The following is a 57671-nucleotide window of genomic DNA, read 5'->3' on the forward strand; positions in this document are numbered from 1 at the left end:
ACTACAATTCAATGTGTATACTATATTGATAGTCATAGATGGGATAAGGAAATTTGTAAAGGGGGAAATTATACAATCAATTATTTTTCGACGACTCTTCTTACTTCAGGCGGCTGACCTGTTACGAAATCTCGATAAATCGGAAAATTTCTGTAAAAAGAGCTGATTGTACTGGCGATAACTCCAACAAATATAGAAAAATAAACCATCTTTTTAGAAAAAAAAACGTCTTTCATTACAAACACCCCACTGCGCAACCTGCTGCGATTGCCGTGAATGTTACTAATTCAAAACCCATACATGTTGATACACTTATTGCATAACAATTACCCGCACAAAGTGCATACGCAAGACCAGTACCTGAGCAACCCCACAAACATGCTGTTACAGTACCCCCTTGGTATGCAGTCGATAAACAGGGATCTACTACACCTCTATCTGGATAATATGAATATATACAATCAGTGATGCAATCTCCATATCCATAGGGCGGTATAGGCGTAATTGTCGGCGTAGGATTCGCTCCCGTCGCGAACGCCATTGTATGGGGATTATTATCAGCCTGCATCATGATTATCCAAGCAATTAAAACACCCAACATAATCAGTAAAGAAACGAAGGAAATCTTTTCTCTTTTATCTTTAGATAATTTTGACATAATATGCTCCTTTTTTCTATAGGGATTTTGGTTAAAAGGCCTCGGAGTCGAGGATTTTGTCCTTCAACTCTAGGGAAATTTCCCGGCAGCGCACGACGGAACCTTTGGCGTCTTTCGTTACAAGGTTTAGTGCTTCGGAAAGATAGTTGAGCGCGATGTAAGGTTGTTTTCGATAAACCGCGATCTCCGCCAGGCTATGATTCACCCAACAACGAATTTCTGGAAAGGGTGATTTTCCCAATATTCCAAGTAGGATTTGTTCCGCCTCGTCAACCTTTTTGTCGTGCCAGGAGATATACCGCGCCCAGTTCATGGCGCAGTTGGCGCCCGCCAGGGTTTGGGGGTAGTAGTTGTCCATGACGAACTTGCAGATTTTCGCCGAGCCGTCCAGATCGCCGCCCCAGGCCATACTTTGTTGATGTAAGTCATAGAGTCCGGCGATGTCGTCGGCGGAAAATTGCGCTTTGATCTCTTCATCGTTAATCATATCGCTGTCCAGCAGTTGCTTGGTGATGACTTGCGCTTTGGGCAGGTCGCGGTGCACGTCCATTTCCAGGTCGCGCACGATGCGCATAGCGCGGGGGTAGATGTATTTCCAATCGCCGGCGTTGCGCTGCATGAATTCGGCGAAATCGGAGCCAGCCGCGTTTGTATCCCCCATTGCCAGCCGCGCTGACGTGAGATAGAGCGGAACGTTGCGGTATTCGTCCAGGCTCTTGTCTTCCCGCGTTTCGCGTCCCTGCGCCAGCTCGGCGTCGGCCTCTTGCAAAGCGCTTACCGCTTCGTCGTAGCGCCCATCATTTGCCAGGCAGAGCGCTTGGGCGATCTTTTGCGCCTGCGGATGATTGGTGGACGGCGCCAGCGGCGGATAGACCTTTTCCATCGCCATCGCTCCCGTATTGTCGCTCTTCATCAGTTTCAGCAGCGTGATGAAGATAAAAAAGTCCTCCTGCTCGCCGCGATAGAACGCATACGGCTCTTCGGCGACGGCGCGGCGGTATTCGAGGGTGCAAGCATCGGCCAGTTCGCCGCTTTCGATCAGGCTTTCGGAATAGCGCAGCAGAGCGTTTTGCCAATGGCGGGCTATGCCGTTAATGAAGAGGGCGATGGCTTCGCCGCCGCGTCCCAGCCGCTTGAGAAATTTGGCCTTGGTCAGCGAAGCCTGGCTGAAGAGGTAGGAATTCGCGTCCACGTCTCCCAGCAGCGCTTCCACCGCCGCAAGCGCTTGGGAATTCTCGTCCGGCGTGTTGGAGTATTTCACCAAATCGTCCAACCCCTTATTCACGGCCTCGGCGTCGTTGGATTTCGCCACAGCATTGAGCGCCAAATCGCGAAAATCGGCGGAGATGGGGCCTTCGTACATTTGCGCCGCACACGCTAATTCCCCGCAGATTAAGAGAGAAAAAATAGAGCCAGTAAGCAGAAATAGTTGAAATCTGCTCATATCCAACGCCTCCTGTACGATATGATAATTATTATGCTGACGATAATGAAAAAAAAATAGGTCAAGCCTTATCGGCAAAAATATCAAAAATATTTTTAGCGATTTGGATAAAAAATGTGAAAGGAATAAAGGCGGGCTGCGCTTCGCTTTGAGCCCACCCTACATAACTTTCCACGGCAGGTCGTCTACTCTCGAAACTCCGAAGGGGAGAAGCCGCAGCGCGATAAAACGCGGTAGAGGGATTCCCTCGTCAATCCCGCTTCTTCCGCCGCTTTTCGCACGTCGCCATCCGTTTTGATCAACAAGGCTTTAATGTAAGCGCGCTCCGCATCCAAAACGGCGGCGTCCCGGAAGGATTTAAAATCCTTTTCCAGAGGGGAGGAAGAAAGAATATCGTTCTCGGAGAGGGAAGGGGACAATCGATCGTCTTCGAGTTGAATATGCGATTCATCGATCTCGCCGCCGGAGGCGTTGAAAAACGCGGATTCGATAGCGAACTTCAATTGGCGTATATTGCCCGGCCATGAAAAAGATAACATCCGCCGCATGGCATTAGGAGCGATCGTTACCTTCTCCCGTTCCTGTTGCGCCGCGATTTCATCGAGAAAATGCTGCGCCAATATGGGAATATCGGATGCTCTTTCCCGCAATGGGGGCGCGAAAATTTTTTGTGCGGAAATCCGATAATAGAGGTCCTGGCGAAATTTTTGCTGGCTGGTTTCTTTCTTCAAATCGCGGTTGGTGGCGCAAAGAATGCGAAAATCGCTTTCAATCTCCTTAGTGCTGCCGATAGGACGAAAGCGCTTGGTTTCCAAACAGCGAAGCAGTTTCGGCTGAATTTCCATAGCGAATTCGCCCACTTCATCGAGAAAGAGCGTTCCGCCATCCGCTTCTTTCAACAAACCGCTTCGTTCCACCGATCCGGTAAAAGCGCCTTTCGTCGATCCAAAAAGGATCGATTCGATCAAGGATTCGGGAGTCGCCGTGCAATCCATAATGATGAAAGGCTTCTTGCAGCGGCTACTGTTTAAGTGAATCGCCTCGGCGATATATTCCTTTCCGCATCCCGTTTCTCCTTCGATCAAAACGGGCAAATTGTTGTCGGCGGAACGCAAAATGGCTTCGTAAACCGATTCCATCGCTTTTGAAGGGCCGACGGCTCCCGGAAATTCAAACCGTCCTTGTTTGGCCTTAAACCGATAATTTTGTTCGCGCCGCAAAGAGCAGACCTCTTCGATCCTTTGAATTTTCGTTAAAAGCATCTCCGAAGTAACCGGTTTTGTTAGAAAATCCCAGGCGCCCGCATGCATGGCTTCCACCGCTCTCTCGATCGTTCCATATCCCGTAATAATAATGAATAGCATTTGAGGATTCATTTGCTTCAGCCGCCCAATAAGAAGAACGCCATTCAGATCGGGAAGTTGATCGTCCAGCAAAGCGATATCGAAAAGTTGACGGGAGGCTTCTTTGATTGCGGAAGCGGCGTCGCAAGCCGCTACGGTAAAATAACCATAGAGCAACAGGATTTTTTGGAGAATATCGCGTACGACAGGATCGTCGTCCACTACCAAAATGGAAATGGGCTTTCGTCTTTCATCGTTTAAAATCGATTGTTCGAGATTTTCGTTTATCATCGAATTCGCTGGCATTTCAAGTGTAACCTATCGGGATAATTGTAATCGATAAGGTTACTTCTCATGATATCATAGGATTCTTTACCAACCAAACGGCAAAGCGAAATTTCCTCGCGCCGATGCGCATAATTTAATTTAAACCTATAGAAATAAATAACTTAGCGCTTTCATTCGATTCCAATAAATCGGATATTTCCTCGGAATTCCATCTTTTCATCCGATAAAAATGCAGATCGTTCAACTGGCGCCTAACTTGCTCATTGACTAACAATCAAAACCGGCGTTTTTCTTTGGCGTATTGCGTTTGAGCAATCATTTACGCCCAAGAGTCGGTATTATCATTCATTTAGAAATCCGAGGGAATTATGTATACGCCGATGATATCGTCATCTACGGCGCTGATTATATCCCAGGACGAAACTTTTATCCTGGATATAAAGGATAGGCTTCGCCAAGAATTCAATCTCCAAATCCGCTTGTTCGATTTAAAAATACTTAAGCAGCCTTTTCGTCATACAAAACCTTTATTCGTTATATGGGATGGGAGAAATCCTTGCGATAATTGGAATTATCTTTTGCGTTGGATCCGCGAACATTTGCGTGGATGTCCCATCATCGCTCTTTTTGACGAATCGGGAAAAGAGATCCGCCGCGAATTGCAAAAAATGGGAATCAATATCTTTTTGGATTTCGATTCCTTTCAATTTGCGGACGATTTGAATAGGCACGTTTCCGCCATTTTAATGGATTCCAATTAAAAAACTATTTGCGATCGGCTTATTTGACGTTACACTAAATCAACAGAAACAATAGTATATCAATAATATCCGTGGATTATCGAGAGGAGAAATCCAATTATGTCGGACGAAAAGCAAAAAGAAGTTCAAGCGCAGCAATACGTTTGTTTCGTCGTGCATGGAGAGGAATACGGCGTGCCTATTTTATGCGTTCAAGAGATTATTCGTTATGAGACGCTGACCCGCGTGCCCCAAAGCCCTCCTTTCATCGATGGCGTATTGAACTTGCGCGGCCAGGTTATCCCCGTTATGAATCTGCGCAAAAAATTCTCGCTGCCCCCGCGCGAACTGGATAAATCGACGCGCATAATCGTCGTCGAGGTGAAAAAGAGGGTAGTAGGAATCGTCGTCGACGAGGTATCCGAAGTATTGCAAATCAATGCGGAATCGATCGATCCGCCGCCGCCGATGGGCGCCCAAATCAACACGAATTTCATTCAGGGAATGGGGAAATTGGACGAACACCTCGTTATTCTTTTGGATATTGACAAAGTTCTTTCCTCGGATGAAGTGACCATGATGGAAAGCGCTATAGCATGAACATCGCAATGTGCATGTAGGGCGAGCCAAAGAAAGCTCGCCCTACATTTCTGCGCTTGCCTCTTCGGCCTAAACGAAACATTCTCTTCACTTTTCTGCATTCCCCGTTATACGAAAATCGTCCGCAAGAATATGCCCCCAAGGTTCGGACGAGGCGTCGACGATTTCAAGGCGAGCCTTTTTCCCTCTCCAATGGCGTATATCCCAAACAACGCGCTCCATTTTTTCTGAACGCTTTCCCGCCGCGCGCAAAACCACTGCGCCATCGATGAGCAAACCGACGTACGTTCGATCGGGATCGTCGCCCCCTCCTAAAAGAAAAACGATGTGATCCGACTCTACGATAAACTCCGGCGAAAGCAGGAGTCCTTGCGCTTCATCGGAGCCGTTGAAATAGGAATCAACGAAATAATTCCCCTCTGCGCCTTCCACAAACGATTGGCCGCCTATCGCTTGGCAGACGGGCGCCGCGCCGAAAGCCGCGCCGCTCGCCGTCCAATCGCTATAACTTCCATTTTCAAAATTCCAATAGCGTCCGGGAGGGCGAAAAACCTGCGCGACATGATCGAGGCGCACTACTTTCCCCGCATCGCGGCTCGCCGCCATCCAGATCGCCTGCCGATTCCGCCAAGGATCAAGGGACCACCGCACCGGCCCCCATCCTTCCTCTCCCCCGCCGTGAAGCGCCCGCACCACCCGCCACCCGCCAATCTCTAAAGGCTTAATTTCGGATTCGTGGGAGAAATCGAAACTATATTTCAATTGCTGCGGGCGGACATAATAAAAAATGCTTCCCAAAAGCGGTTCGCCGGAATGGCGTTGAAAGATGGATCGCGCTTCCCGAATGGGAAGTTCGTCTCCATAAGGCGATTTCTCGAAAACGGCCAAGCAGATAACGGAAGCTGTAGCCTCTTTCGGCATAGATGCCCAGAAGCGCAATTCGTCCCCTGCGATAATAAAGGGCTGTGATTCCAATGTTCCCAAAGTTTGTTCCGCCTCGAGGCGATTGCCGGCGGAGATTTCATCGTCTTGGGGCGATCGCCGAAAAGCCATGCCGATTCGTTTTGCGCCAAGATAGCCATTTTCGTAGGTCCACTCGTCGCCCGCCAAACGGCATCTTTCCGTTTCCATTACGGGAAAACGCCCCGCTTTCTCTTTACGAGGGATATATAAATTTACGTTTTGAATTCGAGTCGACTCGAAAAAAGCAGATAAAGAACCCCGCCACCGGCTCTCAAAGGAACTCGGCTTTCCCGCCAGCGCTTCTTTAAAAGTAGGAAAAAGAACCAAAGGCTGCCGCGCATAAGAATCGGGAAAAATAGGCTCCCAATCCAAAGCGGGAAAAGAATGGCGGATGTAATCCAAACTAAGCGGAGTCAACTTTTCCCAATCTGAAAAATGCGCGAAGAGAGCAGGAGAAAATCGAACGGCGCGCCTTGTATCCGGACGATTCGAATCATAAGCAAACGCCCGTTCGATCGAGGAATGAATATTATTCCAATACCCGGCGCGGGTGAAGAGAAGGCGGTATTCCATCGGTAAAAGATTGATGGCAAGAAATCCTATAACGCCGGTCATAACAATCAGGACGGTTCGATGGAGTTTCATCTCACTTTTCGCCGCCCAATAGATTCCCCGAACCGCCAGCAAAATCATCGGCGGCAAAACAATCAAGCCGATTTCTTTACTGGTTTCCAAAGGAAGAAAGGATGCCGCTGCTCCAAAGGCGGCCAAGATGAAAAGCAGGAATATTCCTTCCTCTTTTTTCCCGCCTTCCATAAGCCAATACGCGGCGCCCGCCATAGCCAGGAATCCGAAGATCGGAACGGGAAACGGAAGATCAAGGCCGCCATTGCCCCAAAATAGCAGCCCTTGCTGAAATCGATGCGGCCATTCTCCCGTAAGCATTTTTACGAGATTCAATTCGGCAAAGAAGCCGGGAAATTCCGCGAGAGACAATCCCCCAAACGCTCCATATTGAATCGATAAAAATAGATAGGCGAATCCCATCGGCGCAACCGCGAGCAGGGGCGCAAACAACCAGGCCAAGGCGTCGCGCCGCTCTGTTTTTACCGAATCGATTTTTATCGCCGCGAACAGGAAAGGAAAAACGGCGATTATGGCCGCAAGCAAAAATCCTTCCGCGCCGCTGGCGCTCAAAAAAACGAGGGTTAAGAAATAACCGTTCAGGCCATCGTCTCTTTGGGGATATCGGTTTAACGTTTCGATAAAGATAATGGAGGTCAATACAGCGGAAGGCGAAAACTGCGCCGTCATCCACAAAATGGGATGAACCGCCAATAGAATCCAAAACGGCAGGCTTTCCTCCGATTCAAGCCATCGTCTTTGGAAACGAATCAGACTCCCCATGAAGAGGGCGAATAGAATGGTTTGTCCGATCCAAAGCCAGAAGAGCGAAGAAGATAGAATCCGCTGCGCGGCGTAAATCGCGCCCGCCAGCAGCGCATGGATATTTTGCAGAGGAACAATCAGGCTGGTATTATCGCCGGGAGGGAACATCTGAAAAAACGACCGCGAAAACAATAGCGTCAAGCAATCTCGATTCGAATAAGCGAAAAGAACTTTCTCGGAAGCGATCAACGCCAAAGCGTGAACCAAGGCGAATACGATCGTCAAAACGATGGGAATTCGCAACGAAATTCCATGGTTCGCCGCCGGCTCGCCGTTTATTCCCTGATTCATGGATTTAACAATTCCTATGGATGAATCGCCGGATTTTCTTGAATGGCTAAGCGCTCCCATCGCCGCCAGCGAAAAGAAACGAGCCGTTTCCGGAAATGGCCGCTTATTCTTCTTGCCCGCGATTTTCATACTATAATTGAAAGACAAACGTTCGTCAGGGAAAAGGGGCTCCTTGAAGCGACTTTTCTCGAAAGAGCGTTGAGGCCGATTGAACCTGATCTATTCAATCCCACAACTGCCAATCGTTTAAAGGTGAATCGATGAAAGAACAGAACCTTTCCCGGCGGCGCATTCTGCAAATGAGCTCGCTCGCCGTCATTCCGAGTCTGCTTGCTTCTTGCGGCGGCGCTTCTTTGAAAAAAGGCCCGAAGCCCATTCAAACAAAGATCAATATGGATATTCATTGGGCTAGACGCCAGGAATGGAAAGGGACGGAATTTGTTTTTGGAGTCGTCCGCTACGGCGAATTTACGCTCATGGTACAGCGCAACGATCCAATGGGCTGGACCTTTCCCGGCGGAATCGTCGATCCAAAAATCCATGGCCCCAAATCGCCAAAGGCTTTGGAATTGGTATCCGCCGCCGCCGATTATATTTTGATGCAAGCCAGCATAGCAGTATTGCCGAGCCGGGCGGTTATTCTATCTTACGGCTATCTCATCGACGAGAAGAACGACCGCATCGTTCAAGCGCATTGGGTTTCCATCTCTCCCGCCAGTTCCTTCCCTCCCCCGCCCCACGCCGATCTTCACAATACGTCGGATGCCAGATGGGTAACGCTGGACGATCCCAAAGCGGGCCATTGCCTGCGCTTAAGAATGGAAGAATCCGTCGGCGCGGGAGAAGGCGCTTCTGTAGTTTACCAAACGTGCCGATCCTGATGGGGGATTTGAACCAACCTTTTTCTACGCCATAGATGGCCAGAGCATGATTTTTAAGGAATGATACTTTAATGTTAGAAACGCCGCAAAAAACCAAAAAGCGAAGATGGGCTACTTTTTCTTTCGGCCCCGAACTGCTTCCCTTGGAGCCGTTCGATCTCCAACCCATCGCCGATATTCCCATCCGCCTAGCCGTGGAAGAGGGCGCCATCAAGAGAAATAAAGAACTGGCGTTATATAAAACCAAGGAAGACTGGAACGTCTTTCCTAAAGGCAGCATCGTCATCGCAGGCTTGATCGAAAAAGGCAAAACCTTCGCCGTGTGGATAGGAAATTCGAAAAATGTTCCCCTGGAAGCCATCGCGGGAACGGGATGCGCCCTCATCGCGGAAGAAAATGAAAACTCAGAGAGATCCGTTAAAAATTCGCCCCAATGCGCCATCCCCGGCCAAACGATGAAGCAGCGGCTAAGAGGAGTTATTCCCGCTGCGCCTATGAAAATTCACGTGAAATTGCGAAAACCAAGTTTAAAGAATTGGCCCAAAAGGAAAATTGGAACGCATTGGCGGCCTGGGATTAAAACATTTTTCATCAGGGGAAAAAAGCATATATACTAATCGATCGATACGTTTTAGTAGAGAAAAGAAAAATCGATGGTGCCTGTTTTTCATTCCATCCCATCGGAGCGAGCGAAAGGCCTCGGAAATGCGCGCAATAAAACTTAGCGGTCAAATAACCCGGGAACGTCAACTGCAAGTTGTTTTGCCGATCAACATCGAGGCGGGTCCCATAGAAGTGATTATTTTAACGCCGGAAGAAAAATCGCCCGAAACGTCTCAAACTTTAAACGCTTTTTTAAAGGAATCCGCCGATTTTCCGCTTCCTCGGCGCAGCAAACAAGAGATCGATCGTTATCTGGAAGAAGAACGAAACGCTTGGGATTTCTAATATGCCTCGCGTCTATTTGGATAGTTGCATCGTTATTTACTTGGTGGAGAGAGCGCAAGAGGCGGAATCTTTCGTTTTCCAACCAGATGTACGGATATACGTGTCCGATTTAACCCGCTTGGAATGCCGCGTTTTTCCCATTCGCCACCAAAACCTGCGATTGTTGGAGCGATACGATGCTTTTTTCGATCTTCCGGAGGTTGCGCTTCTCGCTTTAAATACGGAAATATTCGCTCTAGCTGCGCAATTGCGGGCGGAACATCGAATAAAAACACCAGACGCAATTCATCTGGCCGCCGCAATCCAATACGGTTGCGAGGAGTTTTGGACGAACGATAATCGATTAGCCGTTAGCGCCAATGGACGGATCAAAGTCGTTGTTCCTTTTGCTTGAAATTATGAATCGTTCGAGGTTCTTGCAAAACTATATTATTCCTCCCCCAAGCTTGGGGGAGGTTAGGAGGGGGTTGAGATAAGTCTAACAAAATCAACCCCCCTCTAACTCCCCCCAATCTTGGGGGGAGAATTGAAAAGAAAATTATACCATTTTTGCAAGATCCTCGTTCGAAAGCAATGGATAATCGAATGCTCGTCCTCTCAACGATGAAACGACTCGCTCTTCTCCTTCTCTTCTTTTTCTTCCCGACGTTGACCTTTGCAGAAATCATTCCTTTGACGATCCTGCATACCAACGATTTTCATTCCTACTTACTGCCCGACAAGGAAGGCAAAGGGGGAGCTGACGTCATCGCCGCCTATCTTCGACAGGAACGTTCGAAGCCGCAAAATCTTCTGATTCTGAATGCGGGAGACATGGTCAGCGGAACGGCGGTTTCCGCCATGTATAAAGGCGAACCGATTTTCCATGTCTTAAACCGTTGGTCGCTGGACGCCGCCGTATTTGGCAATCACGAGTTCGATTATGGGATTCTCGCAATTCAACGCTTTCGGGATATCGCCCATTTCCCCCTTATCTGCGCCAATGCTTTCACGATGGCGGAAAACGGCCAGATGCGTCTCTTGGCGGACGCCGAGTGCGAGATATTCGACCGGGGAGGGCTTCGCATCGCCATTATTGGAGTTGCGCCGGAATGGACGGTAGCCATGACCACGAAGGATGCCTCTCAGGATGTCCGATTCGTGGACTCCATCGCCGCCTTGAAGCGTCTCGTTCCCCAGTTCAAGGGAAAAGTCGATCTCCTCGTCGCCCTTACCCATGTCGGCGTAGGCCATGACCGCAAAATCGCCAACGAAATTCCAGCCATCGATCTCATCATTGGTGGACATAGCCATACTGTTTTAGAGAAAGAGGAGAGAGTCAACGGCGTTCCCATCGTCCAGGCGGGCAGTAAAGGCCTTTACATCGGCCGCGTCGAATTGACCGTGGATACGGACAAAAACCAGATCGCAGATTTTTCCTACTGCCTGCTTCCCGTCAACCGCCAACTGGCGCAGCCCGATCCGGAAACGGAACGCCTGGTTAAAGAATGGGAAGATAAAGTCGCGGAGCTCGTGGACCATCCCCTAGGCGAAACCCAAGTACCCCTATCGAAAATGCAGATGATTTATATCGCCCAGGACGCTTTTTTGGAGGCTTGCGGCGCCGACTACGCCCACCAAAATCCTGGAGGAACGCGCGGAGGATTAGGCCAAGGCGCTTTTTCCTATCGCGAAATCTGGAACATCTTTCCCTTCGACAATACCTTAACCGTCGCCCAGGTTCCGGGACGTGAAATCCCATCCGATTTTTACGGCAAAGCGCCTATCGATCCCAATCGGAATTATCGCATAGTCACCAACAGTTTTGTGCGCGACCAATGGGATAGGATCCATCCCGAATTGAAGCATTGGCAATGGGAGGATACGGGTTTTTCGTTGCGGGACTCCGTCTTTCGTTATATCGAAAAAAGAAAAACCATCGCCCCGGCGCAAATGAAGCGATAACGAGCATTGATTCCTCAAAGAACCGCGATTAGATAAAGGATGTAGAAGAGCCATCTTGGCTCTTTCTCTACTCAAGAGGCTGGAAGCCTCTTCTACTCTACGCATTCAATTCGCGATTTAGGAGATTAAAAAAATGGAAGATCAAAAAGAATTGCAAGAAAATCAAAACGAACAAGAAGAACCGCTTCCCTATGAAGAATACGGCTGGGAATTTCATAAAAGACCCTTGCTGTACGCTCTCATCCTTACGGTTCTGTTTTATGCGTTCATCACTTTCTACGTAAATTTGTGATCCATCAGAACAGACATTTTTCCTATCATTCCATTCATTATCCTTCGAAGAGAGGAAATCGATGAAAATCTTTCGTCCGCCTCTGTTTCATTCCATTCTTTGTCTATGGCTATTGGTTTTCGGGATCGCGGGAACCGGTCAATCATCCGAACCAGCTGGCTATATCAATTTGGCTTCCGATCTGGAAATCCTCCGCAAGGATTTCTATTTTCCCGCCTTGGCATCGGCGGTAATCATGGATGGGAAACTCCACGCGGCGGGCGTCGTCGGCGTCCGCAAAGAAGGAAGCGGCGTGAAAGCGGAAATCGACGATCCTTTTCATTTAGGCTCATGTGGGAAAGCGATGACCGCCTCTTTGATATGCCTGCTCGTTCAAGAAGGCAAGCTGAAATGGGAGACCACGCTCGCCGAATATTTTCCCGATCTAAAAGAAACCATGCATCCAGATTATCGCAAAGTGACATTAGTTCATCTCCTTTCCCATCGCGGCGGCGTTCCCGGCATGATGGACGGATGGGATCCTCTGACGGACGAACAAGCGGAATCCCTCAGAAAAATCAAACCCTACCGTCTTCAACGGAAACGGATGATCGAAATCCTTCTCAGCAACCCTCCCATCAATAAGCCGGGCGAAGAATTTGCGTACTCCAACCCCGGTTTTGCGCTGGCGGGCGCCATTGCCGAAACCGTGATGGATCAAGAGTGGGAAGAAATGATAAAAGATAAACTCTTCCGTCCGCTGGGCATGAAAACGGCGGGCTTCGGCGCAATGGGAACAAGTGACAAGATCGACGCGCCTTGGCAACATATCGTAAAAGACGGCAAAAATATCCCCATCAATCCTGGTCCAGACAGCGACAATCCTTTCTTCATAGCGCCGGCAGGCATGATTCATTGCTCCATTCTCGATTGGGCGAAATATATACAATGCGTATTAAAAGCGGATCGTGGAGAACCTGGCCTACTCGATCCCAAACTCATACTGCCTTTAAAAGAACCGCCTTTTGAAGGCGATTACGCTTTAGGCTGGAGCATTACGGAACGGAGTTGGGGCGAAGGCCGAGTCATCACGCACGCCGGCAGCAACGGCAAGAATTTTTGCGTCGTTTGGGTTGCCCCGCATAAGAACTTCGCCGTACTGGCCGCCGCCAACCGCGGCGGCGACAGCGCGCCGGAAGGGTGCGACGAGGTATGCGCATCCATGATCCGCAAATTCTTGATTAAGGAATGAATCCGAGCCATAAGAAAGAGAGAGATATCATGCCTATCTCGAAGAAACGCTTAGAAGAAATTAATGCCATAAAAGATAAAGATATCGATACAGAGGACATTCCTGAATTGGACGAGCGATTCTGGAAGAACGCCCGGCTCGTCTTGCCTAAGCCGAAGCCGTCCATTTCTTTACGGATCGATTCCGACGTTTTGGAATGGTTTAAATCGATTGGACGCGGATACCAAACCCGGATGAACGCCGTATTGCGCGCTTATATGGAAGCCCATCGCGAAAAACACTCCTGACAAGAACTCATGATAGCGCTGGTTTGATGCGCAAGGCGGATCAAAGAAAGCAAGCCATGAATCCGAACGGTGAAGACCAGCGAAAACCGCCTCGATTTACGCTTTACAAGTTATGGTTTTATGTTCTTGCTTACATTGCCCTCAATGCTTTCTCCCAGTTCTTGACATCCCCCACGGCGGAATTGGATCAATCCGAGCAATTAGTGTTAAGCCAATCGTTGCAGTTAGGCTACGCGAGCCACCCACCGTTATACACTTGGATCGCGTTCGGCGTTTTTATTTTTACCGGTCCCAGTTTGTTGGCTCTCCTTGTCGTAAAAATTCTTATCCTCAGTTCGCTGATGGGGCTATTGATCGCTGTAGGCAGAGAATTCGAATTTTCGGAGCGGCAGCATCTTATCGCCATAATCGGAGTAATCTTTATTCCCCAGTTCATCTGGGAATCGCAACGGGATTTAACGCATTCCTCCTTAGCCACGATGTTCGCCGCCGCCGCTCTGCTGCAGACGGCGCGGTTGAGCCGCAATCCATCGGTGCGCAACTATGCGCTGCTTGGCCTAATCGCCGGTTTCGGCGTGCTTAGCAAATACAACTTCTTGATCTATTGCCTCGGATTGTTGTTGGCCGCCGCCTTTACGCCGCAGTACAGAAAGGCCGTTTTCCGGCTTCCTCTCCTCCTCAGTATCGCGATAACCGTTGCGATGGCAATCCCTCATGCTGTTTGGGCATCGAGCCATATCGCAGCCGCCGCAAGCAGTCTGCACAAAATCGAATCGATATCGGGCAAGCCCTTGTTGGGGATAGGCAAAACGTTCGCTGCGGTTTTGGTTTTTCTCACTCCATTTTGGTTAGCGGCTGTTTTCTTGGCGGGACGAAAAATCCTTCTGCCGGTTGCGCAAGCGGGCTATCGGCTTTTTCTATCGCGTTTGTTCCTCGTCATGCTAGGCGTCATTCTTCTTTTTGTACTCCTCAGCGGGGCGCAAAAAATCAAGGATCGCTGGTTTCAGCCCCTGCTTTTTTTTACGCCATTGCTTCTCGCTCTCTACTCGGCGCCATCTCCGAAAAGGCTCCGCCAATTCTATGGCATCGGAATCGTTTGCGCTTTGCTGATATCCGTCGCGCTGCCCATGCGGACGATCCTTGCCGGTTATACGGAGCGGACTAACCGGCTGAATATTCCTTTCAAGGCGTCGGCGGCGAAACTGAGCCAATCGATCGGAAGCCCAGCAGTCATCTTTGCGGAGAACAGGTTGTTGGGCGGCAATATGAGACTCGCCTTTCCCAGCGCCGCCGTAATTACGCCGGACGAGCCGGCGCCGGCTCGAATACCAAGCGGAAAATGGGTTATTCTTTGCGAGACTATCAATGGCCAAAACCAGGAATTCCGTGAATGGTTGAAAAAACAGGCCCATATCGATTTGAAGGATTTATCATTCGATAGCATTACGCAAACTTACTATTATTCCCAAGACCGCAAATACAGCCTTTACTGGTCGGCGATGAACCAGCCATGAACCTCTCCTTCCGTGCGGCGGATAAGCGAATCTATCCGCAAGCGCATACCGGCTGTTTCCCATATCGTCTCGCTTCATCGGCGAATACGCTATAAACGACGAGAGGGACGAGCCGCGCCCCGTCCCTCTCAATCCGCATCTATTGTCTTAACTATCACGTCGTCGAACCTAGTTCATTCCAAGTAACGATCGTCGGTTCGAAGGTCTTGGTTTTGCGCTTATACATAGCCTGACGCCCCATGAGTGATATCAACGTCGAAATACGTCCCGTCTCCTCGTTGCTGAGCGGTTTTTCGTTGTGGCGGATATGATGGAGGAACGCTTCCAATTCGTTGGGCGTGCCGTATTCCCAACTGGGAGCAGGTTCACCCAACTGCTTTTTCTCGCCCATATTCGGACGCGGATACTTGACGCTCTGCACTAGGTCTACCCCTCCCTTTTGGCCATAAACCCAAAGCTTCTCGCCGGTGAATTCCTCGCAGGAGTAGAAAACGTGAGTATACGAGTAAATAACGCCGCCGGGAAATTCGTACATGACGGCGGAGTGATCTTCGGAATTATGTTCGGGCGGAGTCTGCGTCTCGCGGGTGATATTGCCCATCGCCGCGCATTGAATCGGGTGTTGGCCTTTCATAACCCATTGCATGACGTCCATGTGATGGCAGGCTTGTTCTACCAACTCGCCGCCGGACATATCCACGTCGCCAACCCATCCGCCGACGGACCATGTCCACTGCCATTGGCCTTGCAGGAAGGTGATGTCGCCGACGATTCCGTCATGCACCGCCTTGACGGCGGCTTGGAATCCCGGCGCGTAGCGGCGTTGAAAACCGATCTGGTAGATGCCTTTCGCTTTTCTCGCCGCTTTGACAATCTGGTCGACTTTTTCCACCGTGCAATCCATCGGCTTTTCGCTGAAGCAGTGAAGACCCGCTTCTAAAACGGGGATGACGCACTTGGCGTGATTGCCGACTTCGGTGGCGACGATGACGCCATCGAGTTTCTCTTTCTCCAGCATTTGGCGGAAATCCTTATAAGGTTTAGGTTCCGGCTTAAATTCCTGGCAGATATTCATAGCCTGTTCGAGCCGGTCGTCTCTCAGATCGCAAACGGCTCCCATTGTAACGCCCTCAACGTGAGTCAATATTTTCAAATGAGTTTGCCCGCGCCCTCCTGTGCCGATCTGGCCCAGAATCACCCTGTCGTTAGCGCCAGAAACGCGGTTGTATGCGCCCGCGGTCAACGCCGCTGCGCCCGCCGTCCGCATAAAATTTCTTCGATGAACTAAATTCTTCGCCTTCATTGCATCCTCCAATATTCTTTTGAGACTGTGGGATAGGGAGACTGTGGGACAGGGAGACAAAATTTGTCGCTCCGAAGCCTTTTTTCCTTATCGCCGCATCTCAATGTCTCAATGTCTCCCTGTCTCAATTATTTACTCCTCTCCCAGTGAACGAGGGAATGGAATGGCTCAACCATAAGTTATCACGTCGTCGTTCCCAAATCTTTCCATGTTACCATCGTGGATTCGAGTTTGCTTTTTTTGCGGTTATACATCGCCATGCCGCCCATAATGCCCATCAGAGTCGAAAGGCGACCGGTTTCTACGTTGCTGAGGGGCGTTTCGTTGTTGCGGATATGGCGGGCGAAGGCTTCCAATTCTTCATAGGTTCCATTGTCCCAATCCGTAACTTTCTCGCCCAGTTTCACCGGTTCCCCCTGGCCGGGGCGCGGATATTTCATTCCTTCCGGCAGGTTGATTCCAGCCTTTTCGCCATAAACCCATAGCTTCTCGCCAGTAAATTCTTCGCAACAGTTCATCAGGTGAGTATAGGAAAAGACGACGTCGCCCGGAAATTGATAAACGATGGCGGAATGATCTTCGGCGCAATGCGCGGGCGGATTTTCATGCTTCTCCGAATTGATCGCCATGGCGCAGCAGTGGAGCGGCTTCTGGCCGTTCATAGCCCACATCATGGCGTCGGCATGGTGGCATGCTTGCGCCAAAAACCACGATCCCGCGATATCCATATCCAAATAACGCCCGCCGACGCCATAAGCCCAATGCCACATTCCTTGCAGGAACGTTACTTTCCCGATGCCGCCTTCATGGATATGTTTCATGCAAGACTGGAAGGTGGGAATGTAATGGCGTTGGAATCCGATTTGATAAACGGTTTTCGCTTTGCGGGCGGCGCGGGTTACGCGGTCGACGTTCTCCACGCTGATATCCATCGGCTTTTCGCAAAAACAATGAATCCCGGCTTCCATCACGGGAATGGCGCATTTGGCGTGATTGCCTTCCTCCGTCGCCACCAGGCAGGCGTCCAGCTTCTCTTTTTCGAACATGACGCGGAAATCGAGATATTTCCGAACTGGAGGTTGGTACTGCTCGCAAATCGCCGCCGCCTGATCCATGCGTTCGGGAACCAGGTCGCAAACCGCCGCCACCTGGAAATCGGGGATATTGGTTATCGCTTGCAGCAGCCGCCGTCCCCGTCCCCCCGACCCGATAATGCCCAGCGTTATTTTATCGTTGGCGCCCAGCGCTTTCCCCGGCGCGCTTAGAGCGAACGCGGAGGCTCCCGCGCTGGCGGTCTGGATGAATCTTCTACGTGAAAATCGTACTGTGGCCATCTTCTCCTCCCTAGAGGTTTCTCGGAAAACGATCTTATTGGCTTTTCTCTTATCGGAGCGCCGTTTCAAGATCGTTTTCAATCTTTCGCCGTTAGGAAAAACGTATCGTCTTTGCTTACTGGAATCCGAGGACTCCTTCTCATCGATCATCCCGGTTTCAATTGTCCGCGTCAAGTTGGGTTGGGACAATTTTTGGGAGATTAGGGAATATAAACCTGTTGAAATATAAACAACTGCTTCGAAAGAAGCTGACGCCTCGCGAATATTTATTGAATTTCTTCTCTATTCTTAATTTCGAATATCTATCATAACATATTGAAAAATTAAAACTTAATATAAATTTATCTATGATTAGCAATATTGGCGCGATTCTTGCCCTCACTCAAAAACGAAAAAACAAAACAACGCTTTTTAGGCCGAAAACGCCATCCCGGGTAAATCGTTTCCGTCCCTGAAAGAAAAATGGTTGTCACATAATTTGAAAGGAGTACGGCATCCATGTTTGGAAAAAAGAAAATCAGTTCAAAAATTGCATTCGTTCTTCTGATCGGCGCAGCGTTGGTTCTGGCTTTTTCTCCGTCCAGTTTCGCGGAAGAGGAAGCCCCCGCTTACGTCAGTCAAGAAAATGGAAATTTGATGTGGATGTGCATCGCCGCTTTCCTGGTTTTTTTCATGCAAGCAGGTTTTGCGGCGGTGGAATGCGGTTTCACCCGTTCGAAAAATTCCATCAACATCATGATGAAGAACCTTCTCGATTGCTGCATCGGCTCCATCGTTTTTTGGGCTATCGGATTTGGATTGATGTTTGGAACCGCTGCTTGGGGACTGATCGGAACCGACGGTTTCGGATTGTTTAAATACGCTATGGACGGCGAAAAGACGAACTATTGGACATACGGCTTCTGGATGTTCCAAGTCGTTTTCGCTGCGACGGCCGCTACTATCGTATCCGGCGCCGCCGCCGAGCGCACGAAATTCGTCGCTTATTTGATCTACTCCGCTATGATATCCGCCTTTATTTATCCCATCTTCGGCGCCTGGGCGTGGGGCGGATTGTTTCAGGGAGGCGGATGGTTGGAAAATCTCGGCTTCATCGATTTCGCCGGATCAACGGTAGTTCACTCCGTCGGCGGCTGGGCGGCGCTCGCCATATGCATTTCCCTCGGACCGAGAATCGGAAAATACGATCATGTCGGCAAGCCCCAAGCTCTTCCAGGCCATAACATTCCCTTGGCGGCGATGGGCGTATTCATCCTCTGGCTAGGCTGGTTCGGCTTTAATCCCGGCAGCACCACAACCCAAGGCGGCGATCTAGCCGTAATCGCAGTAACGACGCATCTAGCCGCCTGTGCGGGCGCTTTTGGAGCTTTAATCACCGCCTGGATCAAATTCGGAAAGCCGGATGCAGGCATGACGCTGAACGGCGTTCTCGCCGGACTGGTAGGCATCACGGCGCCATGCGCCGACGTTAGTCCCCTCTCATCGATCGCCATAGGCTTTATTGCCGGTATCATTGTCGTCATCGCCGTTATAATGATCGAAAACATAGGCATCGACGACCCGGTGGGCGCCATCTCCGTTCATGGCGTTTGCGGCGTATGGGGCACGCTGGCGGCGGGATTGTTCGCCGAAGAAAAATTCAGCGGACACGCGGGATTGTTTTTTGGCGGCGGATTTCATCCCGTCATGGTACAGCTGATCGGAATCATCTCTTGCTTTTTATGGACGTTCATCACCAGTTTCGTCTTATTTCAAATTCTAAAAGCAACGGTCGGCTTGCGCGTCTCGCCGGAAGAGGAACTGGAAGGTCTGGATATCGGCGAACACGCAGGACACGCTTACTCCGATTTCGCCATCCAACGGTAAATAAAATCGGATAAAAAAAGAAGGAAAATCGTAATGGAGGCAATAAACCATCATGATTAAAATCGAAGCGATCATTCGTCCTCATAAATTAGACGACCTCAGAGTCGCCTTGGAAGAACTTGGAGTTACGGGAATGACGGTGAGCGAAGTCCGGGGATTCGGAAGGCAAAAAGGCCATCACGAACTCTATCGCGGCCGAGAATATACCGTAGCTTTTCAACCTAAAATCAAAGTGGAAATCGCCGTCAAAAAAGACCTGACGGAAAAAATCGTAGATGCGATTCGCCAGACTGTCGCTACGGGCCAGGTCGGCGACGGCAAAATCTTCATTTACAACATCGTGGACGCCGTGCGCATTCGCACCGGCGAAAGGGCGGAAGAAGCCTTATAGGCAGCGATTAGCGGCCAGTGATTAGAAACTCATGTTACGCGCGAAGGCCTTTTTCTTATGAATTTTTTTCCCCAATTCCTTACCCAAGATGGAGAGAGGTTAGGTGAAGGAAGATATTAATCGACTTAATCCCTCACCCTAATCCTCTCCCAGAGGGCGAGGGAATGGAAATGCGAAACATGAGTTCATAATCGCAATTTTCAGATCGCTAATAAAAGAAGAACGGCCCGGGGGATTCGATCAATCGCCGGGCCGTTCTTGTCTGTATTTGAGCATATTGCTCAGGTTTAATCAGTCTCATTGTATATTTTTATACGGTTCAAAAAGAAACCATAAAATCGTCATCGATCAAATCCCTTCACTCTATTGCAGTTAGGTAAATTTATCCTAGTTTGAAAGCATGGCATGTTTATTGTTGAACAATTTATATTGTTCACGATGGAACAGACGCTAAGAACATCCGGCGTCGTTTCATCCTTGCACTTTACAACACAATGGAGGATTCGATGATGAGTTGGACTCGGAGAGGTTTAATCTTAATGGCCGGTATGATGTTAGCCGGCGTCATTTCCTTGCCCGTCCTAGCGCAAGAAGCGGCGAAAATCGATTCCGGCGATACGGCGTGGATCATTACATCCACTTTGTTGGTCATGGTCATGACCGCGCCGGGTTTAGCCTTGTTTTATGGCGGTCTGGTCAATCAACGCAATGTATTGACAACGTTAATGCACAGTTTCTTTTGCTTATGCTTGGTTAGCGTTCAGTGGGTTGTTATCGGTTACACGTTATCATTCGGCGCTACGCAAGGCGGCGTTATAGGCGGCTTGGGACATCTTTTCTTCAACGGAGTGGGACCAGACGCCAATGGAACTATACCCCAACTCGTTTTCGCCATGTTCCAGTGCATGTTCGCCGTCATAACCGTGGGTTTGATTACCGGCGCTTATGCGGAACGCATCAGTTTTTCCGCCTTCGTCCTCTTCTCGCTCCTTTGGACGACATTGATCTACGATCCCTTGTGCCATTGGGTGTGGGGCGGGGGTTGGATGGGGCCGAAGGGTTTGAAAGCCCTTGATTTTGCAGGCGGAACCGTCGTTCATATCAGTTCCGGAGTTTCCGCATTGGTTACGATCCTCGTTATCGGTAAGCGGCACGGGTATCCTCATTCCATCACCCCGCCGCACAATTTACCCTTTACTCTGATCGGCGCTTCTTTGCTCTGGTTTGGATGGTTCGGATTTAATGCAGGCAGCGCCCTCGCCGCTAACGGGTTGGCGGGCCTTGCATTCTGCGTGACGAACACGGCGGCCGCCACAGCGGCTCTCACCTGGCTGCTGATCGAAAAAATATTCCACGGCAAGCCTACTATCCTGGGCGCCGCGACGGGGGCCGTCGCTGGATTGGTCGCCATTACTCCCGCCTCCGGTTTCGTCAGCGTCTGCTCTTCTCTATGGATCGGCGCCGGAGCGGGCATCGTCTGTTATATCGGAGTCAATACCATTAAAAAACGGTTTGGATACGACGATACGCTGGACGTATTCGGCGTACACGGCTTGGGTGGAACCTGGGGCGCCCTCGCCACGGGACTTTTCGCCAGCGAAGCCGCCGGTGGAACCAACGGATTGTTCTACGGCAATCCCACCCAACTCTGGCTGCAATTCGTGAGCGTCGCGGCGACCATCGCTTACGCCGGAATTGGAACATTCATTATTCTGAAAATTGTGGGTATGATTACTCCCTTAAGAGTGAAAGTGGAAGATGAAGTGGCGGGAATGGATCTGAGCCAACACGGCGAAGTGGCCTATAACTTCTTTTCTCCTGGCATGAGTCCAACCAGCCATTAAACTATCGAGATTGAAGGCTATTAGAAAAAAATAAATGGAGATGAAAATGATGAATAAAATCGAAGCCATCATTCGTCCTCACAAATTGGAAGACCTGCGCCTGGCGTTGGAAGAACTGGGTGTCGTAGGCATGACAGTCACGGAAGTACGGGGTTTCGGACGCCAGAAAGGACACCAGGAAATCTATCGCGGACGCGAATATACCATCGCCTTTCAACCCAAAGTAAAAGTCGAAATCGCCTGCAAATCGGAAATGACCGAGCGCGTCATCGATACGATTCGCAGCGCCGTGAATACCGGGCAGGTCGGCGACGGCAAAATCTTCGTCTACGATTTGAAAGACGCCATCCGTATCCGCACCGGCGAGCGATCCGAAGAAGCTTTGTAAAAAGAACTCCAATCGAAAGCAGGGTAAGACGCGTTTTCCTCATCATCAAAAACGAAAAAACAGCAAAAAGGGCGAAACGGCGTCTCGCCCTTTTTTCTTGTTCGATCTTAATCATGTTATGCTCAATGAAAAACGTAAAAAAGAATAATTGGGGGTGGCAAGGACAATTTTTTTTTGCCCTTGATCTTCCCTTCGACTTCTGGGTATAGATCAGCCCAATAGGCGAGAGATGAATATACGTAACATAGTTATTAATTGGAAACGTTAATACTCATACAAAAATGGCTCTAGGTTTCCGAAGAGGAAGGTCTTTTCAAACCTAGTTCCTTCATGACCAATTGCAGGTCTTCCCATATTTTTTCTTTTTCCTGTTTTTGTTTTTCAGGAGGCAAATGCAAGATATAGGAGGGATGAAAGGTGGGCATGAGTTTGACGCCTTGATATTCATGCCAATGGCCGCGCAGCCGCGAAATCGGCGCTTGGGTTTTGAGCAGGGTTTGGGCGGCGAATTTGCCCAAGGCGATGATGGCTTTCGGTTTGATGACGGCTAACTGCGCATGGAGAAACGGCTCGCAGGCGGCGATTTCGTCGGATTCGGGATTGCGGTTGCCGGGAGGGCGGCATTTGACGACGTTGCAGATGTAGACGTCCGAGCGTTTGACTCCCATGCCGTTTTCGATCATTTTCGTTAAAAGTTGCCCGGCGCGGCCAACAAAAGGGACTCCCTGCCGATCTTCATCCTCGCCGGGGCCTTCGCCGACGAAGACCAACGAGGCGGAGGGATTGCCTTGGCCGAAGACGACCTGGGTGCGGCCTTTGCAGAGTTTGCAGAGCTGGCAATCGGCCAGCGATTTTTTTTGCGCGTCAAGGAGTTCTTTCGGGGAAGCGGGATGAAGCGCTTTCTGCGCCTCGTCGGAGAGATATAGCGTTTTCACGCCTAGAGCGGAGAGTTGCTCCAGGAAGATTTGCGTGGCTTCGACGGGGGAGAGAGGCGCTGGATTCATTGTTTTATTAACTCATGCTACGCGCGAAGAAAAAAGAGGAAAATGGTTTACTTTCGTATTGAATCACGAACACGCGAAAGGTAAAAGAAAACCACGAAAAAAACATAAAAATCAAATAACGCTTAGGATCATGCCATAAAAGGATTTTTCCGTGAAATCCGAAAGAATCCGCGATATCCGTGATTCAAAAATTTCGTGGAATTCGCGCCTTTTTGCGGTTTCGTGATTCGAAAACGCAACGAAAAATAAAACCTATGCGCTGCGTTGGATCGGTTGCTCCAACTTGCGGGCGGGACGCCCGCGCTCCCAGGTTGCGTAATATGCGCTATTAAAAATTCATTATTCAGCATTGTTTCTAAGAATCTCGCATAAGGCTTCGTGCAAAATTCCATTGGAGGCGAGGGAATTTTTCATTGTCAATGCGCGGTCGCCGTCCAGGCTGGATATGCGGCCTCCGGCTTCTTCGATGATAGGGAAAAGGGGAGCCGTATCCCAAATATTCATTTTCGGTTCGTAGATGGCGTCGGCGCGGCCCGCGGCCACCAAAAGAAAGCCGTAGCAATCCGCATAGGTATATTGAACGCCGGTATCGCGCAGCAAGCGCAAGAGCGCTTTTTCTCCTTGATAACGCATAATCGCATTAGGCGGCTGCATCATGATGGAGGCTTTGGATACCTCGCGGGTTTGGGAGGCGCGGCATCGGTTTCCGTTGAGGAAGCAACCCTCGCCAGACAACGCCGCTATCGTATCGCCCAACACCGGGAAGCGCACCACGCCAAGCAGGCTTTTGCCGTCCCGTTCCAAGGCGATCATGCAGCCGAAGAGCGGCACGCCGCGCACGAAGGATTTGGTTCCGTCGATGGGATCGAGAATCCAGCGGAAGCCGGAATGGCCGTCTTTGACGCCGAATTCTTCGCCAAGGATGGCGTCGTCGGGAAAGCGCTTGCCGATTTCCGCCCGCAGAAATTCCTCGGCGGAACGGTCGGCGATGGTAACGGGGGAGTTATCGGGTTTGGAATCGACTTGTATCTCTTTTTGATAATATTGAAGGATAATCTTGCCCGCGTTTTCGGCCATTTCGATGGCGAAGGCTAGTAGTTCTTTCATAAAGGTTGCATCTCCTGGAATTTCGAACTAGCGAATAAGATATTGTCAGAATCAGGATATCCATGATGTACGGATTACTAGGATTTTTATCTTTTCTCCTGAAAATCCTGCTAATGCAGATCCTCCTGATTCCGATAATTTAAAAAGCAAAAATACATTGCGTTTGCCACTCATCCCTTGGCATCTGCAGGTTATGGAAAATAGCGATATATCTCTTTTCGGTGCAGGCAACGAACGAAAATTAAACAATCTCCCCTGTATCTTACACCAATTCGGTAATCTCCAACGCGAATGCGATAGGCATTATCTGATTTCGTTATTTTGACTAAGTTAGGAATATCCTTTATATCAATATATTGTGGGATTTTAAAAAAGGATAGGTTTTTGATTTTTTCATAAATTGGAGCGCCTCTTAAAGATTTAATATCTTTTAAAAAGGCGGGGTTGTATGATACTTTCATTCTTTTTCAAGTTCCCGCAATGCTTGATCGAGGGATAAGGGAATTTCATTTTTGGCTTCTTTCATCGCCCTCAACAGTCCTTCATCTTCCAGGGCTTCGATAAGAGTTAGATACTCTTCCCAATCGATAACGACCTTTACGATATGGCCTTTGGCGTCTGTTATGAATTCTTTGGCGTATGGATAAGCCATTTTCCATCCTCGCTTGAATCGAATAATGCCAAAACTCGGCTATCGCCGAAATTTTACTTCTCCGCCGGGCGGTTGGGAAGGTAATTCCATTTCACAGCCAATAGAGCGGCGCCTACGAAGGCAAAGATGACGAAGAGGTGGAAGATCGCGTCCCATCCGAAGGCTTCTTTTACGTAGGCGACGATGTATCCCGATAAAAGTTGTCCCGTCGATCCCACGCCGTTAATAAAGCCCGCCGCCGTGGCGGCGCCGCGCTGTGAGCCATCGTCCTGGGCGCCCGCGCCGGTCATCAGAGTATCCGGCCCATACGTCAGGAAGCCGATCAAAGAGATGCCGATGGCGTTGCCAAGAGGTCCAAAACCCGCCAGGGTAGGATGGAGGAAAAACGCGATTCCCAAACCAAACAAGAAGAGCGATCCGACGGGAAAGCGGCGCGAACCGAATAGTTTATCCGAGAGATAACCTGCGCTTACGGCGCCGGTGAAACCGATCAACTCGTAAACGGACGAAGTGTATCCCGCCGCCTGGCCGCTATAGCCTAGACGTTCCGTCATGTAGATGGGCAGCCAGAAAAGGAAGGCGTAGCGCGTCAATTTCAAAAAGAAATACATGATGGCGATTATCCACACGGTGGGTTTCGAAAGAACTTCGAGAAAAATATCCCAGGAAACCTGGTTTTGACTCGTCATCGCTGGCGTATTGGATGCGGCGGCTTGTTGGATATGTTCATCGTCTTCAGGGAAATCGGGTAAGCTCGCGTCCGAGGGTTTATTACGAGCGAATAAGACATAAACGAGCAGAATGACGGAGAGAAGTATTGCCGGAAACCAGAACCCCCTTCGCCATCCCCACGAAGCGAAAAAAGGCAGATCGTAGGCGAAATAGGTGGCGACGCCTGTGGCGATGAAGCCGCCCAAGACGTAATTCGTCCCCCACCAGGCCATGACCACGCCTCGTTCCTCCCGGCGGAACCACGTGGCCATGTTTTTCACCAAACCGGACCAACCCGTCGATTGTCCTATGCCGTTGAAGCAATTCAAAACAAGAAGAAGGGTAAAAAAAGTCCCGATAAATCCCATATAAATATTGGATGCGATAACAAGAAGCAAGCCTATTCCGACAATAAAGCGCGGTCCGAAGCGATCGGAGAGAACGCCGTTGATAAATTGGCCGATAGCGTAAAGCAGGCTGTAGCCGAAGATGATATTGGCGTATTGGAAATCGGTCAGCCCCATTTCCTTCAATTGGGGCGCAATGACGCCCAGGTTTTTGCGGCAAAGGTAAAAGCCCGCATAAGCGAGCCAAGTTACGATGAAGATGCGAATACGCCAATTCCTTTGTTCGCGGGTTAATACTTCGGCCATGTTTCAATCCACGCTCCCGTAAAGGGAGCGACTCCCAAGGTAAGTTCTATCTGCCGTTGAAAGAAAACAATTTAAAAAAAATATCCTCAAGCCATTTATATATCTATAAAACCATTTCAATATAATTTAAAAATAGAGCGTTGAATCACTCTACTATACTGCTCATTGAGGATCAAGCGTTTGCGCCAAGTTCGAGAAGAGCGGTGGGATTCTTAACGGAATTATAACCAAAACAGACTTTACGGATGATAAACGAGTGAAAAGTCGTTTGTTTATAAAAACAGAATTGGATTGGAGAGGAATAATTTTCTATTAAAGGATTATTGAATGCGCTTGGATTGGGGGACTTTTCATAATAGGATGTTCGTACATTCACTCCGTTTTTTGCCACGAACGGAGAATCTAGGCTTTTGACAAGGGAGGCGCTTGCGTGTTTACCGAGATCACTCGCTTTTCTTTTCCCACAACTATTATATTTGGACCGAGAGCTATTAAGTCGCTGCCGGAATGTCTTCAGGAAATCGGCGTTCGAAAACCACTTTTGGTTACGGATGCGGTATTGCTGAAGACGGAAGCCTTCGCAAAGACGGAGACGGCGTTGAAAGAGAAGGGCGTCCTTTTCGCACTTTTCTCCGATGTGCATCCCAATCCGCTGGAAGACGATGTGGAAAAAGCCGGTTCAATATTCAAGAGCGAGGGTTGCGACGGCGTCATCGGCCTAGGCGGGGGCAGCTCGCTGGACGCCGCCAAAGCCGTAACTGTGCGCGTCGCTTATGATGGGCCTCTAGCGAGGTACGAAGCGCAGGCGGGAGGGTATAAGCTCATCACGGGACCGCTGGCGCCAATTATCGCCATTCCCACGACGGCGGGAACCGGCAGCGAGGTGGGGCGCAGCGCCGTTATCACGATTCCGGAATTGGGACGGAAAATCGTTATTTTTAGCCCGCTGCTGTTGCCCAAACGCGCCATAGAAGACCCTGAGTTGACGGTCGGCCTGCCGCCGCACTTGACGGCGGCCACGGGAATGGATGCTTTTACCCACAACCTGGAATCGCTGGTGGCGCCTCTCTTTCATCCCCTCTGCGACGCTATTGCTGTGGGCGGATTGGAATTGATTATCCGCTATCTGGAACGGGCGGTGCGCGATGGGAGCGACATCGAAGCGCGCGGCTATATGATGATCGCCGCCAGCATGGGGGCGATTGCGTTTCAAAAGGATTTAGGAGCGGCTCATTCGTTGGCGCATCCTCTATCTACGGAATACGGCTTGAATCATGGCTTGGCTAACGCGGTTTGCCTGCCCGCCGTGATGCGCTTCAATAAGGAAGCGGCGGCGAAGGAATACGCCAAAACCGCCGGATTGTTTGGATTCAATACTTTTGGGATGCCGCCGCTGGAAGCTGCCGAACGGGCTATCGAAGCCGTCACCGATTTGAACCAGCGCATCGGTATTCCCGCCAGGTTGCGCGATTGCGGCGTTCCCGAAGAAGGGTTGCTGAATCTGGCAAAGAAGGCGTTTTTGGATTCCTGCCATCTCACCAATCCGCGAAAATGTACGGAAGAGGATTTGTTGGCGCTTTATCGCGAGAGTTGGTGATAATGACAATGATGAGTGATGAATGATGAATGATGAAAATGTTGGGTCAAACGACGCGATTCATCCTACGGATGGGTGGCAAGGGGAAATGTTGTTTTTGCCCTTGAATTGTAGAGGTAGAAAAATTTATGGGTTATGCGACCCGATTCATCCAGCGAAATTTCGATTGAAGCGCAAGATACCCATTAATAAATAGGACATTAACGCTATTTCTTATTATTCTTATTGCAGAAAAAGGATTCGACGATGAAAAAGTACGATCTATTCATCAATGGAAAATGGATTGCCGCCCAGTCGGGCGAGACGTTCGAAGTAATGAATCCGGCGATTACTCAGCCGATGGCTTTGGCCGCCAAGGGCGGACCGGAAGATGCCGCCGCCGCCGTCATGGCGGCGCGCAAGGCGTTCGACGAAGGTCCTTGGCCGCGTATGTTGGCATCCGAACGCGCCGCCGTCCTTTATAAACTATCCGCGCTGATTCGCGAGAATCTGGAGGAGATTGCGCGGGATGAGTCGCTCAATGTTGGAAAGCCCATCCGCGATTCGCGGGACGAAGTAGGCGCTGGAGCCTATTGCTTCGAATATTACGCGGGAGCGGTTACCAAGTTTTTCGGCGAGACCATTCCCGTATCCAAACAGGGTTTGGACTTTACCCTGCGCGTTCCCATCGGCGTGGCGGCGTGCATTGTACCGTGGAATTTTCCCTTTCCAATGGCCTGTTGGAAGGTCGCTCCGGCGTTGGCGGCGGGAAACGCCGTGGTCTTGAAGCCCGCGAGCTATACGCCGATTTCCGCCTTGCATCTGGCGCGGTTGGCGCAGGAAGCGGGATTTCCCGAAGGCGTATTCAATCTCATCACCGGCCCCGGCTCGACAACCGGTTCTGCGCTGGTCGCTCATCCCGGCGTGGACAAAATTTCCTTTACGGGAGAAACCGTAACCGGCCAGGAGATCATGAGAACAGCGGCGGAAGGCATCAAACGCGTTGCGCTGGAATTAGGCGGAAAATCGCCCAATATCGTCTTCGCCGACGCCGATGTGGAGAAGGCGGCGCGCAATTCCGTTCTCAGCGTTTTTGGTAATTGCGGGCAGGATTGCTGCGCCCGCAGCCGCGCCTTTGTGGAAAAATCCGTCTACGATCAATTCGTCGAAGCTTTTATCGATCAAACCAAGAAAACCGTCATCGGCGATCCGTTGGACGACGCCACGGAGATCGGGCCGATGGTTTCCATGAAGCAGCGGGAGACGGTGCGCGGCTATATCGAATTGGGCGTAAAGGAAGGGGCGACGCTGGCCTATGGCGGCGAGATTCTTTCCGAGGGCGCTTACGCCAAAGGCTCTTATATCCGTCCCGCCGTTTTCACGAATGCAGCGAACGATATGCGCATATCGCAAGAGGAGATATTCGGTCCGGTACTGAATGTGATACCCTTTACGGATGAGGACGAAATGATCCGGCAGGTCAACGGAACGCAATACGGCCTCTCCGGCTCCATCTGGACGAATAACATCAATCGGGCGCTGCGGACAGCCAAGCAGGTGCAATCCGGCGTTATGGGCGTCAATTGCAGTTCGAGCGTATTTATGGAAGCTCCATTCGGCGGCTTTAAGAAGAGCGGCATTGGCCGCGATTTGGGAATGCATGGCTTAGCTGCTTTCACCGAAGTGAAAAACGTCTTTATCTTTTTGGGATAAGCGGGGCGTAATTTGATTACTCCTCCCCCAAGTTTGGGGGAGGTTGGGAGGGGGTTTATTTAAGTCTATTAAAATCAACCCCCCTCTAACTCCCCCCAAACTTGGGGGGAGAATTTTAAAGCGGATTTATTCTATTTTGTTTGTGCCTCGGAAGTGTAAAATATGAATGGTCCTTTGAAGCTGGATGAGTTGCGAAAGCTGGTCAAAAACGGAGCCGTCGATACTATAGTAACCGTTTTTCCCGATCATTACGGACGGTTGATGGGAAAGCGGGTGACGGCGGCGCATTTCTTGGAGTATATCCTGCCGCAGGGTATGGAAGCCTGCAATTACCTGCTAAGCGTGGATATGGAGATGAATCCACTTTCCGGCTTCGAGATGGCGAGCTGGGGAAAAGGCTACGGCGATTTTCATGGCGTCGTTGATATGGCGACATTGCGGCTGATTCCGTGGTTGGAAGCGACGGCGTTGGTATTCGCCGACTTGGAATGGGAAGCGGGCGGGCCGGTGGTTCAATCGCCCCGCGCCATTTTGCGGCGGCAAATCGATCGGGCGAAACAAAAGGGACTGCATCCCATGATGGGATCGGAGCTGGAGTTTTATCTGTTTCGAGACAATGAGGATGGATGCGGATGTCATGGAGGAGAATCCCATTCGCCTTCCACGGATTACTTGATCGATTACCATATTCTGGGTACAACGCCGGATGAGGACGTTATTCGTCAAATCCGCAATGGCATGAACGGCGCGAATATTCCAGTGGAGTTCAGCAAAGGCGAATGGGGCAAAGGGCAGCATGAGATCAACCTGCTGTATGCGGACGCTTTGGAAATGGCGGACCGGCACGCCGTTTACAAGAACGGCGTAAAGGAAATCGCTTGGCTCAACGGCGCCCGCGCTACGTTTATGGCCAAACCGGAGGCGGGAGCCGCTGGTTCCAGTTTTCATCTGCATGTCAGCGTTTGCGACGAATCAGGTAAGAATAATTTATTCTGGGATAAACGGAAGAAAACTGGTTCTACCCTATTCCGCCAATTTTTGGGCGGCCTTTTGCGATATACGCAGGAATGTTTTCTTTTTTATGCTCCGACGGTGAATTCCTACAAACGTTATCTATCCAACTCCTTCGCTCCGACGAAAATCGCGTGGGGAGAGGATAACCGCACCACCGGCTTCCGCGTAATTGGACATGGCTCTTCCTACCGCATCGAGAACAGGATGCCAGGCGCCGATGCCAATCCCTACATGGCCTATGCCGCCGCTATCGCCGCTGGACTAGCGGGAATCGAGGAAGAACTCGATAGCGGAGATCCCTATAAGGGAAACGCCTATCAGGACGATTCTCTGGAAAGAGTTCCAATGGGATTGAAGGAGGCGGCAAACCATTTGGAGCAAAGCTGCATGGCCAGAACGGCTTTTGGCGACGAAGTCGTCGATCATTACGTCCGCTTAGCGCGATGGGAATGCCAAGCCTTCGACGAATCGGTGACGGACTGGGAACGGCGGCGGTATTTCGAACGCATCTAACCGAATTCAAACCAAATCAAAACCAAACCGGCATGGAGAGGATATAAAATTTAAATGAAAAAAAGAGATTAATTGTTAGAATATCGTTAGTTTTTTGTTAATAATTATATATAATTATTTAATCATAATTAAAAAGCGAAGGAGTTGTTTGATGACTGGAAGGCGAGCATTTACGTTGATTGAACTTCTGATTGTTGTGGCTATCATCGGCGTTTTGGCGGCCATTGCCGTGCCCAATTTTTTAAATGCACAAATGAGGGCGAGAATCGCGAAAGTTCAATCCGATCATAAATCGCTGGGAACAGCGTTGGAGATGTATTTGCTGGAGAACAATAGTTATCCCGGCGATCACGATTTGGATAACTATATGAACCAGGAATGCGGCCTGTTCAAACTCACTACGCCCATTTCTTATATGAGCGCCCTGCCGCACGATCCCTTCGTCAACCGCAAGATGCGCCTCTATATCAGTCAAACGGGCAACGCCTACGCCGCCGAGGGGCGGGACGATTACGAGATGGGGAGCGGATCTGACAATCAGGGAGCCAATCGCAAACACGCGTATAGTTTGATGAGCTACGGCCCCGATCTTCTCGACGACAACAGCAGCCACGATCCATTTCCTTTCTTTACGGATATGGATAGATACGATGCGACGAACGGCTTGAAATCAAGCGGCAATATTTTCACGTTCGGCGGCGATTACATGTCCGGCTGCATCGTTCTGGATTGGGGCAAGGATAGAATGGGATCCGCTTGCAATTGAATTATTTCGTCAAGTGAAATCGATAATCGTATAGCAGGATTGTAAGGCTATACGTTCGTACCTCTTTAAAAGACCGCTTTATAAACGGGATGTTTTAGATAAACCATGTCTATTGAGAGGAGGATCGGGATGCATAGAAAAAAATGAAGTCCAATCAACAAGCGTTTTTGGCCGCTGGGGAAAAAAGAAAAGAAAGGAAAATGAAATATGAAATTTAATAGAAATATGCTATTAATCGCGGTTTTATTCATCGTGGCGGCTCCAGCCTGTTTAGGGGATCCCGTCAATCCTCCCGCCGGTTTAAAACAAATCTTCTATGAAGATTTCGAATCGACAGCATCCGGGCAATTGCCCGCGGGTTGGACGCAAGTCGACTTTAACGATGCCGCCGCCGCTTCCGATCCTTTAGCCGCTTTCACGGTTTGGGGAGCCTTAACTTACGACGAACTCGCCGCTCAAGGCGACAACCGGGTTAATGTACCGGTCATAGACGGCAACAGTCTTTACCATGAATCCGACCGCATCGATCCATACCTAGAAGCGCATCTCTTCTCGCCGGTGCTCGATTTGAGCAAGTATAAGAACATCGTCTTGACTTTCAACAGCGCTTATATGCAAAACCAGGATAACATTGGCGCCGTGGAATACAACGTAGACGGAGGTTCCATGTCCGCTGCGGGCGAAGTCAAGGGCAAGTGGCTGCCGATCGTCTATATGTTGGACGATAAAGGTCAAACGGCGGACGTAAAATACAATGCGGACGGCTCTATCGACGGCAACTCCACATTCGCTGGCATCGCCGACGGCACTTCTTTCGCCTATGGCGATTTGACGCTGGCCGCGCAGTCGAGCATGACTTTCAGCGATATGGCGCCGTTCATCTCCGGACGCATCAATGATGATAATGCGGAGAGTAAACGATCCGAGCAGTACAGGCTGGAAATGGCCGACAATCAATCCCAAGTCGTTATCAGCTGGTTGAACATGGGCACGGGAAGCTGGTTCTGGGCTATTGACGACGTCGCCATTTGGGGTATTGAAAGCGCGGATGCAAGCGAATGGCCGATCTTCTTCGAAGATTTTGAATCGACGCCTTCCGGGCAATTACCCTCGGGCTGGACGCAAGTCAACTTTAACGATGCCGCCGCCGCTTCCGATCCTTTAGCCGCGTTCACGGTTTGGGGAGCCGTAACTTACGACGAACTCGCCGCTCAGGGCGACAATCGGGTTAATGTGCCGATAATAAACGGCAATAGCCTTTACCATGAATCCGACCGCATCGATCCCTACGTAGAAGCGCATCTTTTCTCGCCAGTGCTCGACCTGAGCAATATTAAGAATGTGGAGCTGACTTTCAACAGTTCCTATATTCAGAACCAGGATAATATCGGCGCAGTGGAATATAACGTTGATGGTGGTTCCTTATCCGCTTCGGGCGAGGTAACAGGCAAGTGGCTGCCGATCGTCTATATGTTGGACGATAAAACCAAAACGGCGGACGTGAAATACAACGCGGACGGTTCTATCGACGGCGACGCAACGTTCTCAGGGATCGCCGACGGCACTTCTTTCGCCTATGGCGATTTGACGCTGGCGGCGCAGTCGGGCATGTCTTTCAGCGAAATGGCGCCGTACATATCCGGACGCATTAATGATGACAATGTGGAAAGCAAACGATCCGAAAGATACCGGCTGGAAAAGGCCGACAATCAATCGAAAGTCGTTATTAGCTGGTTGAATATGGGCACGGGAAGCTGGTTCTGGGCTATTGACGAAGTCGCTATTTGGGGTATTGTCAGCACCGATGTCAGCGAATGGCCGTTGTATTAGTAAGCTTCGATTCTTGTTGGTTTCGTTGTTAAAAGAAATAAATAAAAAGTTAAGGATCAATTTACAACTCTGTTCGTTAACCTCGACGAACAGAGTTTTTTTTACGTTTTTTTATGTGGTTATCGCGTTTCCTTCGCATTCTATTGGACGCCTTTCCTCGTTACGGTATACTAAATCGTGTAACTATTAGGAAACTTTCCCTCGATTGATGACGATAAGAAATGCGATTTCTCGACAAGTAAACGAACATACTGAGGAGGAAATACCATGATTCTCACCGCTGAAGTGACCGAACAAGGAGTGTTGCGCGTTAAATCTCCGGCGCTTAAACCAGGGGACGAGGTTATTTTGGAGATGCGCGAAGCGGAAATTCGCCATACGGGCAAAGGAAGATGGTCCGACATCAAGAAAGCACTCGCGAAAGCCAACGCTCTGGATTTTCCGCGGCGTAGCCATGAAGAGATTCTTCGCGACCTTCGCGAACTGCGAGGGTAAACGGATGAAGATCGCCTATGTGGATTCCGCGGTATGGATCGCCCAATGCGAAGGGAAGGAAGCATATCAGCAAATTGTTGACGAGAAAATCGCTTCGTTGGAGAACGATGAGTGGATGCTTGCCTTTTCCGATTTGGTTTTTCTTGAGGTTCTTCTAAAACCGCATCGCCAAGAACGGTTAGACCTTATTGAAGTCTATGATAATGCCTTTGCGCAAGCTTTATGGCTTCCCGCATCTGAATCCGTTTTTAGAGATGCATTCGACATTGCGCATGCCGATAATCTTAAAACCGTCGATGCCATTCACATTGCCATCGCCGTCAAGCATAAATGCGAACTCTTCGTAACCACCGATCCGGATTTTCGCAACCTCCAGAGCCTTCCTCTCCAGTGGATTGATTTGAGCCAGGCCTTGCCAAAGTAAATTTCCATTTACAAATCAGTATGATCGGGGCGCTTCCGATGGGAGCGCTCCGTTTTCTTGAAAAAGGGCTGGGCGGGGTTTCATTCGCCTGCAAAATTCTCTATAGTGCAATGCCAAGAGGAAAGTTTCATGACGGTTTTCTATTCTCCCGATGAGGCGGGTTGAGGCGCAGATGGCTAGAGAAACCATTGCATTTTCTTCAGGATTGATGAAGGCTCTTTATCCTGAATTATGCGAAGATATTTTAAGCGCAGGGTATTTTTCCGGCGAGGAAAAAGGTTGGGATGCGGCGCCGATCGAATCGCTGCCTGAAGAGCCGTCCTCGCTGGAAGAAAAAATTCGCGGGATGGCTTCCCTGCCCATGAGAACGATTGCGCCGCGTTCGGATAAGCCGGTCGTCGTTATTCTGGCGGGGGGAAAAGGCTCGCGCATGGGCGAGGGAATTCAACAAAAAGTACTTAGTCCCATCGGCGGCCATCCGGCGTTGCGGCTGGCGATGGAAACCTACCGGTCGTTTGGATTGAAGGATTTTATCCTTATCGTGGGAGTGGGATACAAGGATGTTTTGCGCTGCATCGGCGCGGAAGATGGCGTAACGTATTTATATCAGGACGCGCCCTTGGGTACGGGGCACGCCTGCCGTTTGGCGTCGCGTTATTTGAAGTTTATGGACTATGAAGGCGACGTCGTCGTAACGATGGGGGATAAATATGTCACAGCGCACGGATTGCAGCGACTATTGGAGAATCATCAGGCGCGGCGTCCCGATTTGACGTTGACGACCGCCTCTAAGTCGGCGTGGCCGGACTCAGGGCGGGTGGCATTGGGTGAATCGGGTGGTGTATGCGCCATCGTAGAAAAGCCGGATATCGTGTTGAAGCGGCTGATTTACGATTTTGTACATTGGCCTTCCGATCCGGTCCCAGCGAAGGCGTTTTGGGAACGAGCGTTATCCTATTGGCCGCGTCCGCAAAAATTGCGCAAAATTCTGGGCGCATTCGGCGATGTTTTGGAGACGGAAGAATGGATTTCCAAAGAGAAGGGAAGACGTTTGCTGCGGGATTGCGATCCTTATTTTTCCATATCGGAAACAATGAAACTATTAGGATCGGAAATCGAAGAACGCTGCGAAGAGGTCAATCTTTCTCTCTATATCTTTCAATCCCGCGCTTTGTACGAATCCACGGAAAAATTGGAGCCGAATAACGCGCAGGGGGAACTCTATCTCACGGACGCCGCCCATTACCTGGTTTCGCAAAACCACGACAGCGGCTATCGCGTCGTAACGTCACGGATGCCCGACGATTACGACGTGATGGGCTTCAACACGGTGGAGGAATTGGCGCGCATCGAAGGACGGGCGAGAAGAGATTCTACTGCATCTCAAGCCGAAAACGAATAAATCGTTCCATCCGCCGCAGGGACGATGAGCCGTCCCGATGGATCGAACGCGGGCCGCGCTTCGATGCTCCGATCTGTCTCGAATACGATGGCGCCCACGCCCTGCGGGGATATGGCGTGCACGCAGCTAGCGACGTCTCCCACGAAAATATTGCCCTCCGCGTCGCATACCGGCCCGCTCAAAAGATAATCCGCCCCCGTATCGTAGCGATAGCGGCGCTCTCCGCCGTTATCGAAATTGTGAATCACTCCGCGCATATCGGCTACGGTTATTCCTCCATCCGGCAGGATAGCCGGAGGGGCCGTAATCCGGCCTTGAAACGGCAGGCGGACTTGTTCTTTTCCCGTCTCCAGCGAGAGGCTCCGCAGCATGGAATCGCGGCCGGAAAGGGTAACAAACCAGACGGTTTTGCGTTCGTCGTCGATGACGGGAGCGGCGGCGACGGAATGGATTGTTGCGGATTGGTCCATGATTTCATCGAAGAAAAGGGAGGATTCCTTACCGGTTTGAGGCTCGACGCGGACCAGCCGGGTTCCATTGGGGCCGGATTGCGACCATTCCGCGCGCAGAGAATATATGGCGCCGCTGGCGTCGGTGGAAGCGGCGGAATAGGGATTCGTCCCCGCGTTCCAGGAAAAGCGCTCTTGTCCATTTTGCGCGTCGAGAGCGGCAAAGCGCTTGCCCCAGCTGCTGGCGATCAGCAAAGAAAACTGAGGAAGCAGCAACAGATCGGAAAGGATGCGCGGATCGTCGGGGCTGGGAATCTGGACATTCCAAATTTCATCGCCGCCAGCGGCGTTCAGCGCGTAGACGCGGCCTGACGTCGTCGCGGTGTAAAGAACGCCATCGCCCACGGCGGGCGTAGCGAAGATGCCGGCGTCCAGCCGTTTTTCCCAGAGCGGCTTGTCTTCCGGCGGGAATGCCAACACAAGACCGGTCATATCGGCGATGAACATAACTCCGTCGTCGGAAAAAACGGGCGAAGCCTTAATGCGCCCCTCGGCGCGGCGTTGTCCAGCGGCTTTAGGCGCGAGGGTGAATGCGCAAGCGGCGCGTCCGGCGCGGCTGTTGTTCCCGCCCATTGTATGCCATGCGCTGGTGATTTTGCCGTCTGTCATGATTTATATCCTCGATGAAATCCTGCGACTGTGAGACTATGGGACTTGGGGACAGGGAGACTGGGGGATTTGCCGTCCCGTCGCCTCCAGTGGGGATCTCTTCGCTCGACCCTCTCTACGCCTATCGTCTCTTAGTCTCCCAGTCTCCCTATCTCTTTTTTTATCAATAACGATGGGTCAAAAAAACACGACCCATCCTACTTTTCTAGCCGCTTATCCTTAGTTTTTAAGATTATACCAATCCCGCAAGGCTTCGAATTGCTTGCGCGTTACGGTAAAAACAGAGCCATGGCGGGGCTGCGGCGGGAATTTCACTTTGGCGTCGGCGTTTGTCCAATTCTGCAAATCGTCCGATTCTTCCGCGCCCCAACGATCGTCCATAAAGCAATCGTAAAACAGCAGCCATTTTCCTCCCGCCCGGAACAACGCCGGGCCTTCCGTCAGGTGCGGCGTAATCAATCCGCCTTGAGGTTGGTAGGGGCCATCGAGGTTGCCGCTCACAGCCAGGCGCATGGCTTTGTTGTCCGTCCCATGCTTGTTTTCGCCGCGCTCGTCTTTATAGATCATATAATATGCGCCGTTGAAAAATTCGATGGTCGCGTCGATAACAGTGTAGCCAGGATCGAAAAGCATACGCGGCGGGGAGATAGTTTTAAAATCCTTGGTTCGGCACGACCAGATGCGTTGATGGTTGTTCTCTTCCGTTACGGACGACCAGTAAATGAGAAACGATCCTTCCTTGTCGTCATAGAAAAATTCCGGCGCCCAGCAATTGTGCACGGTCTTTACGCCTTCCATCACGGGCAACAAACGTTGCTCTTCCCAATGGATCAAATCTTTGGATCGCGCGGCGAGAATCATGGACGATTTCCAACTATTCGTGCAAACGAAATAGAAGGCGCCGTCCAGCCCGCGGCGGATAAAGGGATCGCGCACCGATTTATTGCCGATTTCCGCCCGCAGCAGCGGTTTTTCGTCGTTGAAGGCGGTCCAATCGCAGCCGTCGAAACTATAAGCCATATACAGAGATTCGTCGGCGGTTCGAAAATAACTCATCAAAAAGACCGAATCGTCTGCAACGCTACCGGCGGCGATTGCGCAAAACAAACATAGAGAACTTATTGCGCCAAACATCTCAACCTCCCTATTCTTTCTTGGCGATAAACGTAAACGCTCCGGTATTATGGAGTTTTCGCGATTCTTCATTAAGATTCGGCGAATAGAGGCGGCCTATCCGCCACCAACATTGCGAAATCCATTCTACGGGAAGAATCATCGTTCGGGATAGAGCCGCTGGAAATTTGGGGAAGAGCGACATCTTCGCCTGCGCGGCGAGTCCCGTCCATTGCAGGCTGGGCGCGATCCATTGGACTTTGAATCCTCCCATCGTCAGCGAATTGTAAACGCCATAATGCGTATGATGATAAAAACTAAACGCATGGTACGGTTCTAGAAAAGAAACTGTGCCGATGAATAGGCCGCCGGGTTTCAAGATGCGATGCGTCTCCCTCATCATAAGAAAAGGAAAGCGGATATGCTCCAACACGGCGATGGATAGAACGAATTCGAAACTATTCTCGCAGAAAGGCAGCGCGTGGGCGTCGCCTAATAGCGGCGCTCGTTCGTCGCAATAATCCAGCCCAGCGTAGACGAATCCCGCTTGCTCGCAGACGCTGCGGTGGATGGCGTCGCCGCAGCCCAGGTCTAACGCCAGCGCCTCTTTTCCCTTCGCTTTGGGAAAATGGCTTAGCATTTCCGCGCTTAAATGATGGGGTACGGGGACGCCGGCGAAATCGACTTCGGGATTTGGTTTTAGGGTCAGCGGCCGGATCAGGGCGCCGGCTTCTTCCAAAGGGGGGAAGGGCATTTCAAATTCGAACGCGGCTTTTTTCATTCGCGATAAACGCAGATCGAGCGGTCCCGCTGAGGCCTTGGAATAAACGGCGCCGCACCCCGCGCAACGCGCCGCTTGTTCCTCGCGCTTCAATGAATCTCCGCAATGAGGACAAGCCAATACGCTCCATAGCGCATCCGGCAACGAGTGAATTCCTGGCATAGTTGTTCCTTTTTTCCAGCGCTTCTCGAAACATCATCCCTTTGAGACGGGATCGTTGTCCACTTCGGCGTGAATTTCTTTTAGTTGCGATAACATCTCTTTGAGTTTTTGCGGATGCTTATCAACCAAATTAAGGGATTCCGGCAGATCGTTTTTGAGGTTATAGAGTTCTATTTTTTCGAATTTCAGGTCGGACAAAATTTTCCAATCGCCTTGCCGCAGGGCGATTTTCGATTCCGTCAAAGCGTTATCGTAGCGCCAGTATAAGGGACGCTGGCGATGGATGCTTTTATTATGAAAAATCGGCGCGATGCTGGCGCCGTCGATGATGCGGTCCGTTGGCGGCTCGATTCCCGCGATTTCGCAGAGCGTGGGCAGGACGTCGGTTCCATTCACCGGCTCGGAACAGACGGCGGCGGATTGGCTTTTGCCCGGCCAGCGTATGATGCCCGGAATGCGATAGCCGCCCTCATGCATATGCAGTTTCATTCCTCGAAGCGCGCCGGGAGAGCCATGCGAATAAAGCGCCGTTTTATAACGCATATAGGTTTCCGGGCCGTTGTCGCTGGCGAACATGACGAAGGTATTGTCGCGCAGGTTCATCTCGTCCAGCGCTTTCAATAGCCGTCCGGCTTCATGATCCATCTGGCTGACGTTGCCGTAATAGATCGCTTCGTTTTCGTCTTTCACCGAAGCGTACATCTCTTGAAATTCGTCGGCGGTGGCGATCGGCTCGTGCGGCGAATGGAACCAGACGAATAAGGCGAAGGGACGATCCTTTACTCGGCGCAGGAAGCGCAGGCTCTCGTCTACGATAATGGCGCTGGAAAAGCCTTCGCGCTTGCCTTCCGGTTGTCCATTGCGCAGAAAATTGATGGGATCGCGATGCGAGGGGATGGCGTTGTTTTGGGTGGAGAGCCATTCGTCGAAGCCGTGATCTCCCGGCGAGGGTTCGGAACCGTTCATGACGCTGTTCAAATGCCATTTGCCGATATGCGCCGTCGCATAACCGGACGCCTTGAGCAGCGATGCGATGGTAATTTCTTCGCGTTTCAGATAAACGCCGGATTTTGGCGGGATCCAATCCATGATGCGGCAGCGAGTGGGCGTTCGTCCCGTCATGATGCCCGCCCGCGAAGGAGAGCAAACCGGCGCGGCGGCGTAGCCATCGGTCAACTTGATCCCTTCTTGCGCCAGCGCGTCCAGGCAGGGCGTCTGGATGATGGGATGGCCGCAGCAGCTCAAATCGCCATAGCCGAGATCGTCGCAGAGAATATAAACGATGTTGGGCTTCGTTGTAGTCTTTGCTTCCCCCAATGCTTCAGCCCATCCCGGCGCGCTCAACGCCGCTGCGCCCAGAATCGATTGCGATAAAAAATCCCGGCGCGAGATCATGGTTTTCCTCATGAATTGTGCTCGCTTCCATTCACTTCCAAAACCAACATAGTAACGTCGTCATGCTCCAACGAGCCGGACGTATGCCGCAGCAAATCGGCCAGCACGGCGTTCTTGATTTCATGAATCGCCGCATTCTCCATCGAATTCAGTAATGCCAACAGGCGATCTTTGCCGTATAGGTTATGATCCGCGTCCGGCGCTTCGATTACGCCGTCCGTATAGAGAAATACGCGGTCGCCTTTTTCCAACGGCGTTTCGTTTTGATCGTAATAGGTTTCCCGCTTGATTCCCAACGGCAGATTATTCATGCCGGGCGTCGTCTTCAATTCGATGGGACTCCACGAGGATTCATAACGGCGCTTGACGAACAAGGGAGGATGTCCGGCGTAGGAGAAATAGAGATGATGGTTGCCGGTATAAAACGCCACGACGGCGGCGGTCGTCATGGCTTCCAAACCGCGCCCCTGCAACTTGTCGTTCAGTTCCGAGAGGACGCCGTTGCCTTCCAGGTTGCTCATCCTCTTGACGAGGGATTCGTACACCCAAGCGCTAATTTCGCTCACGTCTTCGCCATGCCCTACGACGTCCGCCACGGCGATGCGGGTCAATTTGTCTTTTCCACAGACGCTGAAATAGTAAATATCTCCGCCCTTGCCGCCGGCGCAAGATCGCGAATAGAGGCTAGCCGATAGGGAATGGGCGGCGATATCGAAATCGGCGTTCTGAATGCCGCCCCATATGGTTGCGCAGCCTATGTTACGCTTAACGATATTATCCATAAAAACCTTTCTCCGACGGAAAAAACATATGTCCGTTCGAATAGAAAAGAGATTTTACTCTAAATCGTTCGTTTTTGGATGGAGCAGCGATGCTTTTTCGCTAGAGGGATTTTTTATTGTCTGAATCAGAATGGCCAGGATTTGCAGGATTATAAGGGGAAAAAGTTAAATCATCTTTGTTATTCTTTTCAACCTGCATATCATGATTCGGACAATTCATCGATCTCCGAAAACGATTTGACAAAAAAACAAAAGAAATTCAATCGAGAGGAACTGTTGTTTTTGGCGTATTCTTTATAAGCATCGCAATGAGAATCGCGGCGCTCCAAGGGCCGATGGCTCCTAAAAAGAAAACGATTCCAAATCCCCATAATGCGGCGGCCTGCCCTAAGAGAAACGAGTTGATCGCATTGCCCGCATCCATTACGCCTGTGACCAACGCCACCGCCCGGCCTCGGTGGGATTTAGGCGCAAGGGCGTAACCCAACGAAGTGATGGCGGGAAAGGCAATGCCATGTCCCGCTCCGCAAAACGCCCCCGCGGCGATAATCCCGCGCAATGTCCAACTGAAATGCAAGATCAACAGTCCCGTTCCATACGACATAAAAGCCGGAAGCAGTACTCGCCTCAATCCGAAACGGTCGCCCCATTTTCCGCCGACGATCCGGATGAATACTCCGCTCAGCGAATAAAAAGTGAAGAACAAGCCGAAATGGGATATCCCTCTCCCCTTCGCCAATGGCGCCAAAAAGGAAGCCATCGTGGAATAGGAAACGGCGAGGGCGAGCGCAAAAACGGCGGCATGCCAAAATCCCGGCGAACGCAATAGCTGCGCCATGCCCCGCCAATCGAAATCGCCCGTCAAGGGAATCTGGGCGGGGTGGCGAATCGAAAGAACAAGAAGCAGCGCTATGGCCCCAACGGCGATCAACATCAAGAAAAAGCCCGAAAATCCGAAACGGGAAAGGACGATTTCGCCGGTATAGGGACCGACGGAATTCGAAGCCAGGCCGGATAAGGCGTACATGGATATCGCTTCGAACCGGCGCCCTTTCGGCGCCGCCTGCGCCGCGAGAGTAAAGAAGGCGGACATGTGGGCTCCCCAGCCAAATCCCTGCACCAGGCGAAGCATCCATACCCAGGGAACCAAGCCGCAATCGAGCAGCATATAAAAACCCAACGAGGAGACTTCCATGCAAACGCAGGAGAGCAGCAAAACAGGCTTGACGCCGAAACGGTCGATCAGCGAGCCGATCCACGGACGCCCGATCACGCCTGCGATTGGGACGCACGCCATAAACATCCCCAGGGTCGCTGGTCCTCCTCCCGCATGGTCTACATAGAGAGGAAAAAGGGCGTTGTTCGTAATCAAAAATCCCAAGATAAAGTTATAAACGAACGCGATGAAAAAGGCGGGCGTATAAAGGCGATCGGACGGTTGGACGCCATCCTCTTTGGCCGCAATGCGAATCCTATCCAAAATCGGCTCCCTTGTCGAATGTCTCTTTTAAGTGAATGAAATCCATTGTTACTATTAGGGTCTACGCTTGTACCATATATCCAAGTAGTTGCGGTTACGCATAATTTGGCGGGGATGGAGAAGGGAGGAGAGAACAAAACGGGCGAATTCGCAGCGTGTGAATTGCCGCATCTTCCTCGGCGACGTCGCCGCCGTTTCGCGCAGGATGACGACCTTGCCCCAGCGTTTCAGCTTTTTCGCCAGCGTTATTTCTTCGGATATAAAATACGCTTCGTCGAATCCGCCAATCTTTTCGAAGACCTCTCGCCGTACGAAAAAAAAGGAACCGGAGGGGATGCGAAAAATCCTTGAAACGATCACCCAACTTTTCATACCCAGATTCGCCAAAAAATCGCAGACCGGCTCGCTCCAAATCAATCGAGAGCCGCCGCCTGCGACGCCTTTCTCTATTGCGCGCTTCAATCCTTCCATCAAACGGCGATCAACCAGCGTATCCGCGTCCAAGAAGAGAATATATTCTCCTCTCGCCGCCGCCGCGCCGATGTTGCGCGTCGCCCCGATATTGCGCTTGCCGGAGGGGACGATTGTTGCGCCCAACGCTTCGGCGATTTCCGCCGTCCCATCCGTCGAGGCGTCATCGGCGACGATCAATTCATACGGTTCCCATTCCGCTTGTTTCAACGCTTCGCGCAAAGCCAATATCGTTCGTTCGATATTCTGGATTTCGTTGTAGGCGGGTATGACGATGGATAACAACATGGTTCGTACCGGATTAGTACTGAATTAATCAAGGGCAACAAAAACATTTGCCATTGCCACCCCCGATTTTCTTCTCTTGTTTTGAGGATTCATCAAGGGCAAAAAACATTTGCCCTTGCCACCCCGATTAGGGTTTCGTCTTGAATCGCAGACCCGGCCATTTTCCGGATTCGACCGCTTCCCAATAGTCTTTTTTTACCTGATCGTAAAGGCCGTACAATCCCCGCGCATCGGCGTCGCGGTCAATTTCGATCTCCACATTTGGTTTGGGGATCGTGCGTTCCGCTAGAACCTGCGCGGCGAATTGGCGGATGACGCGAGTGGCGGGACGGTCGGTTCCATCGGGATTGATGATTCCAAAATCCGAATTTTCTCCGACGCGGAAGCCGCCGGGATACCACCACCAGACGACGCCGTTGGAATAGGAGTTTAAAACCATTTTGTAGAAATCGGCAAAGTATTTTCCTTGAAATTCCAATGGTTCCGGATCGGTTTGCATTTTTTGATTGTCCCACGCCTGTACGCCAGCTTCGGCCCAGATGACGGGTTTTCCCGGAGCGCAGCAGCGGGCGTAACTTACGGTGAATTGCCCCGGTTTAACGCGCTCCCAATCGCCGATGCGCCCATAGCCTTCCGGCGCCATGAAATCCATGCAAATGGCTACTCCCGGAAAATCGTAAGGCATGTTCTTGTCGCCCAGGAATGTGGGATCGCCCGTAACCGTCATCCGGAAACTTATGAGATGGTTGGGATCGAGCGCGCGGATGCGATCGGCCGCCGCCTTGTATTTAAACTGAATCAATTCATCGGCGAAACGCCGGTAATCCGCGATCATTTTTCGGTGCGGTCCATCCTGGCCGAGAAGCCGAGCGGAGGGAGATGTCAAATTGCCGTCGATTTTCGGGGCAGGAAATTCCCAGGCTTTTTCCGCCGCTTCGAGGGCGCCGTATTTCCTGGCGATCCACAGCCGCCAATCCGGATCGTATTTCCGCCGCTGCTCCTCCGTTCCGAAAAAGGGCTCCCAGGCGATGTCGTAGGCGTAGATGGCGTCGCATTCCCATAGCCGGTTGAAGCGGATCATCTCTTCCCACCACTCCAGGTTATAATCCATCGGCGAACCGGGGCGGAGGGAGAGGTTGACTTTCAAGCCCAGGTTGTCGCAGCGGCGAAGAATATCCAGCAGATTGTCGGCGTAGAGGGATTGATAATAAAGAAAAATCGAGATGCTGTTGAAGCCCATATCGCGGCATCGTTCCAAATCGCGCTGAATGAATTCCGGATCGTACGAGCGGCTTCCCAGCCATTGTTCGTAATAGGGACCGTCTTCCGCCGCGATTCCCGTGGAGGGCATATAATTCACGCCATGAACATACCATTTCTTCCCGTCGAGATAAAAATCGCCTTTATGCGCCGAGACGAACCGTTGCAGCGTCTCCGATTTCGGGCGGTAGACGAAGAGATCGTGTTCGATCTCGTCCAAAAGGCTATCGCCATGAAACAGCCTTACAGTCAGTTCGAAATCGCCGTCGCGCTTCGGCAAACGGACGGTATGGCTTGCGCTGAAAATCGCTCCCGCCGGAATATCGATGGATTGGATGATGCGTTTGACCGGCCTTTTATCCCCTTTGATCTTCAGTTCGAAGCGCAAGGTCAAATCCTTCGCGTCCTGGGCCGAAAGGTTCGCCGCGCGCGCGCCTATGACGACGGGCCGCCCTCGGCGATAGGTGAAAAATTCCGATCCTGCCTCCTCGAAAAAAATCCCGTTCGCCATGCGATTGATGGAGGACGTTATTGATTGCAATACGGCATCTTCCTGATGCCAATCCGGATCGTTTATGGAATAGGAAGCGCGAATACTGAACCGATTCGGCTTCTGGAAATCGACAAACATCGATGCGGGCGCTCCCCGCCATTCTCTCCGCGATCCAATGGCGTCCAAAAGCGGAATCCAACGCCAGCCGCGCTTCTTGTTGAATCCTTTTCCAGTCGGCCGGGGATGGTGGGCGCTCATGGAAGCGGGCAGGGGCAGGGACATTTCTTCCAGGCTTACCAGCTCGCGGCGCATCAACTGCGCTGCCTCCGTAATAGGATAAAATTTGTAGGAGGGCGATAGACCTTCGATGGGGGGAGGCGTATGGCTTGCCAACGGCTTGTCCCCAAGGGGATTGTACGCCGTTCCTATCTCGTCGATAAAAAATTCGTATTCGCCGCCGCGGGAGCCGGTATGCGTCCACGCCGCTCCAATCTTCAAACGAACGGCGTTTTGCGGTTGGAAAACGTCTCCCGGTTTTCCCCGTTCCGGCGTAGATTGCCAATAATGGAAATCGCTCGGCGCCAGAACCACCTTCCGCCATTCATCGGCAACGGGAAAGACCGCGATCCATCGCGAGCCGTCTCGCTCCACCCATTCCAGGTTCAGCGCGCGGGTCTCTTTCGTTCCCTTGACGTAAAAAACAGTGAGCGATTCGCCGTAAAGAAAAGGATTCGTCACGAGGGGAGAGGCAAGACCGTCCCAACCCGCCATATTCTCGATGCGCACATGAAGCCCGTTGCCTTCTATTCCTTCGGCGAGTTCTTTCGCAAAGGGCGAGTCCGGCGTATTGGTATTTCTCTCCCACTGATTCAAATCTTCCTCTTCGAAGTTGAAAAGCATACGTTCGGCGGAAGCTTTGGAAAGGCGCTCGCGCCAAGAACTTTCCGAAAACCATTGCCCGCCATTGTTCCACAGCCAATCGGAGAACGCGGGAGCGCCAAGCGCGAAGACGTCGCCGCCTTGCGCAATATAATTTTCGATAATATCCACGCTTTGCGCAGGCAGCGATCCCGCCGAGGGCAAAACGAGCAGATCGAAGTTCGCGGCGTTTACAACGGAGGAATTCAATAACTCCCTGACGCCGATCGTCCGCAAGCCATATCCTTTATCTAGCAGGAGGGAAGCCAGATGAAGCGCAATCTCCGGGTGATGATTCGGCAGATCGTCCAGAAGAATGGCGATCCGATAATCGTCCCGCGACGCCCCATCCGCCGTCAAACCGCCGATCAACGCCAGCGAGAGAAAAAACGATCGGATTCTTTTCATTCTTGCAACCCTCTTCTATCTTTCCCAAAAAACGCATCCATCCTATAACATTCCAAAGCGTGTATATCATACCGCATCTCAAAGAAAATGTTGAGTATCCGCTTCCAGCGCGAGTCCTTGAGATTCGTTTTCATATAGAAAAAAATGAAGCTATATTATATGGACAGAAATACGCGAAATCGATTGAATCCGGGAGAGGATTAAAAGCCTTAAGGAGATGTTCTCATGTCCGAAAAAATGGAATTAATGCACGGCAGCGGGAATATTTATCGGGATTTCAATCGGCCCGATGCGGATGTTCGTCAAACCAAAGCGCTTCTAGCCGCAGCGATCATAGACGTTTTGGAAACGCAAAACCTTTCCGCAAGAAAGGCCGCTAGATTAACGGGGATCGATCATAGCGAGTTTGTTCGTATACGCAAGCCGGATCTCAAGCGATTCACGATCGATCGGCTAATTGCAATCCTGAACAAGTTGGATCGGAAAGTCGACATAACCATCGCGGTAGAAGCGCGTTCGCAAAATAATCGTGAGGCATCGGCGCCTGCATAAAAGGGAAACGGCGTTCCTCTCATAAGAGAATTCCGCAAAAAGTTATTCAAACATTTTCGTTATTGGATTATTCTTACAAACGCCAATTCAAGAGGAACGCCGCGGCGGACATTCCCTGCGACGGCTTGTTAGCCGCGAACCACTGGCCGCTGTTTTTTGAATTAATGAACTTTGGAGGATTTTCGGCTGCCGGGCAAGCGAATCAATCGCGCCCAAAAGCCTTCTCTTTTCTCTTCTCTCGCATTCATGGCCGCATCGATAGCTTGCGCGAGATGGGCGGCGTCGACCGGACGAACCAGAACATGGGGAGCGTCGTATCGTTTTAAGCGATTGGCTTCTTCCTGGGCGATAGAAGAATAGATAAGGATGATTCTCGAATGCGAGGCGAGACCTTTCAAAAGCCAGATCAAATAACTGGGATCATGGATTTCTTCGTTTTGGGCCAGGATGCATAGATCGAACCGGCCCGTGCGGGCGAATCCCCATAAATCCATATCGTCTTTGGCGCAATGAAGCGCTCCTCCGATGCGGGCGGCGACGGATTCCACAAGCGTTTTTTCTTGAGACGATAGACCAAGCGACAAGAGGCGCAATGTATGTTCGTTGTCTCGGGGCGCAATCACGAAATTAACTCCTTACTTATTCGTTTCCCCCCGCATGACGCATTCCATTCCATTGAAGTCATCCACTATTCTCTACCTATAGAAGTAATATAAAAACTTACTTTTGTCAGGCGAAAACGCACTTATATCGGGACATCCAAACGAAACGAAGAGACGAATCGAGGATATGAGAGAGCAGCTCGATAAATCGAAGTGGGGCGCAATATAAATATAAATTCTACTTATCGTTTTGTTTTCGGCAAGGAGGATAATGGGCGTTGACGATCGCCTGGACGTCCGCCAACCAGGTTTGGCGTTCTTCCAAGGCGCTCGTTACGACGACTCGATACATCTTGCGATAAAAGTTCTTCACTCCGCAAAGGTCGAAGATGCAGGTTTTCCAAAGATTCTCCAACGGATCGCCGAAGACTTGGTTTTCGCGTTCTTCGGGCGTATTGGCCGTATTGAAAACCAAGGCGGATTGCGCCCGCAATAAACCAACGGGGATTCCTTCGCCGCCGTCTCCTTCCAGAAATCGATAAGCGACGCCCTGACGCAGTACCCGATCCACCCACCCTTTGAGAATGGCCGGAGGCTGCCCCCACCAATTCGGATGAACCAGGACGATGCCTTCCGCCTGGGCGATCTCGTCGCAATGACGCCGGATAAAAGGGGCCAGTTCCGCGCCGTCGGAAATTTCCTCGCCAGTTGTCAACGGATCGAAATGTTCCTCGTAAAGATCATGGAAAAAAATCTCGTGGCCGTTCCGATGCAACGTATCCCTAACGGTTTCCGCGATGGCGTGGTTGAAACTTCCTTTTTGGGGATGCCCCAAAATGATCGATATTTTCATAAAAGCTTATATTCCTTTTTCAAGATAGTTAATTTGGAAATAGCCATCGGCAAGCGTCTATCTCTCCCCCGTCAATCGACGTCATTCCTGCATGGGGAGCGGTTGAAAGGGAACGCAAATCTGGAAGGCGGAACTGACGCCGGATTTTAGAGAGACGTTGAAGCGCGCGTAGCCTATAATGTTTCCGGGAACCAGATCGTTATAGGGTAGGGTGGGGCGGCGCGCCCAGGTTTCCCGCTTCCAAGGCGGGGCGCATTGGATGCGATAGATCGTTTCGCCATTGTTCATAAAGGCATCTTGTTGGAAATACCATACAGCTTGCGGATTCCAGGAAAAGGGATTGGGCAATCCTTGGATTTGAGCGTTGCGATCCGTATCCAAAGAGAAACCGAACGCTTCGCGCGATTCGTCGCGATCCGCCGGAGAAGGCCTCCACGCCGTCCAGACGACGGCTTGAGCGTTGTTGGCGGCGGGATTGCTCGCTGTAACGGCGAGGATGCCCGCTTTGGCGAAGTCCGTGGCGGCGCTGATCTGGCGTTGGCTGACGGTGAAGAAATAATGGCAGCCGCCTTCCGCCGTGGCAAAGGAAATCTCCCCCGCCGCTTCCGATTGCCAGACGATAGGAACGACGCGACGGGGAGGGTCCTCGATAAAGACGAGCAGTTCGCCCTGCGCCGCGCGCAAGGCGGAATGCGGCGTGAGAACGGGGCCAGTAGGAAGTTTAGAGGCAGATAAGCGATTTTCCGTTGCATAGGAGGCGATGGGAATCAATACCAGCGCAAAAAAAACGCGCCCAGCCCATCGCGGCGTTTTTCGCCTTGACGGATCGGCGCATTTCCTATTTTGCAGTTTTTGCATGGGGCGTCAGGCTCCCCGGAAGAAGGGATGAAATCGACCTGAAAGCCGTCTAAAAGATTATTTCTCTTCTTTAATAACCCAGACTTTGAGTTGGGCCGTCGTATCTCCGGAAAACCGGACTGGAACGGTATAGACGCCCAATGCGCGGATGGGGTCGTCGAGAATAATCTTCCGCCGGTCCACATCGTAGCCTTTGCTTTTTAGCGCCTCGGCGATATTTTGATTGGTGACGGTTCCGAAGATGCGGTCTTCTTCGCCGACGCGGACGGGAATTTGCACGGAAATTTCGGACAAGCGCCGGGCCAAATCATGTTCGGTTTTGAGACGGCGGTTCTTTCGATCCGTCAAAAGGCGCTTTTGATGGGCGATCTTCGTGGCGTTGGCGCTGGAGGTAGCATAAGCCAAGCCATTGGGAATGAGGAAGTTGCGGGCGTATCCCCCCTTCACTTTCACGATTTCGCCCGCATCGCCTAGATTAGGCATGCTTTCGGTCAATATGACTTCCATGATTTCGTTAACTCTCCTTTGGCGTTTCGCTTCCAATTTCCCGAAAGGGGAAAAAACAACCCTTTGGGGAAAATAGACAAAACGTAATTATGCTCCTAATTCCTTCAATCTGAAAGGGGAGCGTGAAGACGATAGGATGATGTTTGCGGCGCCGGAAAAAAAGGCCGATGGCGCCTGCGATCTCTGATGAGCCTCCTTACCGAGGAATTCGGCGATGGCAGAAAGAAAAAGGTCCGAGGAGCCTTGGCTCGGCGGGAGCCTCGCTCTCCCTATTTGTTTGAAGGTGAATTAAGGGAGGGCGAATCTCCTGATGAGCCAGCCTGCTTTTTGTTTTTTTAGGAGATTCCCTATAGAGAAAAGACCCTCGGCGATTGAAAGAAGAAACGTGTGCGCTTCAGGAGTAATTGATGGATTAAATAGCGCGCTCCATCCTTATGAGCCAGGATATTTTTTTGGCAAATAATGAGGAAATCGATTTTACGGTTTTTGATCGCTTCCCTTTTAGCAGGGAGACGTGATAAGATTGCTTTTATTAATGAATCCATTGGGCGAGCGGCGGAAAAATGAATTCGAATACGCAACGTAACTTTTTGCTTTACCTTAAAGCGTTGATTTGGTCGGTTTACGTATCCTATAAAGATTCGACGGTGGCCTTGATCGCGCAATGTCTGCGCGAGGGGAGCGCGGGGGAGAATTATCCCGAATTCCGCGACAGTCATCTGGGGGATTGCCTGCGCACGATTATTCAATCTCTGCCCCGTACGGAAGACCGCAACGCGCTCGCCGCCTGCTTGCAAAAAGTGAAATCGGGCGAAGCCTCGATGGTTTACCGGAACATGGTGATTGAAGTGGGGCATTACGTTACAGCCAGGGAGACGATCGAAGACGTTCCGGAAAATTGTTATGGAGTCGTTTATTTCCTGGCCTCGGCGAAAATCGATGTTCTGTTCCGCAAGCCCGATGGAACGCTCTCGGCTCAATGCGTCTTTCCCTTCCAAATCATGCCGGTTTATACCTTGACGGTTCCCGACATTACTGCTTAAGATCGAAACGAAGCCTTTGGAGCGAATTTCTTACTCCATCCGTTTGGGTAGGATGGGTCATGCCGTTTGACCCATCATTATTAATAAAATGAAGAAATCGATGGGTCAAACGGCATGACCCATTCTACGATCTGCAACTATTCACTTTTTGGAGAGAATCGAATGAAATTCGCCATTTGTAACGAAACCTTCCAGAACCAACCCTTTCGGCTGGCCTGCGAATGCGCGGGGAGGCTGGGATACGATGGCGTCGAGCTGGCGCCGTTTACGCTGGGAAAATTGGTCACGGAACTATCCGCTTCGGAACGCCGCGAACTGCGAGCCGCCGCGACGGATCATGGCGTGGAGATCATCGGATTGCATTGGCTGTTGGCGCCGCTGAAAGGGATCGATAAAAAACTGCATATTAATTGCGCCGATGCGGCGATTCGCCAACAGACAGTGGAATATTATAAAGAACTCATTCATTTCTGCGCCGAACTGGGCGGTAAAATTATGGTGCATGGTTCGCCCGCCCAGCGGAATTGGGACGCAAGCGAAAAATACCAGGAGACTTTCGCCCGGACAATTGAGTTCTTCCAATCCACGCTGGACGCGGCGCAGGAAAGCGGCGTGACGGTTTGCTTCGAGCCGTTGACGCACGCCGAGACCAATTTCATCAACCGCGCCCGCGATGCGCGAGATTTGATCGAGGCGGCGGGGCATCCCTCCCTCAAGTTGCATCTCGACGCCAAAGCCATGTGCGGCGGCGAATACGATTCGCCCGCCGATACGATCCGCAAGAATAAGGATATCTTGCGCCATTTCCACGCCAATGATCGCAACAAAAAGGGACCGGGAACCGGCGACGTGGATTTTAAGCCGATCGCCGCCGCTATGAAGGAAATCGGATACCAAGGCTATGTTTCGGTGGAAGTATTCATCTACGAACCAGATGGCGAGACGATCGCGCGCGATAGTTTGAAGTATTTAAAAGAGGTTTTTGCCTAAGAACGCAGGGCGAAATATGTCTTGCTTTACATGATTATAAAAGGGAGAAAACCATGACGAAAAAAACTTCTTTATTATTATGGATGGCGGCGGCGATCATGGCCATGAGCGCGAGAACAGCGATGGGGGTGGATGTGGCGGTGATGGCGGGGGCCAGTCCTCGCGAACATTGTCCCGTAACGCTAACTCTTTCGCCCGATGAGTTTTGGTACACCCTCTCTCAAGGTTCATGGAAATTGGTTCGCGAATCGGAAGAGATTCCCGTAATGGCCGTCAAGCGCGACATTCCCAAGTACGCTTATCGACTCAGCCCCGCCGGCGGCGGCATCGCCGCCATCGACCGGAATTATTGGGAACTGCTGTTCGTCGTCGACGGATTGAAGCCTTTCGAGAAGCGTATTTATTCCCTGCAGCCGGGCGAAGCGGCGTCGGCGGACGCCGTGAAAATCGAGCGCAAGGACGGATCTCTCAAGATCGATATCGGCGGCAAGCCGTTTACGGATTACCTATTCGCCACGAACGAGAAGCAGCCCCGGCCTATCTTCTATCCCCTATTTGGACCCAACGGCGCCCGCATGACGCGAGGATTTCCCATGGAGCCATTTGAAGGAGAGAACAAGGACCATCCGCATCATCATTCGCTTTGGGTATCCCATGGCGACGTGAACGGAGTGGATTTTTGGATGCTGAGCGAGAAACAGGGGTATCAACGGCATATCGAATTCAACGAATTGCAATGCGGTCCCGCCGCCGGAAGAATCGAGGAGCTAATCGCTTGGACTTCCAGCGACAACGTGAAAGTGATGGAAGAACGGCGTTGCATTACGATTTGGGGATTACCGGAAAGCGGACGCGCCATCGACTTCGATCTTACCTTTGCGGCGACGGAAGGCGACGTCAAATTCGGCGATACGAAAGAAGGCGGATTGATCTCTCTGCGCGTGTCGGAAATCATGAGAGTCGATAGCAAAAAAGGGGGCGTCATCGTCAACGCCAACGGCGACGAAAGCCATTATGACGCCGCCTCCGGCAAGGCCGCCGATCGCGCGTGGGGCAAGGCGGCGCCCTGGTGCGACTATAGCGGACCAGTGAATGGAGAGACGGCGGGATTGACGATTATGGATTATCCCGAAAATCCCTTTTATCCCACCTATTACCATGTCCGCACTTACGGCCTGTTCACCGCCAATCCATTCGGGCTGAGCCACTTCATCAGTAAAATCCATGACGGCAGCCGCACGCTGCGGGCGGGAGAAACCTGGCGATGCCGTTACCGCGTCTATATCCACCAAGGCGATATGGAATCGGGCAAAGTGAAAGAAGCCTACGCCAATTACGCCGACGGTCCCCAAGCGATTCTTATCAAAGGATAAATTCCATCCTCTTTCAAACTTGCCCGTGGGCTTGGACGTTAATAAAAGTAAGCCATAATGGCAGGGGCAGGCGCTTCGCCTGCCCCTGAATTGTTACGCGAAGAAGTAATGCCTATTCCTATTCTGCTTGTCGCGTATAGTTCCCCTCGCTCTCTGGGAGAGGGTATAGGGTGAGGGTATATCGGCTTAATTCTATCAACCCTCACCTAGCCTCTCCCAATCTTGGGAGAGGGATTTGAAAAGCAACATACTCAAAGATGATTTGTATATAACCAACCCGTACAAGAACGGAATTCTCTGATCCCGTGTTCGATATCATTATCGTCAATTACAATTGCTCGTCCCATTTGACAGCTTTGCTGAAATCGCTGACGCAAACGGAGTGCGCGACGCAAACGCGGCGAGGAAATTACTCCGTTACCGTAGTGGACAATCATTCGCCGGACGGCAGCGCGGGTTTGGTGGAAGCCCAGTTTCCCTATGTCAACCTCATCGCTCGTCCCAGCAACGACGGCTACGCGGCGGCAGTGAATGAGGGCATCGCTTCCACGCGGCATCGGGAAATCCTTCTCCTCAACAGCGATATCCTGATTGCTCCCGCCCAAGTTTCGGCGCTGGTGCGGATTTGGGAAAGGTTGGATTTTCCCGGAATCCTGGCGCCGCTGCATTTGGAAGAGGACGGCTTCCCGCAACTGACGTGGGGTTCCTTTCCGGTCATGGCGGCGGAGAAGCGCCGCCAGCGCTTGGACAGGGCGCTCGCCGAACGCCGGTTGTGGGCCAAAAAAGAGATCATGGCGGAGTGCTGCCGCACTCGCGAAGTGGATTGGGTTTCCGGCTCGTGCATGTTCTTTTCCCGCGCCGCGGCGGAAACCATCGGGCCGTGGGATCAGAATTTCTTTCTGTATTTCGAAGATATCGACTGGTGTCTGCGCGCCAAGGATTTGGGCTTAAAAATTTACCATACTTCGGAAGCTCATGCGCAGCACGCTCACGGCGCCAGCGTGGAGAAAGACCCTGAGGCGGCGGAGATCGAATACCGCCGCAGCCAATGCTATTTCACAAAAAAACATTTCGGCGGCTTCCGGCTGCTGCAAGTCCGGCTTTATCTCACTCTGAAGATGATGGGCCGCTGGCTATGGGGGCGGAGATCCGGATTCGACCGGGGGACGTCATGGGAAATCTTCCGGGAGATATGGAGAAAACCCGGAATCTGAAGCCGGGGCGGTCTTATGCCTATCACCTTTGAATTTGCCGCCTTTTTATAATTCCTCTCCCAAGATTGGGAGAGGTTAGGTGAGGGTTGATATTAGTAACTTATTATCCCCTCACTCTAACCCTCTCCCAGAGGGCGAGGAATTGAAATCGGCGTGATATGGTCTTATGCCCTTCGACGAATCGCTCCATATTCTCCATATCGTCGCGTCACTGCGCGGCGGCGCGGCGCAGCACGTCTTGCATCTCTGCCGCGAGTTGCGCCGCCAAGGCCATGCCTGCGCCATCGCCGCGCCCGCCGATAACGATAGCGTCCAGCGAATCATAGAATCGGAAGCAATCCCCTTTCACGATATCGCTATCGATTCCTCCTGGTTTTGGAAAAAAACGGCGGAACTGAAATCGTTCATAACGATGCCGGGATTCACGCATATTCATGCGCATGGGATGCGCGCCGCCTTTTGGGCGCGTTTGGCGCGCATGACGGCGCCGCTTGCGCCGCCGTTGATTTACACCGTGCACGGCTACCATCCGCCGCACTATCCCAACGCCGCCTCGCGCCTGGCGGTTCATTTCGCGGAATGGTTGTTGCTGCCGCAGACGGCGGCCTATATCTGCGTCTCCTGCGGCGTCAAGGAATCGCTGCTCCACGCTTTACCTCAGGCGGAAGATCGCTGCTTCGTCGTCGAAAACGGCATTCCTTTGCGAGAAACATCGCTGGAGCGAAAAGAGGAAGACCGGCGGCGCTGGCGGGAGGAATTTTCCATCCCTCCCGGCGCTTTCCTCATCGGAACCGTGGCGCGGCTGCAATGGCAAAAGGGAATCGGGCGATTGATCCAAGCCTTCGCGCAACTCGAGGAAAGCGGCTCTCCGCTTTATTTGCTGATTGTGGGCGATGGGCCGGATCGCATTGAATTGATGCAGCTGGCGGATAAAACCGGCGCGGGCGCGCGCTGCCTATTTACGGGACATCGCGCCGATGCGGCGGAGGCTTACGACGCCTTTGACCTCTTCGTTCTGCCCTCGTTGTGGGAAGGGCTTCCCCTGACGGTGTTGGAAGCGTGGGATGCTGGAACGGTCGTAACGGCGACGGATGTCTTGGGAACGCGGGAATTGATCGAAAATGGCGTTACGGGCTTTTTGGCGCATAATTCCGCCGAGGGAATTTGCAGCGCGATGCAACGGGCTATGCAGTCGCAGCAAGAATTCCCGCGCCTGCGGGAGAACGCCAAGCGTACGCTGCGGGAACAATACGGCGCCGAGCGTATGGCGCAGAGGACGATCGAAGTTTATCGCCTCGCCGCCGGAAAACACGCCTAGAAATGAGCATTCGGCTTGCCCCTCCTGCCGGTTCGAGATATCCTATTTTCTGCCCTTTCAAGCAATTTATGGTGGCTGTAGTTCAGGGGTAGAACACCGGATTGTGGCTCCGGATGCCGTGGGTTCAAATCCCATCAGCCACCCCATTCCCTCCTTTATTCCCATAGAAATATTATCGTAAGGATCGTAGGATGAGTCGCGCCGTTCGACCCATCGAACGGTTATAACCGGCGGCAAAGAGATTATCCAGTGGATAAAAACGCAGTCTTAGTCATCATCGAACGTTTTCGGATGCTTCTGGAAGCCAAGGGAATAAAACTGTCCAAGATCATTCTTTATGGCTCCTATGCCAAGGGAGACTATACGCCCGCCAGCGATATCGACGTAGTCGTCATCTCGGACGATTTCGCCGATAAGAGTTATTGGGAACGAATTGAGATTTTATCGGACGCCATCTATGAGATATTCGAACCGATCGAAGCCGTAGCCATGACCACGGAAGAATGGCAAAAGGGAGAGTCGTTCATTTGCGACTACGCCAAAGACGGCGAAATTCTTTACGCTGCGTGATGGAATAAATTTGTTACTATATTGTCCAGGAGGATATTAAGAATCGTAGGATAGGTCGCGTTGTTTTTTTATTATGGGGAAGGGATCAAATAATAAACTGGGAAAAGCAGGAAAAAACTTGAAACATGCAGCATTCTATAATTAAATGAACTAAACAAATGTTTACGAGCTTGTATCATGGTTCAAATAAGCATGTTCGACCCATTTACGGAATCAGCAATGACGGTTTGTCGTTCTTTCAGCGATGGCTATCAATCCCGTAGAGTACCTTTTTTCAATCCGCAAACAATTGTCTTAGCTCAAGGAAGCAATTCCACTCCATCACGTATTCAATTCGCATCTCGAATTTGCAACGCGTATCCCGAATCTACTATCATTGAAGCCTTTGACGCCCCCCATTCGAAAGTGGCCATTGCAGGCCGCCGGTTAATCGACCGTCACTATGCGGGAAAAAAAACGCTGGTTCTTGGAGAACTACGCGACAGCGTTCGCTTAAGTCAAGAAACTGGCAATTCATGCCCGAACTATTGGCATTTTTCACCCTATGGATTTTGCCCTTATGATTGCCAGTATTGCTATCTCGCTGGAACCATCGGCGTTAAATTTTCTCCCAGCGTGAAAGTGTTTGTGAACATTGACGACATTCTGGAAAAAGTAAATTGCATTGCCAATAAAATCGTTCGCCCGACGGCGTTTTATTTGGGAAAACTACAAGATGGATTAGCGCTTGATCCACTAACAGGATTTTGTCGAATCATGGTTCCTTTTTTCGCCGAACACCCGTATGCGCGATTGACCGTGTTGACGAAATCCATTTCCATTGAAAATCTGCTATCGATCAACCATAACAATCACACAATCCTGTCATGGTCCCTGAATCCGGAATGCATATGCAAAGAATACGAACCCAATACTCCACCGCTGAAAAACCGTATCGAAGCCATGCAAAAATGCGCCGCCGCCGGATACCCTATCCGAGCGATGATTATGCCGATTATTCCAATCGATCACTGGCAAGAGGTATATGAACAATTTATCACGGAATTATTGAAAAAAATAAACCTGCAACGCATCACGCTGGGTGGGATTTGTTCCTATAAAACTGCCCAATCCTTAATGAATCGTAACGTTTTAGCCCTTTGAAGGAAGAGAGGGCGGAAGAGGAGGCAACTGACCGGTTCGGAGGGCGGTTTGGAGGGCTTCCACCACGGCGGTCACCGGACGATAGCCTCGCCGTTTGAGCGTGCGAAAAACGGTCATCAG

General features: G+C 51.1%; 55 protein-coding genes and 1 tRNA gene (1 of these 56 running past the window's edge). 32 read left to right on the forward strand and 24 right to left on the reverse strand.

Annotated features, from left to right (window positions below; genetic code table 11):
* Positions 1-235: 235 nt before the first annotated feature.
* The 3 genes from AB1656_05805 to AB1656_05815 form a co-directional block, all read right to left on the reverse strand.
* Positions 236-658 (reverse strand): hypothetical protein, encoded by a 423-nt coding sequence (locus tag AB1656_05805; protein ID MEW6234882.1) that lies wholly within the window; start codon positions 656-658, stop codon positions 236-238.
* Between the two features lie 31 nt (positions 659-689).
* Positions 690-2102, reverse strand: coding sequence for a hypothetical protein (locus AB1656_05810; GenBank protein MEW6234883.1), 1413 nt, complete (start codon positions 2100-2102; stop codon positions 690-692).
* 185 nt (positions 2103-2287) lie between these two features.
* Positions 2288-3736: a sigma-54 dependent transcriptional regulator gene (locus AB1656_05815; GenBank protein MEW6234884.1), complete on the reverse strand. Its 1449-nt coding sequence runs from the start codon at positions 3734-3736 to the stop codon at positions 2288-2290.
* 365 nt (positions 3737-4101) lie between these two features.
* Between AB1656_05815 and AB1656_05820 the strand changes: the two genes are divergently transcribed.
* A complete protein-coding gene (locus tag AB1656_05820; GenBank protein MEW6234885.1) occupies positions 4102-4494 on the forward strand; it encodes a hypothetical protein in 393 nt (130 codons plus the stop codon).
* A 99-nt stretch (positions 4495-4593) separates the two neighbouring features.
* Entirely contained in the window at positions 4594-5073 is a 480-nt protein-coding gene (locus tag AB1656_05825; GenBank protein ID MEW6234886.1) for a chemotaxis protein CheW, read from the forward strand.
* A gap of 87 nt (positions 5074-5160) precedes the next feature.
* Here the strand turns inward: AB1656_05825 and AB1656_05830 are convergent, their stop codons facing one another.
* Positions 5161-7776 carry a hypothetical protein gene (locus AB1656_05830; protein MEW6234887.1) on the reverse strand — a complete coding sequence of 872 codons (2616 nt, stop codon included), beginning with the start codon at positions 7774-7776 and terminating at the stop codon, positions 5161-5163.
* Positions 7777-8036: 260 nt separating this feature from the next.
* Here AB1656_05830 and AB1656_05835 point away from each other — a divergent pair, with 260 nt between their 5' ends.
* The 9 genes from AB1656_05835 (at position 8037) to AB1656_05875 (ending at position 14873) form a co-directional block, all read left to right on the forward strand.
* Positions 8037-8657, forward strand: coding sequence for a hypothetical protein (locus AB1656_05835; protein MEW6234888.1), 621 nt, complete (start codon positions 8037-8039; stop codon positions 8655-8657).
* A 71-nt stretch (positions 8658-8728) separates the two neighbouring features.
* Positions 8729-9274, forward strand: a complete 546-nt coding sequence (locus AB1656_05840) for a hypothetical protein (protein ID MEW6234889.1) — start codon at positions 8729-8731, stop codon at positions 9272-9274.
* Between the two features lie 88 nt (positions 9275-9362).
* On the forward strand, positions 9363-9605 hold the full coding sequence (locus AB1656_05845; protein ID MEW6234890.1) for a hypothetical protein: 243 nt from the start codon (positions 9363-9365) through the stop codon (positions 9603-9605).
* A gap of 1 nt (position 9606) precedes the next feature.
* Positions 9607-9999, forward strand: a complete 393-nt coding sequence (locus AB1656_05850; GenBank protein MEW6234891.1) for a type II toxin-antitoxin system VapC family toxin — start codon at positions 9607-9609, stop codon at positions 9997-9999.
* A 191-nt stretch (positions 10000-10190) separates the two neighbouring features.
* Complete coding sequence (locus AB1656_05855; protein MEW6234892.1) at positions 10191-11549, forward strand: bifunctional UDP-sugar hydrolase/5'-nucleotidase; 1359 nt, start codon at positions 10191-10193, stop codon at positions 11547-11549.
* A 133-nt stretch (positions 11550-11682) separates the two neighbouring features.
* Positions 11683-11841, forward strand: coding sequence for a hypothetical protein (locus tag AB1656_05860; GenBank protein MEW6234893.1), 159 nt, complete (start codon positions 11683-11685; stop codon positions 11839-11841).
* A 61-nt stretch (positions 11842-11902) separates the two neighbouring features.
* Positions 11903-13072, forward strand: a complete 1170-nt coding sequence (locus tag AB1656_05865) for a serine hydrolase domain-containing protein (GenBank protein MEW6234894.1) — start codon at positions 11903-11905, stop codon at positions 13070-13072.
* Positions 13073-13101: 29 nt separating this feature from the next.
* Entirely contained in the window at positions 13102-13359 is a 258-nt protein-coding gene (locus AB1656_05870; protein ID MEW6234895.1) for a BrnA antitoxin family protein, read from the forward strand.
* A gap of 56 nt (positions 13360-13415) precedes the next feature.
* The gene (locus AB1656_05875) at positions 13416-14873 is read left to right on the forward strand and encodes a glycosyltransferase family 39 protein (protein MEW6234896.1); all 1458 of its coding nucleotides are present in this window, start codon (positions 13416-13418) and stop codon (positions 14871-14873) included.
* 154 nt (positions 14874-15027) lie between these two features.
* On the opposite strand, the gene AB1656_05880 is transcribed toward AB1656_05875, so the two are convergent.
* Together AB1656_05880 and AB1656_05885 are read right to left on the reverse strand one after the other, a co-directional pair.
* A complete protein-coding gene (locus AB1656_05880; GenBank protein ID MEW6234897.1) occupies positions 15028-16176 on the reverse strand; it encodes a Gfo/Idh/MocA family oxidoreductase in 1149 nt (382 codons plus the stop codon).
* Positions 16177-16358: 182 nt separating this feature from the next.
* Positions 16359-17510, reverse strand: coding sequence for a Gfo/Idh/MocA family oxidoreductase (locus AB1656_05885; protein ID MEW6234898.1), 1152 nt, complete (start codon positions 17508-17510; stop codon positions 16359-16361).
* A gap of 498 nt (positions 17511-18008) precedes the next feature.
* Here AB1656_05885 and AB1656_05890 point away from each other — a divergent pair, with 498 nt between their 5' ends.
* The 4 genes from AB1656_05890 (at position 18009) to AB1656_05905 (ending at position 21999) form a co-directional block, all read left to right on the forward strand.
* Positions 18009-19376 carry an ammonium transporter gene (locus tag AB1656_05890; GenBank protein MEW6234899.1) on the forward strand — a complete coding sequence of 456 codons (1368 nt, stop codon included), beginning with the start codon at positions 18009-18011 and terminating at the stop codon, positions 19374-19376.
* Between the two features lie 52 nt (positions 19377-19428).
* The gene (locus tag AB1656_05895; protein MEW6234900.1) at positions 19429-19767 is read left to right on the forward strand and encodes a P-II family nitrogen regulator; all 339 of its coding nucleotides are present in this window, start codon (positions 19429-19431) and stop codon (positions 19765-19767) included.
* 506 nt (positions 19768-20273) lie between these two features.
* The gene (locus AB1656_05900; GenBank protein MEW6234901.1) at positions 20274-21611 is read left to right on the forward strand and encodes an ammonium transporter; all 1338 of its coding nucleotides are present in this window, start codon (positions 20274-20276) and stop codon (positions 21609-21611) included.
* Between the two features lie 49 nt (positions 21612-21660).
* The gene (locus AB1656_05905) at positions 21661-21999 is read left to right on the forward strand and encodes a P-II family nitrogen regulator (GenBank protein ID MEW6234902.1); all 339 of its coding nucleotides are present in this window, start codon (positions 21661-21663) and stop codon (positions 21997-21999) included.
* 287 nt (positions 22000-22286) lie between these two features.
* On the opposite strand, the gene AB1656_05910 is transcribed toward AB1656_05905, so the two are convergent.
* The 5 genes from AB1656_05910 to AB1656_05930 form a co-directional block, all read right to left on the reverse strand.
* A complete protein-coding gene (locus AB1656_05910; protein ID MEW6234903.1) occupies positions 22287-23003 on the reverse strand; it encodes a uracil-DNA glycosylase in 717 nt (238 codons plus the stop codon).
* A gap of 339 nt (positions 23004-23342) precedes the next feature.
* A complete protein-coding gene (locus tag AB1656_05915) occupies positions 23343-24110 on the reverse strand; it encodes an inositol monophosphatase family protein (GenBank protein MEW6234904.1) in 768 nt (255 codons plus the stop codon).
* A gap of 191 nt (positions 24111-24301) precedes the next feature.
* Complete coding sequence (locus AB1656_05920; protein ID MEW6234905.1) at positions 24302-24571, reverse strand: type II toxin-antitoxin system RelE/ParE family toxin; 270 nt, start codon at positions 24569-24571, stop codon at positions 24302-24304.
* The gene (locus AB1656_05925; GenBank protein MEW6234906.1) at positions 24568-24762 is read right to left on the reverse strand and encodes a hypothetical protein; all 195 of its coding nucleotides are present in this window, start codon (positions 24760-24762) and stop codon (positions 24568-24570) included. Before AB1656_05925 ends, AB1656_05920 begins: the two co-directional genes overlap by 4 nt.
* Positions 24763-24815: 53 nt before the next feature.
* Positions 24816-26126 carry an MFS transporter gene (locus tag AB1656_05930; protein ID MEW6234907.1) on the reverse strand — a complete coding sequence of 437 codons (1311 nt, stop codon included), beginning with the start codon at positions 26124-26126 and terminating at the stop codon, positions 24816-24818.
* Between the two features lie 430 nt (positions 26127-26556).
* On the opposite strand from AB1656_05930, the gene AB1656_05935 reads away from it, so the two are divergent.
* The 8 genes from AB1656_05935 (at position 26557) to AB1656_05970 (ending at position 35859) form a co-directional block, all read left to right on the forward strand.
* On the forward strand, positions 26557-27723 hold the full coding sequence (locus AB1656_05935) for an iron-containing alcohol dehydrogenase (protein ID MEW6234908.1): 1167 nt from the start codon (positions 26557-26559) through the stop codon (positions 27721-27723).
* Between the two features lie 246 nt (positions 27724-27969).
* On the forward strand, positions 27970-29415 hold the full coding sequence (locus AB1656_05940) for an aldehyde dehydrogenase family protein (protein ID MEW6234909.1): 1446 nt from the start codon (positions 27970-27972) through the stop codon (positions 29413-29415).
* 162 nt (positions 29416-29577) lie between these two features.
* The gene (locus AB1656_05945) at positions 29578-30942 is read left to right on the forward strand and encodes a glutamine synthetase family protein (GenBank protein ID MEW6234910.1); all 1365 of its coding nucleotides are present in this window, start codon (positions 29578-29580) and stop codon (positions 30940-30942) included.
* Positions 30943-31093: 151 nt separating this feature from the next.
* A complete protein-coding gene (locus AB1656_05950; protein MEW6234911.1) occupies positions 31094-31708 on the forward strand; it encodes a prepilin-type N-terminal cleavage/methylation domain-containing protein in 615 nt (204 codons plus the stop codon).
* 207 nt (positions 31709-31915) lie between these two features.
* Positions 31916-33538, forward strand: a complete 1623-nt coding sequence (locus AB1656_05955) for a hypothetical protein (GenBank protein MEW6234912.1) — start codon at positions 31916-31918, stop codon at positions 33536-33538.
* A 267-nt stretch (positions 33539-33805) separates the two neighbouring features.
* The gene (locus AB1656_05960; GenBank protein ID MEW6234913.1) at positions 33806-34033 is read left to right on the forward strand and encodes a hypothetical protein; all 228 of its coding nucleotides are present in this window, start codon (positions 33806-33808) and stop codon (positions 34031-34033) included.
* 4 nt (positions 34034-34037) lie between these two features.
* The gene (locus AB1656_05965) at positions 34038-34457 is read left to right on the forward strand and encodes a PIN domain-containing protein (protein MEW6234914.1); all 420 of its coding nucleotides are present in this window, start codon (positions 34038-34040) and stop codon (positions 34455-34457) included.
* Between the two features lie 172 nt (positions 34458-34629).
* Positions 34630-35859: an NTP transferase domain-containing protein gene (locus tag AB1656_05970; protein ID MEW6234915.1), complete on the forward strand. Its 1230-nt coding sequence runs from the start codon at positions 34630-34632 to the stop codon at positions 35857-35859.
* Here AB1656_05970 and AB1656_05975 read toward each other — a convergent pair.
* The 8 genes from AB1656_05975 to AB1656_06010 form a co-directional block, all read right to left on the reverse strand.
* Positions 35841-36977 carry a PQQ-binding-like beta-propeller repeat protein gene (locus AB1656_05975; protein ID MEW6234916.1) on the reverse strand — a complete coding sequence of 379 codons (1137 nt, stop codon included), beginning with the start codon at positions 36975-36977 and terminating at the stop codon, positions 35841-35843. The two genes, AB1656_05970 and AB1656_05975, sit on opposite strands and share 19 nt — an antisense overlap.
* Before the next feature lie 219 nt (positions 36978-37196).
* Positions 37197-38111, reverse strand: a complete 915-nt coding sequence (locus tag AB1656_05980) for a glycoside hydrolase family 43 protein (protein ID MEW6234917.1) — start codon at positions 38109-38111, stop codon at positions 37197-37199.
* 10 nt (positions 38112-38121) lie between these two features.
* Positions 38122-39033 carry a class I SAM-dependent methyltransferase gene (locus AB1656_05985; GenBank protein ID MEW6234918.1) on the reverse strand — a complete coding sequence of 304 codons (912 nt, stop codon included), beginning with the start codon at positions 39031-39033 and terminating at the stop codon, positions 38122-38124.
* A gap of 33 nt (positions 39034-39066) precedes the next feature.
* Positions 39067-40440, reverse strand: a complete 1374-nt coding sequence (locus tag AB1656_05990) for a sulfatase-like hydrolase/transferase (protein MEW6234919.1) — start codon at positions 40438-40440, stop codon at positions 39067-39069.
* A complete protein-coding gene (locus tag AB1656_05995) occupies positions 40437-41210 on the reverse strand; it encodes a PP2C family protein-serine/threonine phosphatase (GenBank protein ID MEW6234920.1) in 774 nt (257 codons plus the stop codon). Before AB1656_05995 ends, AB1656_05990 begins: the two co-directional genes overlap by 4 nt.
* Before the next feature lie 259 nt (positions 41211-41469).
* Complete coding sequence (locus tag AB1656_06000) at positions 41470-42690, reverse strand: MFS transporter (protein MEW6234921.1); 1221 nt, start codon at positions 42688-42690, stop codon at positions 41470-41472.
* A 54-nt stretch (positions 42691-42744) separates the two neighbouring features.
* The gene (locus AB1656_06005) at positions 42745-43449 is read right to left on the reverse strand and encodes a glycosyltransferase (protein ID MEW6234922.1); all 705 of its coding nucleotides are present in this window, start codon (positions 43447-43449) and stop codon (positions 42745-42747) included.
* 127 nt (positions 43450-43576) lie between these two features.
* Complete coding sequence (locus AB1656_06010; GenBank protein MEW6234923.1) at positions 43577-46528, reverse strand: hypothetical protein; 2952 nt, start codon at positions 46526-46528, stop codon at positions 43577-43579.
* A gap of 225 nt (positions 46529-46753) precedes the next feature.
* On the opposite strand from AB1656_06010, the gene AB1656_06015 reads away from it, so the two are divergent.
* Positions 46754-47080, forward strand: a complete 327-nt coding sequence (locus tag AB1656_06015) for a helix-turn-helix transcriptional regulator (GenBank protein ID MEW6234924.1) — start codon at positions 46754-46756, stop codon at positions 47078-47080.
* A 161-nt stretch (positions 47081-47241) separates the two neighbouring features.
* On the opposite strand, the gene AB1656_06020 is transcribed toward AB1656_06015, so the two are convergent.
* From AB1656_06020 to rplI, 4 genes are all read right to left on the reverse strand, one after another.
* A complete protein-coding gene (locus tag AB1656_06020) occupies positions 47242-47703 on the reverse strand; it encodes a hypothetical protein (protein MEW6234925.1) in 462 nt (153 codons plus the stop codon).
* Between the two features lie 217 nt (positions 47704-47920).
* Positions 47921-48535, reverse strand: coding sequence for an NAD(P)H-dependent oxidoreductase (locus AB1656_06025; protein ID MEW6234926.1), 615 nt, complete (start codon positions 48533-48535; stop codon positions 47921-47923).
* 81 nt (positions 48536-48616) lie between these two features.
* Positions 48617-49393 carry a hypothetical protein gene (locus AB1656_06030; protein ID MEW6234927.1) on the reverse strand — a complete coding sequence of 259 codons (777 nt, stop codon included), beginning with the start codon at positions 49391-49393 and terminating at the stop codon, positions 48617-48619.
* Between the two features lie 57 nt (positions 49394-49450).
* Positions 49451-49900 (reverse strand): 50S ribosomal protein L9, encoded by a 450-nt coding sequence (gene rplI, locus AB1656_06035; protein ID MEW6234928.1) that lies wholly within the window; start codon positions 49898-49900, stop codon positions 49451-49453.
* Between the two features lie 563 nt (positions 49901-50463).
* Here rplI and AB1656_06040 point away from each other — a divergent pair.
* From AB1656_06040 to AB1656_06075, 8 genes are all read left to right on the forward strand, one after another.
* Positions 50464-50943 (forward strand): hypothetical protein, encoded by a 480-nt coding sequence (locus AB1656_06040; GenBank protein MEW6234929.1) that lies wholly within the window; start codon positions 50464-50466, stop codon positions 50941-50943.
* Between the two features lie 162 nt (positions 50944-51105).
* On the forward strand, positions 51106-51933 hold the full coding sequence (locus tag AB1656_06045) for a sugar phosphate isomerase/epimerase family protein (GenBank protein ID MEW6234930.1): 828 nt from the start codon (positions 51106-51108) through the stop codon (positions 51931-51933).
* A 53-nt stretch (positions 51934-51986) separates the two neighbouring features.
* Positions 51987-53306 (forward strand): PmoA family protein, encoded by a 1320-nt coding sequence (locus AB1656_06050; protein ID MEW6234931.1) that lies wholly within the window; start codon positions 51987-51989, stop codon positions 53304-53306.
* 305 nt (positions 53307-53611) lie between these two features.
* A complete protein-coding gene (locus tag AB1656_06055; GenBank protein MEW6234932.1) occupies positions 53612-54520 on the forward strand; it encodes a glycosyltransferase family 2 protein in 909 nt (302 codons plus the stop codon).
* A 166-nt stretch (positions 54521-54686) separates the two neighbouring features.
* Positions 54687-55838, forward strand: coding sequence for a glycosyltransferase family 4 protein (locus AB1656_06060; GenBank protein MEW6234933.1), 1152 nt, complete (start codon positions 54687-54689; stop codon positions 55836-55838).
* 71 nt (positions 55839-55909) lie between these two features.
* A tRNA-His gene (locus AB1656_06065) sits at positions 55910-55984 on the forward strand.
* A gap of 103 nt (positions 55985-56087) precedes the next feature.
* On the forward strand, positions 56088-56408 hold the full coding sequence (locus tag AB1656_06070) for a nucleotidyltransferase domain-containing protein (protein MEW6234934.1): 321 nt from the start codon (positions 56088-56090) through the stop codon (positions 56406-56408).
* A 177-nt stretch (positions 56409-56585) separates the two neighbouring features.
* Positions 56586-57551 carry a spore photoproduct lyase family protein gene (locus tag AB1656_06075; GenBank protein ID MEW6234935.1) on the forward strand — a complete coding sequence of 322 codons (966 nt, stop codon included), beginning with the start codon at positions 56586-56588 and terminating at the stop codon, positions 57549-57551.
* Here the strand turns inward: AB1656_06075 and AB1656_06080 are convergent.
* Positions 57540-57671 carry part of the coding region annotated (locus AB1656_06080; protein ID MEW6234936.1) for an IS66 family transposase on the reverse strand (this coding region is incomplete at its 5' end). Its footprint extends 83 nt past the window's final position, so 132 of the 215 annotated nt are shown. The two genes, AB1656_06075 and AB1656_06080, sit on opposite strands and share 12 nt — an antisense overlap.

The organism is Candidatus Omnitrophota bacterium (genome assembly GCA_040755155.1).
Classification (GTDB): Bacteria; Hinthialibacterota; Hinthialibacteria; order Hinthialibacterales; family Hinthialibacteraceae; genus JBFMBP01.

Coding starts and splice junctions, on each gene's coding strand:
- AB1656_05805 (MEW6234882.1), bottom strand. CDS start 658: ATGTCAAAATTATCTAAAGATAAAAGAGAAAAGATTTCCTTCGTTTCT.
- AB1656_05810 (MEW6234883.1), bottom strand. CDS start 2,102: ATGAGCAGATTTCAACTATTTCTGCTTACTGGCTCTATTTTTTCTCTC.
- AB1656_05815 (MEW6234884.1), bottom strand. CDS start 3,736: ATGATAAACGAAAATCTCGAACAATCGATTTTAAACGATGAAAGACGA.
- AB1656_05820 (MEW6234885.1), top strand. CDS start 4,102: ATGTATACGCCGATGATATCGTCATCTACGGCGCTGATTATATCCCAG.
- AB1656_05825 (MEW6234886.1), top strand. CDS start 4,594: ATGTCGGACGAAAAGCAAAAAGAAGTTCAAGCGCAGCAATACGTTTGT.
- AB1656_05830 (MEW6234887.1), bottom strand. CDS start 7,776: ATGAATCAGGGAATAAACGGCGAGCCGGCGGCGAACCATGGAATTTCG.
- AB1656_05835 (MEW6234888.1), top strand. CDS start 8,037: ATGAAAGAACAGAACCTTTCCCGGCGGCGCATTCTGCAAATGAGCTCG.
- AB1656_05840 (MEW6234889.1), top strand. CDS start 8,729: ATGTTAGAAACGCCGCAAAAAACCAAAAAGCGAAGATGGGCTACTTTT.
- AB1656_05845 (MEW6234890.1), top strand. CDS start 9,363: ATGCGCGCAATAAAACTTAGCGGTCAAATAACCCGGGAACGTCAACTG.
- AB1656_05850 (MEW6234891.1), top strand. CDS start 9,607: ATGCCTCGCGTCTATTTGGATAGTTGCATCGTTATTTACTTGGTGGAG.
- AB1656_05855 (MEW6234892.1), top strand. CDS start 10,191: ATGCTCGTCCTCTCAACGATGAAACGACTCGCTCTTCTCCTTCTCTTC.
- AB1656_05860 (MEW6234893.1), top strand. CDS start 11,683: ATGGAAGATCAAAAAGAATTGCAAGAAAATCAAAACGAACAAGAAGAA.
- AB1656_05865 (MEW6234894.1), top strand. CDS start 11,903: ATGAAAATCTTTCGTCCGCCTCTGTTTCATTCCATTCTTTGTCTATGG.
- AB1656_05870 (MEW6234895.1), top strand. CDS start 13,102: ATGCCTATCTCGAAGAAACGCTTAGAAGAAATTAATGCCATAAAAGAT.
- AB1656_05875 (MEW6234896.1), top strand. CDS start 13,416: ATGAATCCGAACGGTGAAGACCAGCGAAAACCGCCTCGATTTACGCTT.
- AB1656_05880 (MEW6234897.1), bottom strand. CDS start 16,176: ATGAAGGCGAAGAATTTAGTTCATCGAAGAAATTTTATGCGGACGGCG.
- AB1656_05885 (MEW6234898.1), bottom strand. CDS start 17,510: ATGGCCACAGTACGATTTTCACGTAGAAGATTCATCCAGACCGCCAGC.
- AB1656_05890 (MEW6234899.1), top strand. CDS start 18,009: ATGTTTGGAAAAAAGAAAATCAGTTCAAAAATTGCATTCGTTCTTCTG.
- AB1656_05895 (MEW6234900.1), top strand. CDS start 19,429: ATGATTAAAATCGAAGCGATCATTCGTCCTCATAAATTAGACGACCTC.
- AB1656_05900 (MEW6234901.1), top strand. CDS start 20,274: ATGATGAGTTGGACTCGGAGAGGTTTAATCTTAATGGCCGGTATGATG.
- AB1656_05905 (MEW6234902.1), top strand. CDS start 21,661: ATGAATAAAATCGAAGCCATCATTCGTCCTCACAAATTGGAAGACCTG.
- AB1656_05910 (MEW6234903.1), bottom strand. CDS start 23,003: ATGAATCCAGCGCCTCTCTCCCCCGTCGAAGCCACGCAAATCTTCCTG.
- AB1656_05915 (MEW6234904.1), bottom strand. CDS start 24,110: ATGAAAGAACTACTAGCCTTCGCCATCGAAATGGCCGAAAACGCGGGC.
- AB1656_05920 (MEW6234905.1), bottom strand. CDS start 24,571: ATGAAAGTATCATACAACCCCGCCTTTTTAAAAGATATTAAATCTTTA.
- AB1656_05925 (MEW6234906.1), bottom strand. CDS start 24,762: ATGGCTTATCCATACGCCAAAGAATTCATAACAGACGCCAAAGGCCAT.
- AB1656_05930 (MEW6234907.1), bottom strand. CDS start 26,126: ATGGCCGAAGTATTAACCCGCGAACAAAGGAATTGGCGTATTCGCATC.
- AB1656_05940 (MEW6234909.1), top strand. CDS start 27,970: ATGAAAAAGTACGATCTATTCATCAATGGAAAATGGATTGCCGCCCAG.
- AB1656_05945 (MEW6234910.1), top strand. CDS start 29,578: ATGAATGGTCCTTTGAAGCTGGATGAGTTGCGAAAGCTGGTCAAAAAC.
- AB1656_05950 (MEW6234911.1), top strand. CDS start 31,094: ATGACTGGAAGGCGAGCATTTACGTTGATTGAACTTCTGATTGTTGTG.
- AB1656_05955 (MEW6234912.1), top strand. CDS start 31,916: ATGAAATTTAATAGAAATATGCTATTAATCGCGGTTTTATTCATCGTG.
- AB1656_05960 (MEW6234913.1), top strand. CDS start 33,806: ATGATTCTCACCGCTGAAGTGACCGAACAAGGAGTGTTGCGCGTTAAA.
- AB1656_05965 (MEW6234914.1), top strand. CDS start 34,038: ATGAAGATCGCCTATGTGGATTCCGCGGTATGGATCGCCCAATGCGAA.
- AB1656_05970 (MEW6234915.1), top strand. CDS start 34,630: ATGGCTAGAGAAACCATTGCATTTTCTTCAGGATTGATGAAGGCTCTT.
- AB1656_05975 (MEW6234916.1), bottom strand. CDS start 36,977: ATGACAGACGGCAAAATCACCAGCGCATGGCATACAATGGGCGGGAAC.
- AB1656_05980 (MEW6234917.1), bottom strand. CDS start 38,111: ATGTTTGGCGCAATAAGTTCTCTATGTTTGTTTTGCGCAATCGCCGCC.
- AB1656_05985 (MEW6234918.1), bottom strand. CDS start 39,033: ATGCCAGGAATTCACTCGTTGCCGGATGCGCTATGGAGCGTATTGGCT.
- AB1656_05990 (MEW6234919.1), bottom strand. CDS start 40,440: ATGAGGAAAACCATGATCTCGCGCCGGGATTTTTTATCGCAATCGATT.
- AB1656_05995 (MEW6234920.1), bottom strand. CDS start 41,210: ATGGATAATATCGTTAAGCGTAACATAGGCTGCGCAACCATATGGGGC.
- AB1656_06005 (MEW6234922.1), bottom strand. CDS start 43,449: ATGTTGTTATCCATCGTCATACCCGCCTACAACGAAATCCAGAATATC.
- AB1656_06010 (MEW6234923.1), bottom strand. CDS start 46,528: ATGAAAAGAATCCGATCGTTTTTTCTCTCGCTGGCGTTGATCGGCGGT.
- AB1656_06015 (MEW6234924.1), top strand. CDS start 46,754: ATGTCCGAAAAAATGGAATTAATGCACGGCAGCGGGAATATTTATCGG.
- AB1656_06025 (MEW6234926.1), bottom strand. CDS start 48,535: ATGAAAATATCGATCATTTTGGGGCATCCCCAAAAAGGAAGTTTCAAC.
- AB1656_06030 (MEW6234927.1), bottom strand. CDS start 49,393: ATGCAAAAACTGCAAAATAGGAAATGCGCCGATCCGTCAAGGCGAAAA.
- rplI (MEW6234928.1), bottom strand. CDS start 49,900: ATGGAAGTCATATTGACCGAAAGCATGCCTAATCTAGGCGATGCGGGC.
- AB1656_06040 (MEW6234929.1), top strand. CDS start 50,464: ATGAATTCGAATACGCAACGTAACTTTTTGCTTTACCTTAAAGCGTTG.
- AB1656_06045 (MEW6234930.1), top strand. CDS start 51,106: ATGAAATTCGCCATTTGTAACGAAACCTTCCAGAACCAACCCTTTCGG.
- AB1656_06050 (MEW6234931.1), top strand. CDS start 51,987: ATGACGAAAAAAACTTCTTTATTATTATGGATGGCGGCGGCGATCATG.
- AB1656_06060 (MEW6234933.1), top strand. CDS start 54,687: ATGCCCTTCGACGAATCGCTCCATATTCTCCATATCGTCGCGTCACTG.
- AB1656_06075 (MEW6234935.1), top strand. CDS start 56,586: ATGGTTCAAATAAGCATGTTCGACCCATTTACGGAATCAGCAATGACG.